General features: G+C 48.2%; 49 protein-coding genes, 4 tRNA genes and 1 pseudogene. 15 read left to right on the plus strand and 39 right to left on the minus strand.

Annotated features, from left to right (window positions below):
• Positions 1–173: 173 nt before the first annotated feature.
• From QZT18_RS11610 to QZT18_RS11645, 8 genes are all read right to left on the minus strand, one after another.
• Positions 174–1,403 carry a lactate racemase domain-containing protein gene (locus tag QZT18_RS11610; protein WP_294148172.1) on the minus strand — a complete coding sequence of 410 codons (1,230 nt, stop codon included), beginning with the start codon at positions 1,401–1,403 and terminating at the stop codon, positions 174–176.
• A 286-nt stretch (positions 1,404–1,689) separates the two neighbouring features.
• Positions 1,690–2,967 carry a TRAP transporter large permease gene (locus tag QZT18_RS11615; RefSeq protein WP_294148173.1) on the minus strand — a complete coding sequence of 426 codons (1,278 nt, stop codon included), beginning with the start codon at positions 2,965–2,967 and terminating at the stop codon, positions 1,690–1,692.
• Complete coding sequence (locus QZT18_RS11620; RefSeq protein WP_294148174.1) at positions 2,964–3,476, minus strand: TRAP transporter small permease; 513 nt, start codon at positions 3,474–3,476, stop codon at positions 2,964–2,966. Before QZT18_RS11620 ends, QZT18_RS11615 begins: the two co-directional genes overlap by 4 nt.
• Positions 3,477–3,512: 36 nt before the next feature.
• Positions 3,513–4,613 (minus strand): TRAP transporter substrate-binding protein, encoded by a 1,101-nt coding sequence (locus tag QZT18_RS11625; protein WP_294148175.1) that lies wholly within the window; start codon positions 4,611–4,613, stop codon positions 3,513–3,515.
• 37 nt (positions 4,614–4,650) lie between these two features.
• Positions 4,651–5,058, minus strand: coding sequence for an aconitase X swivel domain-containing protein (locus tag QZT18_RS11630; protein ID WP_294148176.1), 408 nt, complete (start codon positions 5,056–5,058; stop codon positions 4,651–4,653).
• The gene (locus QZT18_RS11635) at positions 5,059–6,276 is read right to left on the minus strand and encodes an aconitase X catalytic domain-containing protein (protein ID WP_294148177.1); all 1,218 of its coding nucleotides are present in this window, start codon (positions 6,274–6,276) and stop codon (positions 5,059–5,061) included.
• A 388-nt stretch (positions 6,277–6,664) separates the two neighbouring features.
• The gene (locus QZT18_RS11640) at positions 6,665–7,651 is read right to left on the minus strand and encodes a GntR family transcriptional regulator (RefSeq protein WP_294148178.1); all 987 of its coding nucleotides are present in this window, start codon (positions 7,649–7,651) and stop codon (positions 6,665–6,667) included.
• 106 nt (positions 7,652–7,757) lie between these two features.
• Positions 7,758–7,831, minus strand: a tRNA-Pro gene (locus tag QZT18_RS11645).
• A 302-nt stretch (positions 7,832–8,133) separates the two neighbouring features.
• Here QZT18_RS11645 and QZT18_RS11650 point away from each other — a divergent pair.
• Positions 8,134–8,916 (plus strand): HAD family hydrolase, encoded by a 783-nt coding sequence (locus tag QZT18_RS11650; protein ID WP_294148179.1) that lies wholly within the window; start codon positions 8,134–8,136, stop codon positions 8,914–8,916.
• Between the two features lie 20 nt (positions 8,917–8,936).
• On the opposite strand, the gene QZT18_RS11655 is transcribed toward QZT18_RS11650, so the two are convergent.
• From QZT18_RS11655 to QZT18_RS11665, 3 genes are all read right to left on the minus strand, one after another.
• The gene (locus QZT18_RS11655; RefSeq protein ID WP_125140021.1) at positions 8,937–9,218 is read right to left on the minus strand and encodes an H-NS histone family protein; all 282 of its coding nucleotides are present in this window, start codon (positions 9,216–9,218) and stop codon (positions 8,937–8,939) included.
• A gap of 317 nt (positions 9,219–9,535) precedes the next feature.
• On the minus strand, positions 9,536–9,823 hold the full coding sequence (locus QZT18_RS11660) for a hypothetical protein (protein ID WP_294148180.1): 288 nt from the start codon (positions 9,821–9,823) through the stop codon (positions 9,536–9,538).
• Positions 9,824–10,038: 215 nt separating this feature from the next.
• Positions 10,039–10,374 (minus strand): hypothetical protein, encoded by a 336-nt coding sequence (locus QZT18_RS11665; RefSeq protein WP_294148181.1) that lies wholly within the window; start codon positions 10,372–10,374, stop codon positions 10,039–10,041.
• Between the two features lie 72 nt (positions 10,375–10,446).
• Here QZT18_RS11665 and QZT18_RS11670 point away from each other — a divergent pair, with 72 nt between their 5' ends.
• Complete coding sequence (locus QZT18_RS11670; protein ID WP_294148182.1) at positions 10,447–10,683, plus strand: hypothetical protein; 237 nt, start codon at positions 10,447–10,449, stop codon at positions 10,681–10,683.
• Here QZT18_RS11670 and QZT18_RS11675 read toward each other — a convergent pair whose 3' ends face one another.
• The 6 genes from QZT18_RS11675 to QZT18_RS11700 all read right to left on the minus strand — a co-directional run bounded on the left by QZT18_RS11675 (position 10,684) and on the right by QZT18_RS11700 (position 19,302).
• Positions 10,684–12,126 (minus strand): TrkH family potassium uptake protein, encoded by a 1,443-nt coding sequence (locus QZT18_RS11675; protein ID WP_294148183.1) that lies wholly within the window; start codon positions 12,124–12,126, stop codon positions 10,684–10,686.
• Between the two features lie 17 nt (positions 12,127–12,143).
• Positions 12,144–13,502 carry a Trk system potassium transporter TrkA gene (trkA, locus tag QZT18_RS11680; RefSeq protein WP_294148184.1) on the minus strand — a complete coding sequence of 453 codons (1,359 nt, stop codon included), beginning with the start codon at positions 13,500–13,502 and terminating at the stop codon, positions 12,144–12,146.
• A gap of 331 nt (positions 13,503–13,833) precedes the next feature.
• A complete protein-coding gene (locus tag QZT18_RS11685; protein ID WP_294148186.1) occupies positions 13,834–15,042 on the minus strand; it encodes a glycine betaine/L-proline ABC transporter ATP-binding protein in 1,209 nt (402 codons plus the stop codon).
• Complete coding sequence (locus tag QZT18_RS11690) at positions 15,029–16,903, minus strand: glycine betaine ABC transporter substrate-binding protein (RefSeq protein WP_294148187.1); 1,875 nt, start codon at positions 16,901–16,903, stop codon at positions 15,029–15,031. Before QZT18_RS11690 ends, QZT18_RS11685 begins: the two co-directional genes overlap by 14 nt.
• Before the next feature lie 358 nt (positions 16,904–17,261).
• Entirely contained in the window at positions 17,262–18,602 is a 1,341-nt protein-coding gene (locus QZT18_RS11695; protein WP_294148188.1) for a HAMP domain-containing sensor histidine kinase, read from the minus strand.
• Positions 18,595–19,302, minus strand: coding sequence for a response regulator transcription factor (locus tag QZT18_RS11700; RefSeq protein WP_294148189.1), 708 nt, complete (start codon positions 19,300–19,302; stop codon positions 18,595–18,597). The genes QZT18_RS11695 and QZT18_RS11700 overlap by 8 nt, the downstream gene beginning before the upstream one ends.
• Before the next feature lie 288 nt (positions 19,303–19,590).
• Here QZT18_RS11700 and QZT18_RS11705 point away from each other — a divergent pair, with 288 nt between their 5' ends.
• From QZT18_RS11705 to QZT18_RS11715, 3 genes and pseudogenes are all read left to right on the plus strand, one after another.
• Positions 19,591–21,273, plus strand: a complete 1,683-nt coding sequence (locus QZT18_RS11705) for a glucan-binding protein (RefSeq protein WP_294148191.1) — start codon at positions 19,591–19,593, stop codon at positions 21,271–21,273.
• A gap of 372 nt (positions 21,274–21,645) precedes the next feature.
• Positions 21,646–23,469 (plus strand): annotated as a pseudogene (locus QZT18_RS11710) (SdrD B-like domain-containing protein); the annotation flags it as partial.
• Positions 23,470–24,102: 633 nt separating this feature from the next.
• Positions 24,103–24,855: a hypothetical protein gene (locus QZT18_RS11715; RefSeq protein WP_294148192.1), complete on the plus strand. Its 753-nt coding sequence runs from the start codon at positions 24,103–24,105 to the stop codon at positions 24,853–24,855.
• Between the two features lie 113 nt (positions 24,856–24,968).
• Here QZT18_RS11715 and QZT18_RS11720 read toward each other — a convergent pair.
• A tRNA-Gly gene (locus QZT18_RS11720) sits at positions 24,969–25,039 on the minus strand.
• A 133-nt stretch (positions 25,040–25,172) separates the two neighbouring features.
• On the opposite strand from QZT18_RS11720, the gene QZT18_RS11725 reads away from it, so the two are divergent.
• From QZT18_RS11725 to QZT18_RS11735, 3 genes are read left to right on the plus strand one after another with little or no spacing between them, the layout of a single operon-like run.
• A complete protein-coding gene (locus tag QZT18_RS11725; RefSeq protein ID WP_294148194.1) occupies positions 25,173–25,613 on the plus strand; it encodes a MarR family winged helix-turn-helix transcriptional regulator in 441 nt (146 codons plus the stop codon).
• The gene (locus QZT18_RS11730; protein WP_294148195.1) at positions 25,603–26,934 is read left to right on the plus strand and encodes an MATE family efflux transporter; all 1,332 of its coding nucleotides are present in this window, start codon (positions 25,603–25,605) and stop codon (positions 26,932–26,934) included. The genes QZT18_RS11725 and QZT18_RS11730 overlap by 11 nt, the downstream gene beginning before the upstream one ends.
• 53 nt (positions 26,935–26,987) lie before the next feature.
• Entirely contained in the window at positions 26,988–28,046 is a 1,059-nt protein-coding gene (locus QZT18_RS11735) for a ComEC/Rec2 family competence protein (RefSeq protein WP_294148196.1), read from the plus strand.
• Positions 28,047–28,146: 100 nt separating this feature from the next.
• Here the strand turns inward: QZT18_RS11735 and QZT18_RS11740 are convergent, their stop codons facing one another.
• Complete coding sequence (locus tag QZT18_RS11740; RefSeq protein WP_294148197.1) at positions 28,147–28,569, minus strand: hypothetical protein; 423 nt, start codon at positions 28,567–28,569, stop codon at positions 28,147–28,149.
• Between the two features lie 95 nt (positions 28,570–28,664).
• Positions 28,665–28,823, minus strand: a complete 159-nt coding sequence (locus tag QZT18_RS11745) for a hypothetical protein (RefSeq protein ID WP_164516714.1) — start codon at positions 28,821–28,823, stop codon at positions 28,665–28,667.
• A gap of 120 nt (positions 28,824–28,943) precedes the next feature.
• Between QZT18_RS11745 and QZT18_RS11750 the strand changes: the two genes are divergently transcribed.
• Together QZT18_RS11750 and QZT18_RS11755 are read left to right on the plus strand one after the other, a co-directional pair.
• Positions 28,944–29,017 (plus strand) — tRNA-Pro (locus tag QZT18_RS11750).
• Between the two features lie 12 nt (positions 29,018–29,029).
• Positions 29,030–29,101: transfer RNA gene (locus tag QZT18_RS11755), tRNA-Glu, on the plus strand.
• A gap of 201 nt (positions 29,102–29,302) precedes the next feature.
• Here the strand turns inward: QZT18_RS11755 and QZT18_RS11760 are convergent.
• Both QZT18_RS11760 and QZT18_RS11765 read right to left on the minus strand, forming a co-directional pair.
• Positions 29,303–29,884 carry a LysE family transporter gene (locus QZT18_RS11760; protein ID WP_294148198.1) on the minus strand — a complete coding sequence of 194 codons (582 nt, stop codon included), beginning with the start codon at positions 29,882–29,884 and terminating at the stop codon, positions 29,303–29,305.
• Between the two features lie 31 nt (positions 29,885–29,915).
• The gene (locus QZT18_RS11765) at positions 29,916–31,283 is read right to left on the minus strand and encodes a sodium-dependent transporter (protein WP_294148199.1); all 1,368 of its coding nucleotides are present in this window, start codon (positions 31,281–31,283) and stop codon (positions 29,916–29,918) included.
• Positions 31,284–31,540: 257 nt separating this feature from the next.
• On the opposite strand from QZT18_RS11765, the gene QZT18_RS11770 reads away from it, so the two are divergent.
• Entirely contained in the window at positions 31,541–32,083 is a 543-nt protein-coding gene (locus tag QZT18_RS11770; protein ID WP_366925863.1) for an XRE family transcriptional regulator, read from the plus strand.
• Positions 32,084–32,210: 127 nt separating this feature from the next.
• Here QZT18_RS11770 and QZT18_RS11775 read toward each other — a convergent pair whose 3' ends face one another.
• From QZT18_RS11775 to QZT18_RS11800, 6 genes are all read right to left on the minus strand, one after another.
• Positions 32,211–32,381, minus strand: coding sequence for a DUF1540 domain-containing protein (locus tag QZT18_RS11775; protein WP_294148201.1), 171 nt, complete (start codon positions 32,379–32,381; stop codon positions 32,211–32,213).
• An 87-nt stretch (positions 32,382–32,468) separates the two neighbouring features.
• Positions 32,469–33,077 carry a manganese catalase family protein gene (locus QZT18_RS11780; protein ID WP_294148202.1) on the minus strand — a complete coding sequence of 203 codons (609 nt, stop codon included), beginning with the start codon at positions 33,075–33,077 and terminating at the stop codon, positions 32,469–32,471.
• Between the two features lie 3 nt (positions 33,078–33,080).
• Positions 33,081–33,335 (minus strand): spore coat protein CotJB, encoded by a 255-nt coding sequence (locus QZT18_RS11785; RefSeq protein ID WP_125140001.1) that lies wholly within the window; start codon positions 33,333–33,335, stop codon positions 33,081–33,083.
• Between the two features lies 1 nt (position 33,336).
• The gene (locus QZT18_RS11790; RefSeq protein WP_294148203.1) at positions 33,337–34,113 is read right to left on the minus strand and encodes a spore coat associated protein CotJA; all 777 of its coding nucleotides are present in this window, start codon (positions 34,111–34,113) and stop codon (positions 33,337–33,339) included.
• A gap of 333 nt (positions 34,114–34,446) precedes the next feature.
• Entirely contained in the window at positions 34,447–34,878 is a 432-nt protein-coding gene (locus QZT18_RS11795) for a CBS domain-containing protein (protein WP_227029489.1), read from the minus strand.
• A 155-nt stretch (positions 34,879–35,033) separates the two neighbouring features.
• Positions 35,034–35,627, minus strand: coding sequence for a lactate utilization protein (locus QZT18_RS11800; protein ID WP_294148204.1), 594 nt, complete (start codon positions 35,625–35,627; stop codon positions 35,034–35,036).
• A 265-nt stretch (positions 35,628–35,892) separates the two neighbouring features.
• Between QZT18_RS11800 and QZT18_RS11805 the strand changes: the two genes are divergently transcribed.
• On the plus strand, positions 35,893–36,414 hold the full coding sequence (locus tag QZT18_RS11805; RefSeq protein WP_294148205.1) for a GNAT family N-acetyltransferase: 522 nt from the start codon (positions 35,893–35,895) through the stop codon (positions 36,412–36,414).
• A 117-nt stretch (positions 36,415–36,531) separates the two neighbouring features.
• Here QZT18_RS11805 and QZT18_RS11810 read toward each other — a convergent pair whose 3' ends face one another.
• From QZT18_RS11810 to ileS, 5 genes are all read right to left on the minus strand, one after another.
• Positions 36,532–37,305 (minus strand): murein hydrolase activator EnvC, encoded by a 774-nt coding sequence (locus tag QZT18_RS11810; protein ID WP_227029487.1) that lies wholly within the window; start codon positions 37,303–37,305, stop codon positions 36,532–36,534.
• 40 nt (positions 37,306–37,345) lie between these two features.
• Positions 37,346–38,260, minus strand: coding sequence for a SpoIID/LytB domain-containing protein (locus QZT18_RS11815; protein WP_294148206.1), 915 nt, complete (start codon positions 38,258–38,260; stop codon positions 37,346–37,348).
• A 122-nt stretch (positions 38,261–38,382) separates the two neighbouring features.
• Positions 38,383–38,919 carry a hypothetical protein gene (locus tag QZT18_RS11820; protein ID WP_294148207.1) on the minus strand — a complete coding sequence of 179 codons (537 nt, stop codon included), beginning with the start codon at positions 38,917–38,919 and terminating at the stop codon, positions 38,383–38,385.
• Complete coding sequence (locus QZT18_RS11825; RefSeq protein WP_294148208.1) at positions 38,920–41,373, minus strand: glycogen/starch/alpha-glucan phosphorylase; 2,454 nt, start codon at positions 41,371–41,373, stop codon at positions 38,920–38,922.
• A gap of 16 nt (positions 41,374–41,389) precedes the next feature.
• Positions 41,390–44,530, minus strand: coding sequence for an isoleucine--tRNA ligase (gene ileS, locus QZT18_RS11830; RefSeq protein WP_294148209.1), 3,141 nt, complete (start codon positions 44,528–44,530; stop codon positions 41,390–41,392).
• A gap of 545 nt (positions 44,531–45,075) precedes the next feature.
• Between ileS and QZT18_RS11835 the strand changes: the two genes are divergently transcribed.
• Complete coding sequence (locus tag QZT18_RS11835; protein WP_294148210.1) at positions 45,076–47,178, plus strand: PTS sugar transporter subunit IIC/EAL domain-containing protein; 2,103 nt, start codon at positions 45,076–45,078, stop codon at positions 47,176–47,178.
• Positions 47,179–47,504: 326 nt separating this feature from the next.
• On the plus strand, positions 47,505–48,965 hold the full coding sequence (locus QZT18_RS11840) for a nicotinate phosphoribosyltransferase (protein WP_294148211.1): 1,461 nt from the start codon (positions 47,505–47,507) through the stop codon (positions 48,963–48,965).
• A 141-nt stretch (positions 48,966–49,106) separates the two neighbouring features.
• On the opposite strand, the gene QZT18_RS11845 is transcribed toward QZT18_RS11840, so the two are convergent.
• The 3 genes from QZT18_RS11845 to QZT18_RS11855 all read right to left on the minus strand — a co-directional run bounded on the left by QZT18_RS11845 (position 49,107) and on the right by QZT18_RS11855 (position 52,931).
• A complete protein-coding gene (locus tag QZT18_RS11845) occupies positions 49,107–50,003 on the minus strand; it encodes a hypothetical protein (RefSeq protein ID WP_294148212.1) in 897 nt (298 codons plus the stop codon).
• Between the two features lie 458 nt (positions 50,004–50,461).
• Positions 50,462–52,138 carry an acyl-CoA dehydrogenase family protein gene (locus QZT18_RS11850; protein WP_294148213.1) on the minus strand — a complete coding sequence of 559 codons (1,677 nt, stop codon included), beginning with the start codon at positions 52,136–52,138 and terminating at the stop codon, positions 50,462–50,464.
• Between the two features lie 388 nt (positions 52,139–52,526).
• Positions 52,527–52,931 (minus strand): hypothetical protein, encoded by a 405-nt coding sequence (locus tag QZT18_RS11855; protein ID WP_294148214.1) that lies wholly within the window; start codon positions 52,929–52,931, stop codon positions 52,527–52,529.
• A 314-nt stretch (positions 52,932–53,245) separates the two neighbouring features.
• Here QZT18_RS11855 and QZT18_RS11860 point away from each other — a divergent pair, with 314 nt between their 5' ends.
• Complete coding sequence (locus QZT18_RS11860) at positions 53,246–53,794, plus strand: pyruvate kinase alpha/beta domain-containing protein (protein ID WP_294148215.1); 549 nt, start codon at positions 53,246–53,248, stop codon at positions 53,792–53,794.
• Between the two features lie 107 nt (positions 53,795–53,901).
• On the opposite strand, the gene QZT18_RS11865 is transcribed toward QZT18_RS11860, so the two are convergent.
• The 3 genes from QZT18_RS11865 to QZT18_RS11875 all read right to left on the minus strand — a co-directional run bounded on the left by QZT18_RS11865 (position 53,902) and on the right by QZT18_RS11875 (position 57,332).
• The gene (locus QZT18_RS11865; RefSeq protein WP_294148216.1) at positions 53,902–55,329 is read right to left on the minus strand and encodes a sodium:solute symporter; all 1,428 of its coding nucleotides are present in this window, start codon (positions 55,327–55,329) and stop codon (positions 53,902–53,904) included.
• Between the two features lie 474 nt (positions 55,330–55,803).
• The gene (locus QZT18_RS11870; RefSeq protein WP_294148217.1) at positions 55,804–56,253 is read right to left on the minus strand and encodes a hypothetical protein; all 450 of its coding nucleotides are present in this window, start codon (positions 56,251–56,253) and stop codon (positions 55,804–55,806) included.
• Positions 56,254–56,603: 350 nt separating this feature from the next.
• On the minus strand, positions 56,604–57,332 hold the full coding sequence (locus QZT18_RS11875; protein ID WP_294148218.1) for a YebC/PmpR family DNA-binding transcriptional regulator: 729 nt from the start codon (positions 57,330–57,332) through the stop codon (positions 56,604–56,606).
• Positions 57,333–57,632 lie beyond the last annotated feature (300 nt).

Consider the following 57,632-nt stretch of genomic DNA (forward strand, 5'->3'; position numbering starts at 1 on the left):
ACCGGGACTGAAGACTCATCTACACCCTCCCACCCCCCCGTCCGCCGTCTTACAGAGGCGTCCTCGCATCTCAACTAAATCCCCACACAAAGAAGCAGACCTTCCTCAATGCGATTCTCAGAAGGCCTGCCATGCAATATTTTATCAAATTATAAGTAGTAACCCTTTCATCCTCAAACGAGTTCCAGCCTCTCATCCGCCTCCACCAAAGGAAGCAGCGCATCCGAAACCTCTATATACTCCAGCCTCAGCGTACTTTCGATCCTGACAATCTTAAGGCGCTTTTTATCGGCTCCGCGAAGTACCTTTACTGCAATTTTAACCGCTTCATCTTCATCTTTTGCTATCACCGGGATTTTGCAGTCGTCTAAATCCTTTACCGCAATCCCGTTGGCATAGATGGACTCATAATCGAGCTGTTCAAATACTTTTTTCGTTGTGATGTCGAAGATTCCAAGCCCCACGCCGTTGCCATGGGTTTCCTCCGAAAGATCCAGAAGAACCATCTTATCGATTTTCGGTACGGTCAGAATAAATTCTTTTAACAGATAGCTTTTCCCCAGAATATTGGGGTCATAGCCGCAGCCGGAAATATCTTTGCCTATCTTTTCTACGATTAACACATCGATCTCCGGTATCATCAGGGTCGGCATATTTCCAGCCGCCATTTTGACAAGCTGTTTTTCACGCTCGATCATGTTTTCCGACGGAACCGCCTCGATCCATGCCGTTTCATCGTATGCATTTTCCAGAATCGCTACGCCGAAACCGACATTGACGGACTGCATAATCATGGAGGCTGCTTCCTTCAGCACTTCTCCGAAATAGTCGAAGCTCTCCTCATGAATGGAGGTGCAGCCGATATGATTTCCAAGTCCGATTACCAGCATCTTGCAAAGGCCGCTCTGGATATCGGCTACGAAATCCGTATGGATTTTCACCCTGTTGATTGGCACCACCAGGTCGGCCTCATAAGCCGTCTTATCGAAAAATACTTTTGTGCCGCTCTTCAGCGTTCCTATCTCCACCACATCCAGACGCGCGATAACGGGAACTCCCATGGCTTCCTCCGTAATTCCGTATCCGGTCAGGATTTCTTTCTGTCCTTCCTCCGTTCCGCCTCCGTGGCTTCCCATGGCAGACACGATAAAGGGGTCTCCTCCATATTTTTTTATCTCATCCACAACGCCGCGCACAATGGCGGCCAGATTCCTGATTCCGCGGCTTCCCACCGCCACGGCCACCCGCTGGCCCTTTTTTATTTTTCCGGCCACCCGCTCTTTTGCCATCTCCTCGCGGATTCTGCCTTGCAGGTCCTGAACTTGCGGGCGTTCGAACTTTTGCCGTACCCGGTGCATAGCCGGAAGTTGGATATTATAATCTTCCTCCAACAGCAAAGGCATATTGCCACCTCCTTTCTGCTTTTGCCCCGGCGCCTTCAAATACAGGCACCAGGGCAAAATGGTTTGTAATGTTGCTTTATAGGATATTTCTTATGTGGCATTCTTTCGTTTTCAATACCAGAATGGTTCTAGTTCTTCAAGCTGCTCTTACACAGCCCCATTCATCTATCATCGGCTATTCCAGCCGCACTTCATTTACAGTCCCATTCGTCTATCATCGGCTGCTCCGGCCGCATCTCATTTACAGCCCGATTCGTCTATCATCGGCTGCTCCGGCCGCACCTCATCACTTCATCCATCCCAAAAGCCCAAGCGTAACCGGCTCGCAGAATGTCGTAAGGCCAAGTGCAATCAGCAGTCCGCCGATAAAGAACAGCATCGGCTTTATCAGCCGCGTCATCGGCTCCCCGGAGATACCGGCCGCCACGAACAGGTTGATGCCGTAAGGCGGTGTAACGAAACCGATTGCCAGGTTCATTGTGAGCATGACGCCGAATGTAATCGGGGACATGCCAATCTGTGTTACTACCGGCAGCAGAATCGGGGAAAGAATGATTGTGGCCGGGATATTGTCAATCAGACATCCGATAAACAGCAGGAACAGGTTGATTAAAAGAAGCAGAACGATTCTGTTGTCCGTAACGCCCAGCATGGCTGCGGCAATCTTATGCGGAATCCGTTCCATTGTCAGATATGCGGCAAAGGCCATTGATAATCCGACCATAAATGTCGTCATTCCGTTGACGCTGATACTTCTGTAAAATGAGTCGTAGACTCCCTTTAAATCAATTTCCCTGTAGATAAATACGCTGACTACGAAGCAGTATACAACCGCCACAACCGCCGACTCGGTCGGGGTGAAAATGCCGGAGTAAATTCCGCCCAGGATGATGACCGGCGTCAGCAGCGCCCAGAAGGCGCCCTTGAACGATACCCAAACCTTTTTGATGGTTGGCTTCTCTCCTCTGCTTACATTTTCTCCACCTGTACGGAAAACAGATACAAGAATCAGAACCACGCCCATCAGGATACCGGGTACGATGCCTGCCATAAACAGGTCGCTGATGGATTCCCCTACAACTACGGCGTAGATGACAAAGGGGATACTGGGCGGAATGATAACGCCTATCGTTCCGGCCGAGGCTGCCAGCGCGGCGCTGAACGGCCGGCTGTAACCGCGTTTTTCCATCTCTGGAATCATGAATCCGCCGATTGCCGATGTGGTTGCCATCGCGGAACCGGAAATGGCTGCGAAGAACATACAGGCAATCGTTGTAACAATACAAAGTCCGCCCTGAATCCATCCTAAAAGTGTATCGGCAAAATCTACGATTCTCTTTGCAATTCCGCCGCTGCTCATCAGGTTTCCGGCCAGCATGAAGAATGGAATTGCCATAAGTGGAAACGAATCGCAGCCGGTGATGGCGTTCTGTGTAATCAGGGCAATCGGAATATTGGAAAAGCAGGTCAGTGTGATAAAGGTTGCAATGCCTATGGCATATCCGACAGGCACCGACAGAGCCATCATCAGAATAAATGAACCAAACAGTACAGCTATATTCAAGCTCCTTCGCCTCCTTCCCCAATCTCTCCTCCATTATTTTTAAGTCCGCGGATTTTCTGCCATAATTCTCCGATAATCCTGATTGACACTGCCAGCTGGCTGACAGGGAGGCTCATATATACAAGGTACATAGGCATCCTCATCGCGGCCGAAATGAGGCCGCGTTTCTGGATGGAAGCTACCAGTTCAAATCCATATTTTACAAGCAGCAGACAGAATGCCAGCCAAATCACATCGGAAATGATGCGGATGATGTCTTTACGCCTGCCCTCACCCGTGCCGCCCAGAACCTCGATGCGGACATGGGAATTATCCCTCTGGGCCACGCTGGTGCCGAGCCAGATTTGCCAGATAAAAATGTATCTTGCCAGTTCTTCCGACCAGGAAAGTAAGGATCCGAATACATATCTCAGAATTACCTGGAAGAAGACGAGAATCACGGTAAAAATCAGGCTGCACACCAGAAGATGCGCTTCGAGCTGATTATAAAAGTTTATGATTTTCTTCATCACTGTTCTTCCTTTCACAATTGCCATCAGGCTCTGTTATTCGGCTCTGTATTTCTCCACCGCGTCCACAATATCCTGGCCATAGGTATTTTCCCAGTTTTCATACATCGGGGCAACCTTCTCCGCAAAGACCTTGCGCTCTTCCGGTGTGAGTTCCGTAAGCTCCATTCCCTCTTCCTGCAGCTTCTTCAGGTATTCTCCATTGTTGTCTAATTCCATGGAACGCTGTTCATCGATCAGTTTTGTCTGTACTGCGTCGTCCAGAATCTTCCTTGCCTGCTCATCCATTCCCTCATAGAAATCTCTGTTGATAACGATTCCGCAGAAATCATAGATGTGCTCCGTTGTGCTGATATATTTCTGTACTTCCTGGAATTTTGATTCATAAATCAGGGATGCCGGGTTTTCCTCTCCGTCTACGGTTCCCTGCTGCATTGCCGTAAAAAGTTCACTCCAGCTCATCGGGGTTGCATTTGCGCCGAGCGCTTCAAACATCTTTATGTATACCTGGTTGCTCATACAGCGCATTTTGAGTCCCTTTAAATCATCGGGAGTCTTGACGGGCCGTTTGTTATTCGTCATATTTCTGATGCCGTTAAAGTTATAACCGAGGTTTAAGAGGCCGACGTTGTTGTCCTCCAGTTTCTTATTCAGAATGGTTCCTAAATCTCCGTCCATTGCAGCAAAGGCCTGCTGTGGATTTTCGAAAAGGTAAGGCATTCCGAGAACCTGGAAACCGTCCACATAGGCGCTCAGCAGGTTGGCCGACGGAACTACCATAGTAAGTGTTCCAAGCGCTACGGATTCCAGCATCGCCTCATCACCGCCCAGCTCACTGTTTGGATGGATTTCCACGGTAATCTTACCGCCCGACTTGGATTCCACTTCCTCCTTAAATGCCAGGCAGCATTTGTGCAGGGAGTGGCTCTCGGAACAGATATGTCCGATGCTGATCTGATAGGATTCTCCGGTATATCCTGAATCTCCGGCCGGCTGGTTTTGGGATGATGCATCCTTTGTGTCGGCCTGAGCCGCCGGTGTGGCGGAAGAACTGCCCGATGATCCACATGCCGTGAGACCTGTTACTAAGCTGACTGCCGTCAGAATTGCCGCTGCTGCCTTTATTCTTCGTTTCATACTTATCCTCCTTCTGGGTTTTCACTTGTTTTGTGAATCAGCCGTTTACGGTAATAACTCCATTTGTAGCATCCATTGATACGGTCATTCCGTCCTTGATTTCCTTGAAGAACTCCGGGTCTACCTTATGAACCATCGGAATTTCCATGGCCACGGCCGCCGTCACAAGCACCGTATCCGCCGTCTCCACAATCAGTCCGGACGGATGTTTGCCTTTCATCAATAGTTTATAAAGTCCGTCGGCCTGGACTACGGAGCTGCCTTTCCCGGACGGCATAATGAGGATTTTCCCCGCCACATTTTTTCCGTTGATATCGTGGTTGCGTTCAATAAGCTCCCCCGTCTCCGGCACTACAAGATAAAAGCAGACAGCGTCTTTGGATACCAGCGCCTCGGCCTTGGCCGTTCCTTTTGCAATTTTTGCACAGTGATATGTACGTTCCATTTATTTAACCACCTTTCCTGAAATTGCCGCCTCTACCGCTTCTTCAATCGGGCGGATTAAGAATTTGATTCCACGGATTTCGTTGTAATATGCACATTTCGGGGAATCCGTTACTCCCACGGAACCGTAATACGGTTTCCAGCACGGCGGTACATCAATACAGGTATCGGCTACGATGTGGCCTCCGGCTCTCTGGATGATGCTCAAGTATCCCATCCTGTCCGCCAGTTCTCTGGTCAGCGAGCTGGTCAGCAGCCAGGTGTCCACTTTGAATTTTCTTCCTTCACAGATTTTTGCAATGATACCGACCTGGCGGATTGTGATATGCGGGCATCCGAACATGGCAAAATCAATCTTTCCCGGTTCGTTGCAGAGCCTTTCTCTCGTATCCTGCAGGTCCTGATCCGTGATTACGATTTCACGTTTGATTTTCTTGTTTCCGACGGCGGCTTCCACGGTCGGAGCCTCCGGGGTAATTCCTGCTATATGGTACATGGATACGCAGCCCGATGTATTGAGCTGTGCTCCAAAATTCATAAATCCTTCCGGCGTCGGCCTTTCCTTAATTCCCTTGAACACGGGAACCTCGAGTCCTTTATATTTCTCCGGATAACACCAGCCTAAAATCTGGTAATCAAAGTCGGTCTTAACGTCGGCCTGGACATCCACCAGGATCTCGGCTTTTCTGTTCTCATCAAAGAGTAGTCCGTACTCCGGAACTACGCCGGTGATGGCGGCACAGAGGGCGCTGTTGGCTCCTTCCCTGTTGGTCCTGGCACCAATTACCGAATTGACATAAGGCGTTGCACTCGACTCAGAGAATGCAATGACCTCCCCATAGGCCGGGACATTCTGCTGCAGATACGGCGTGCAGTCAAAGGTAAGCTGGGCTCCCAGCTTGCGGTAAGCTTCGTTGGTGGCGAACACGATGTTCTTACCCTCGTCGGGAACCTCGTGCAGATGTTCATTCAGATACTTGATGCAGATGCTCGGATTGATGGTCGGTGGAATCTTGCACTTCGCTCCCTTCGAAAGCAGCTTCTCCGCAAACCAGAGATCTGCGTCCTGTGCACTCAGTGCCACATGAGTTCTTGTTACCGGCACCATCCTCGGTGCGTCAAATGTCTCTCCAATCGCCACCTGAATCTCCATTGCCATGGATGCGCCTTCCCCGTATTTCCCATTAAGTACATCCTGTTCATAATTTGTGAGTTTCATTTACTTCCTCCTCCTTTTGATATTGGACTATTCCAATTCTCAATTTAAAAACCATATTTTAAGGTGGTTTTTAACATCCCCTTAACTTATGGCTCTTATTTTAATCATGTACAATCCTTTTGTCAAGATATTTTCGTGTTTTTGTTTAAAATTTTAGTCTTTTCTTTTTCTTTTGGACTATACCAATATAATTATATTCACAACACGTCTCTAATATCACCGGTTTCCCAAACTTTGTCCGATTATTTTTTCACACAAAAAAGGCGCCTGCTCTCAGTGAACAGACGCCTTTTTTTGTTGAGCGGCAATGAAAAGTTCGCGAAGCGTGCTTTTCGTTGTTACTTTTTATGATTGTATTTGATTCTGTTTTATCCCGCGGAAACACGCTCTAGAGCATATTCTTCTCTTTTTCCGCTATTTTCTCGCAGATGCGGGTCTGCAGATGAAGAATGGAGCCCGGGTCAAAAACATATTCGAAGTCCAGAACCCTTCCTCCTTTGTCTTTATATTTTTTAATCAGATTGATCATAAATGGCTCTCCCAGATTCCGGTACTCCTTTGTCGTCAGCAGAAGATCCGCATCTTTTAAGCTCTCTTCAATCTCATCCCTCTCCTTGTCCGAGACAAAGGTCTTCACGATGTGGATATTCTCCAAATCCCGGATCTGCCACAGGAGATTTTCCATAAACCGGTTACTGATCGTCCATGCGACCACCCTTATCTCGGGAGAAATCTGAGCCAGCTCTATCAGAGTCTCACTGCTCGTAACAACCGTTATTACTTCCAGTTTATTGACAAGATCGGGAAACGCCTGGATCAGTGTCTCATAGTGATGGGTCGTCGTTACAATCAGGTCAAAATTATCTCTCAGGAGCTGGGGCTCCTTCAGGACATTCTCTAAAAGGAACTGCTGAATGCTGTTATTTTCCACATTCTTATACTCGTTCTTGGCAAGCTGGAGCGCCTCCGGGCAGCAATCCACCCAGGCCGTCATCAGTTTGACGTCCCCGGCCATATGGCGGGCCATCTGCCTTCGGAAGATATCCACCACCTGGCGGGTCTGCAGTCCCATCTGCTCCGCACGCTCGAAAATATGATTAATCTCCCTGGTCAGAATCTCCTCCTTCAGGATGCCTCCTACGTCGGAGATATACGTCCCGCTTCCCCGGACGGCATAAGCGGCCCCCTGGCGGATTAGCTCCTGATACGCCATCTGAACCGTTCCCCTAGCTATCTGGTTTTCTTTTCCAAGTTCACGTTCGGGGGGCAGTTTTTCCCCCGCTTTCAGCTCTCCGCTTCGTATCATTGCATAGAGCTGCTCTGTTATCTGCTGGTATTTAGGAAGTGATGATGTCTCATCCAGATAAATTTTCATAATACTTTTGTTCTCCTGATATAAAAAGAAAGGCCGGAAATCCTTCCAAGCGGTAAAAAGAAATTTTTCACCACCGTCAGAAAGATTCCCGGCGTTTTTCAGTCAGTCGGAGTAACAGGATTTGAACCTGCGACCTCTCGGCCCCCAGCCGAGCGCGCTACCAAGCTACGCCATACTCCGTACTCTGCTCTACTATTATACCAAAAAATTCAAAAAAATCAATTGTATTTTTCCTGTTTAATAAATTTTTTAAAATATTCCCTATGAAAAGCAGGTGAAGAACTGGAAATTTGTCTTCCTATCCTGAAATTCCAGGCTATCTATGATATAATAAAAACACCCGGCCCGGTATTTTGTTAATCTGAGCCGGTCACATCGGCATATAGAAACATACTTCATTTGGATTCTCATAAATTTGGTATGTTGACACAATCACATAAGGCATCACCAATACGTAAATTTCCAGAAAGGCGGATACACCAATGATCAGTTTCGACCTCGACATGACACTGCTCGACCACAAGACCGGACAAATCACTCCCAGCGCGCTTGAGTCAATCGGCAGGCTGAGAAAAAAACATAAAATCGTGCTCGCAACCGGACGCGATATGGATAATTACTACAGCAGCATTTACCGCGATATCATCCAGCCGGATGCTATCGTCCATATGAATGGAACGAAGATAACCGTTGGAGATACCCTGATTTTCGAACATCATTTCAATAAGGATCTCCTTAAGGATCTGCTCTGCTACTGCGATCGCGAGGGCTACGGGATCGGTATGACGCTGGGGGATGACGATTTCTATATCCATCCCGAGGTAATCGAAGCCAGCGACATCAGGGCCTGGGGAAGCTGCGGCAGACGCTTTAAAGATCCGTGGCAGATGCTCGACATGAACATCCGCACCCTGGCCTTTATCGGCGAGGAATCACAGGTACGCCGGGTCGAAGCAGAGTTTCCCACTCTGAGCATGCCTCTCTTTGCAGGACGCCGCGGAGCCGATGTTATGGAACACGGAATTTCAAAGGCGGATGGTCTTACCCGGCTGGCTAAGTATTTCGGAGAAAATGAAGATCTCTCCGACACGGTCGCCTTCGGGGACAGCATGAACGATCTGGAAGTAATTATAAAAGCAGGCACCGGCGTTGCCATGGGCAATGCAGTTGATGAATTAAAGGAGGCCGCCGACTATGTGACTTCCTCCATTGCAGAGGACGGCATCTACCGCGCCTGCCTGCATCTTGGTCTTCTGGCCGACTGAGCGGCCGGACAGGGCAGTTCTTAAACGGCCTGCCACTCCGCCTGTTCATCGGGATCCACATGGGAGACCAGCCTCACACGCTCGGCCGGGGACATCTGATCCAGTATCCCGGCCAGTTCGTCCGGCGTCAGGTTTCTCTCCTCCAGAATATCGGCAATATGTTTTAAGTCTTCCTCTCTTCTCTCTTTCAGAAGCTCTTTTTCTTTTGCTTTCAAATCCTTAAGCTGTGTTTCAAGAGCCTCTATCATCTCTCTGACCTCACACAGTTTTTCCGTACACGTTTTTCTTTTTCCTCTTGGCATAGTTATTTCGTCTCCTTTCCTCTTACCAGTTTTTCCCGGATCATTAATATATATGCCCGGATCCGTAAAATTAGAACAAAAATCCGTCAGAACAAAGGAGGAGCCGGGTGGTCCAGTGACCATCCGGCTTATTATGAAAAAAATATTACTATTCTGAATGTCTGATTAATTCATTTTCTTTCTTCTATTGCTTTTTTCAATTTATTTGCTTTATCTTTATGTTCTTAGTATATCTTCTAATTGTGACCTCTGTTTGTAGAAAATGTGAATATATTTTGAACTCGCGGTAAATATTTTGTGAAAGGACAAAACGTCATTTAGTTGTCGCAGCCGCATCCCTCGGACTCATTAAGGGGTGATACGCCGCCTCTCCAGTTGTTATTGCAGCCACAACCGGAAGCAGCATTAAAACCGTCTCTGAAACCTACTGCGTAACCATCGTTAAAGCCGGCTCTGTAAGCCCTGCTTCTGCGCCAGTCATTATTGTTGTTGCAGCCACAGCCGCTGTTGTTACCACATCCGTTGTTGCAGCCGCAACCCCAGTTATTATTTCTGCAGCCACAGCCGCATCCACATCCGAATCTATTATTAAAAAAGCAACACATAATCAAAATCTCCTTTTTTTGTATCTCTTTATAGTATATAGTATGTACATAGGGACAATGTGTTACCGGAGTCCGGGACAGGGAAGGGTGCATTCTGCGGAGCGTTTTTTGATTCATAGGACGTGATTTCCCGTGAATCAAAAAAAGCACCGGATCCCTCCGGTGCCATACAGGCGCTATGCCAAACTGCATCTGCATAAGCCCTTATTCCTCTTTTATTTTCTGCTCTTCCTGCCGGTTTTTCTTCCCGCCGGTTTTCCCGGGGCACGGAACTTGGGGCTTTTAAAGACCCACCAATGTCCGATGATGGTCAGGAAAATGAGTCCCAGCATCAGGAAGTCTCCCGCCGTCCCTCCGAGGTGGAAGGCGATAGAAAAGCTGGTCAGTGTGTCAATGGCGAACAGCCATTTTTCAACCGAGTACACCTTTTTTATATCATAGTCGGCCGGGTTAATCGTATCAGATATGAAAATCAGGAAATCTTTGCTGCAGAACAGGTCAATGGTCTCAGCCAGGAACAGACATCCTATCAAAAAAAACAATATATCCATCAGGCATATCCTTTCTCTAATCCAGTGTCTTTGATGGTATAAAAAATAAGATAAACAGCGAGGTGCAAATTTATGTTCGACATCGAAAAAATCATCCAGGAACCAAACGGCCTTTTTTCCTCCGCCGCAATCTGCAAAAATGCTTCCAGAGCGGAAGAACTCCGCTCCGGATTTATCGGTCCCGTCCGTCAGATCAGTATGTTTGCCGATCTGTACAGGGAGGGGAACCGGCTTATTCTGGAAGCGCCCGACCGCAATACGCTGCTCAGGCTCATCGATATCTTAAACAACGCCGTAGAACAATTCTGATTAAAATTTCTTCCAGGTCTCCCGGGAGAATAAAAGCAGGACAGGGAAAATCTCAAGTCTTCCCGCGAGCATATCAAAAATCAGAACCAGCTTGGCGGGATCCGAAAAAATGCTAAAGTTTTTCGAAGGTCCGACCAGTTCAAGCCCCGGTCCGATATTGTTGAACGTGGCGGCAACCGCCGTAAAGTTCGTAATCAAATCCTCCCCGTCAAATGCCAGCAGGAGAACCGAGAGCGAAAACAGCAGCGTATAGGCTACCATAAAGACATTGATGGAACGGACTACCTCGTGCTCCACGACTTTCCCGTCCATCTTGATCTTACGTACCGCCTGCGGATGGAGGAACTGGATCAGTTCCTTTCTCACCGTCTTAACCAGCACCACAAGACGCGATACCTTGATACCGCCGCCCGTACTGCCGGCACAGGCTCCCACAAACATCAGCATAACCAATATGGTCTTTGATGCCTGGGGCCACAGGTCGAAGTCCTGGGTGGCGAATCCCGTCGTGGTGATAATCGAGGCAACCTGGAAGGATGCATGATGGAACGCATCACCTAACCCCGGATAAAGACCGGCCGTATTAAACGTGATAATTCCAATTGCCGCGGCGATAATAATCAGGTACCAGCGCAGCTCCTCCATCTTCAGGGCCTGTCCTATCTTTTTCATGAAAATAAGGAAATAGACGCTGAAGTTGACGCCGAACAGGATCATGAAAATAGTCACCACATTCTGAAGATAGGGCGAATAGTCCGCAATACTGCTGTTTTTAATGGCAAATCCACCGGTTCCGGCCGTTCCGAAGGTGATGGTAATCGCGTCGAAAAACGGCATTTTCCCCGCGAGAAGAAACAGTATCTCCAGCACCGTCATGAACAGATAAATGGAATAAAGCAATTTGGCCGTAAGGCGTACCTTGGGTACCAGCCTGCTGACGGATGGGCCGGGGCTCTCCGCCTTCATCAGGTTCATGTGGGAGCCTCCGCCCGTCAGGGGAAGCAGGCTCAGGATAAAGACAAGCACCCCCATTCCGCCGATCCAGTGGGTAAAACTCCTCCAAAAGAGGATGGACCGCGGCAGCGATTCCACATCGCTCAGGATACTCGCACCAGTTGTCGTAAAACCGGACACGGTCTCAAAAAGGGCGTCTACCGGTGAGGCGATGGAGCCGCTGAATAAGAACGGCAGCGCTCCCATAATACTCAGTACAATCCAGCAGAGGGAAACCGTCACAAAGCCCTCCGAGGTATAAAAAATCTGTTTTTTGGGTTTCTTGATAACAAGAGGAATGCCGATGACCAGACAGAGAGCCATGGTAATGACAAAGCTCCAGCCGGCCTGTTCCCCGTAGATAAGGGCTACGATACAGGGAAGCACCATAAAAGCCGCCTCAAAGTTCAAAATCCACCCCATAATATAAAATATGATGGAATAATTCATCTCTTCTTCAGCTCCTTTTATTTTTTCAAAATATCCCGTATATCCTGCAATCCCTTTTGTGTTGTCACGACAATGACGGTGTCACCCTTGCGGATGCTGTCCTGCCCTCGCGGAATATGGATCTTACCGTCGCGGTTGATGCCGCCGATCAGCAGGTTCTTTTTCAGTTTCAGCTCCATGAGCGGCACATCCGTCACATCGGAATCCTCCTGGATGGAAAATTCCAGCGCCTCCGCGTTGCCGTCCAGAATATGATAAAGCGTCTCGACATTGCTGCCGATTGAGTTCTGCATGGCTCTTACATACTGGAGAATATAGTCCGCGGTAATGTATTTCGGATAAATGACGCTGCCGATGTCCAGCGCACCGATAAGCTCATCAAAGGCAATCCGGTTCACCTTGGTAACCAGCTTCGCCTTGGAATTCTCCTTTGCAAACAGGGCAAGGAAGACATTCTCCTCGTCCATGTTGGTCAGCGTGACAAAGGATTCGGCGTTTGTCAGCCCCTCTTCCATCAGAAGCCGCCGGTCCGTGCCGTCGCCGTTAATGACCAGGGTATCCTGCAGCAGTTCATTGAGCAGTTCGCACCGTTTCTTATCTTTCTCCACAATCTTCACTTTAATGCGCATTGCGGAGAGCTGCTGGGCCAGGTAATAGGCAATCGTGCCTCCGCCCACTATCAGCGTATTTTTAACCTGATTGGTCTGTATCCCTATCTTTCTGAAAAATTCCATGGAATTTCTCGGGGATGCGATAATCGACACCATATCCCCGTCATGGAGTACAAAATTACCGGCCGGGATCGTCACATCATTCCCGCGCTCCACCGCTCCGATCAGAACATCGCAGCGGAGCTGGCTGTCCACATCCATGACCGTCATGCCGTCCATGCGGAATTCCGGTTTAATCTTAAACTTTAAAAGCTCCACTTTTCCCCTTGCAAAAGGATCGATCTTGATCGCGGAAGGGAAACGCAGAATCCTGGAAATCTCGGTAGCTGCCGCCAGCTCCGGATTGATAATCATGGAAATTCCCAGCTGCTCCTTAATGAAGCCAATCTCATTGCTGTAAACAGGGTTTCTGACCCTGGCAATCGTATGGCACTTGCCCGCCTTCTTGGCAATCAGGCAGCAAAACAGATTCAGCTCATCCGAGCCGGTCACTGCGATAAGAATGTCGGCCGTCTGAACTCCGGCCTCCAACTGGGTGCTGATACTGGCTCCGTTCCCGACCAGCTTAATGGCATCAATATCTTCCGAAAAGCTGTTCAGCCTCTCTCCCGATGTATCGACCATTACAACGTTATGATCTTCCCTGACCAGCTGCTCGGCCAGTGTAACTCCGACTTTCCCGCACCCGATAATGATAACTTCCATAATTTCCTCCGTGTGTACATCCAATTCAAGTCTGTACGTTTTTGTCTGGTATGTCTATTTTCCTATTATACCACCATATCCTGTTTTTTCAATAAGGAAAGAACACAATATCATACCGCGGAAACCTTTTCAAGTGTTCGTGCAAAAAAAGGCATAAATCCACCTGTTTCAAGGCCTCCGGGGAGCAGAAATCGGCCGTTTCCGCACGGAAACGGCGGAAACGGCCGACTTTTTATCACTTTGTTAACCGGTCTTAATTGTTAACTTTTCTACAAATTCTGTTATCTATGCTGCCGGCTGTCATGCCGCCGGCCTTCCTTACCGCAGTCCTTTACATCAGTGAGGAAAGTACCGACGCTTTCGATACGATTCCCACCAGGCTGCCGTCCGCTTCCAGCACGGCGATCGGATATTTCGCCTCCGCCGCGATCGGCAGGATGTCGCTGATTACCGTATCCTTCGTCGTGGTCGCCACATCCGTAACATAAACCTCTTTCAGGGATTTCTCTTCCCTTCTCGCCCGGATGGCCGCCTCGACGTTGACAATCCCGAGGAATTTCATATGGCGGTCAACCACATAGGCCGTGGACACGCCGTTGCTCTTCATCTCCCTGAGCGCATACTCCGGGGAATCGGTCGCACGTACCACGCAGGGGACGATCATGACATGTTTGGCGCACAGCACCTTTGTCATATCCGCGCTGTTGATAAATTCCCGTACATAGTCGTCCGCGGGGTTGGCGCTCATCTCTTCCGGGGTGCCCACCTGAATCAGGCGGCCGTCCCTCATAATCGCAACGGTGTCGCCTAATTTAAACGCCTCGTTGATATCGTGGGTGATGAAAACCACGGTTTTCTCCAGTTTTCTCTGGATTGACAGAAGCTCGAACTGCATATCCTTCCTTACCAGGGGATCCAGGGCCGAGAACGGCTCATCCATCAGAAGCACTTCCGGATCGTTGGCAAGCGCCCTGGCGATGCCGACCCTCTGCCTCATGCCGCCCGACAGGCTCCCGATCGAGGTATGTTCATGCCCCTTAAGGCCGACCATCTCAATAATCTCCGTCGCCCTTCGTTCCCGCTCCACACGGGGGATTCCCTTGACTTCCAGGCCGTAGGCCACGTTGCCCAGGACATCCCTGTGGCTCATCAGGCCAAAGCTCTGGAACACCATGGAAATCTTATCGCGGCGGTATTCATTCAAATCCTTCTTGCTGAAGGTGTCAATCTCGCTGTCCTCATAGATGACCTGGCCGCTCGACGGTTTGTTCAGCATGTTCAGCATCCTGACAACCGTGGATTTGCCCGAGCCGGAGAGACCGATGATAACAAAGACCTCTCCCCGCTTTACCTTGAAGCTCACGTCCCAGAGGGCCACGGTAACTCCGGTCTCCCGGAACACCTCATCCTTGTTTTTCCCCTCCTTCATCATCTTGGCAGCTTCGGCCTTATTGGAGGCTCCATAGAGTTTCGTCAGATTCTTCACCTGTAAGATATAATCATTTTCTTTTTCCGTACCGGTAACTTTATTTTCTGCCATCCGCATTTTCCTCCTTTCTCTTGAACCATCCCTGAGTCAGGCGATCCATGAGGATTGCCACAATTACAACCGCCGTACCGGAAAGAAGTCCTCTTCCGATCTCCGTACGGTTTACACTGATCAGTACTTCCATTCCCAGACCGGAGGCGCCGATCATCGAGCAGGTAACTACCATGGCCATGGCCATCATCAGCGTCTGGTTGACGCCGGTCAGGATCGTCGGGAGGGCCTGCGGTATCTGTACCTTGAACAGGCACTGCATCTTTGTCGAACCGAACGAACGCGCGGCCTCGACCACCTCCGGATCCACCTGCCGGATACCGTGGCTGGTGAGCCTGATAACGGGCACGATTGCGTAGATTGTCGTCGCAATAACGGCCGGAGCCTTGCCCAGTCCGAAGAACAGGGTCGCCGGTATCAGATATACGAATACGGGCATCGTCTGCATCGTATCGAGAATCGGCCGGATAATCACATTCGCTTTTTCACTTCCCGATATCAGGATTCCCACAGGAAGACCAATCAGAAGCGAAATCACCACCGACGCCAGTACGATGGACAATGTCTCATACATCAAATCCCAAAGTCCTATCACTCCCACGAGGAAAAGCAGGGCGGAATAGATAAAACCGTTTCTCAGTTTGCCGCTCAGCTTGTATCCGCCGAAGAAAACGATCACAAGCAGAAGCCACCACGGAATCAGGTTAAGAATTGCATTTAACACGTTAATAAGTACGTTGAGTCCGTTCCTGATTGCCTTAAATACGCTGGCCTGGCCCGCAAATGCTTTAACGGAGGCGTCAAAGGCGCTTACGTCGATCGGGATGACGAACGGGAACTCAAAGAAGTAATTCGGCTTCTCTTCCACCAGACCGAGAGCGCCTTTTACTTCGGCCGCCTTATCTTCCGGCAGCCACTGGTCAATAAATTCGCTGTGTTCGGTTAAAAACCACTTCGCCGCTTCGCCGTAGTCGGCGCCCGTGTCCTGCATATACGCAAGCGCTTCCGATGTCAGGGCGCTGCTTGTCTTATATTTCTCAAGGAATTCGCAGAACTCCGGTTCCGCTTCATAGAACTGATTGCTTACGCCAACGGTGACGTCGACGGAAGGACAAGCCGTCTCTCCGGCTTTAAACTTCTCAAGATCCACATACGGCGTATCTTCCAGAAGCACCAGGTCGTATTTACCCGTCAGCCAGGTCGGCTCCCAGTAATATCCGACGATCGGATCGCCCTTTTCATAAGCTGAGGTGAATGCCGCCGAGAGCGCCGAGTCGGAGCCGGGCTGGAAATAATTGTACTGGCTGTCGAGGCCGTTATACTGCACCTTCTTCTGCATAACCTCATTGATTTCCCATCCCGGAATCGCTCCGTAGATGCGGCCTTTTCCCGGCTTCTCATCGTCAGGAAAGACATCGGCGTATTTCTTTAAGTCCTGCACTGTCTTCAAATCCGGCGCCATCGGTGCAATACCGCGCTCCGGATCACCTTCTATCACATATCTTGGTACATAGAACCCCTGGGTGTTATCCCCGAAGTTTGTTCCCAAATCTTTAAAAAGCCCTGCATCCCTGTCCTCGTGATAGGTTGCCAGGTTGTCGGTCCACTCTTCCATATTCACGTCAATCTCGCCGCTCTTAAGCGCCTCATGCATGATTGGAGTGGAACCCGGCATCTCAGTCCAGGAATAATCAAAAGCAGACTCCGCTACCAGACCCGCCACCGCATTGTGAAACCGGACACTGTCCCAGCCTACGTCGGCAAATACAATCTCTTTCGATTTTGTACTGCACCCGGCCAGCCCTGCCCCTAAGGTCAACACCATTGCCAGAACAGCAGCTACCGTTCTTTTCTTCTTCATGTAACCCCTCCTGTCTGTCAACTTTTTGTAATACTCTTCTGTTTCTGATTCTTTTATAGTATAACAGCTATTCACTGAATCCGCAATGTTTAGCTAGCTAACAAATTTTTATTAACATTTTCTTAAGAGATTTTTTTAAAAATTGTTAGAATAATAAATTTTTTGGAAAATATACCCACATCTCTGTATTTAATACTTTTTTAGCCGGAAGTAAGAGTCCGGACGCGGGTTTCTCTGCCTGCAGACAGCCGCTTAAGCGCGTAGTTCTTAAAAATTTTCCATCGAACAAAAAAGTAAGAACCCTGCCATGCAAGGTTCTTTAAAACTTAATATATAAAAATCATTTTGCACCGTATGCTTAAGTATTCCCATTTTCCGCGCTGTTTTGCAGAACAAAGGTCAATCGGATCCGATATATTTTTTCCGTTTCCTCCACCTCACAGCATCCGCCCATGGCCTCCATCATTTCGCAGATATTCCGGACTCCGATGCCGACACTCTCCACCTGGGAGATATCGCTTTGTTTCGCGTTTTCAAACAGGAAGCCGCAGCCGTCGGGACTGTAAAATACAGCCAGCTTCACCGGCTCCCCGGCAAAAGCGTACTTAATAATATTAGAACTGATATTATCGAGGATTCTGGTCACGTATTTTGGATCGACGGATACCTCCCTGTTCTCCCAGAAAAGGGAGGCGCGAACGTGAAATCCACTCTGTTCCAGACAGATACATGTATCGGACAGGATATCGTAAAAAGCGGAACGGAAACTTTTCTGTTCCAGGGCCACGAGCCCGGCCTTCTTTTTCTGAAGGGAGTATTCCAGGATACAGTCGGCCATATCCTTGATTTGATGTGCCTTTATGTCGATTTTCCCGACCCATTTCTGCATCTGTTTCCGGTCGGCGTCAATCTCATTTTTAAGGATTTCCGTATAGATGAGAAGCGCCGTCAAAGGGGTCCTCAGATCGTGGGACAGACTGGTGATCATGGACTGGTTGAGACGGATCAGCTCCGTCTCCTGGCGGATCTGATTTCGGATGGACTGGCGCATATTATCAAGGCCCCTGGCCAGCACCGTCATCTCATCATTTCCCATGATCGTAATGCGGTAATCCAGATTGCCGCCCTCCAGGATTCCGATCTCGGCGCTGAGGGTCCTGATATACTTCATGGAGCTTCGGATCCCCGCCATGATAATTCCGGTAAACAGAAGGAACGATAGAAAGAATTCGACAATCAGCGCGTAATTGAAGAACTGGTAGGTATACATGCCCGTCAGGAACACCTGCGCCGGCCCGTCCTGGAAATCGACGACCTTGTAGGATTCCCATTCATAGAATTCTCCTTTTACATGGAACTCCGGATTGGCCTTCATATAGGGGAACTGTGAATCATAAAGCAGGATATGGTCACGGTAAATCTGCATCCAGACCACGGACTGGCGGTTCACCCATTCGGACAGCCGGTCCGAATCCATGGAGGCGAGCTTGTTTTTTTCCACATAGTTTCTGAAATCATCGACCCTCCTCTGGTTCTCCCGTTCCATGTAATTCGTTTTTTCAAAGTAGGAACGCAGCATGATACTTCCGCTCCAATTAAGCAGAAGGAAAAAAAGCAGGGCGGCGACCAGCGCGGCCGCCAGTAATTTCAGGAAACGGTAATAAATCGTATCTGTTTTTGCCAGTTTTATTTTATTCATCGAACCGGTACCCCTTTCCCCAGACCGTTGTGATGGATACGGGATTCTGCGGGTCCTTCTCGACCTTTTTCCTGAGATTCCGGATATGTACCATCACGGTGGCATTGCAGGAATAGAAATACGGCTCGCTCCAGATGCTCTCATAAAGATTCTGTGCGGAAAAAATCCGTTTCGGATTCTGCATCATAAGAAGCAGGATGTGGTATTCAATATCGGAGAGATTGATTTCCAGCCCGTCCACAAACAATTCATTATAATTTTCATTAATACGGAAACGGCCCGATTCAATGTACTGTTCCTCCATCTTTACCGTCTCCTCTTCCTTGCCGCGGTAAATCTGGTAACGCCGGAGCTGCGCCTTCACCCTTCCAAGCAGCTCCGCATAGGAAAATGGTTTTGTCAGATAGTCGTCCCCTCCCGCCATCAGGCCGATGAGCTTATCGGATTCCTGGGCCTTTGCCGTCAGGAAAAGAACCGGGACAAATGATACCTTTCGTATTTCTTCACATGTTTTCAGCCCCGATATACCGGGCATCATAATATCCAGTATGACAAGATCCATATCGTCGGCCAGCAGCCTTAACCCCTCCCAGCCGTCGGCGGCTTCCGTGATACGGTAGTCTTCACTCTCCAGTAAAATACGGATTCCCTCGCGAATGTCCTCGTCATCTTCTATTACTAAAATGTTTGCATTACTCATGCTTTTCTCCCTCCGTCCGGCAGGACCGGAAAAAACTGGTTCCAAGCCCGCCACAGGGATTGTACCATAACAAATATTTACGTTTTTCAATTTTTTCTTAACATTTCTGTACATACTTCCTACGAATTTTTTACTTTAGAATCATTAAAAAAGGATTTAGAAACGGTTAAGATTTGCACGGTATGATGAAAACATCTTGAAACCGGCGCCGGTCAATATGCAGAGGCACAGCGGCCGAAAGACGGTTTTAAGAAATTCAGAAACACAAAAAGGAGTGTGCATTTATTAATGAAAAGACAAACAAGATTAGTCCCCGTACTCGGGGTGGCAGCAATACTTGCCATGGGAGCTTCCATGACTTCTTATGCCGCCGGGTGGGAAAAAGATGATTCCGGAGTCTGGCATTATTATGATTCGGATGACGACATGGTGACCAGTGAGTGGAGAAAAGACGGTTCCAGCTGGTTTTACCTCGATGACGAGGGCGATATGCTGACCATGTCCTGGGTTGATGATGAAAGTTACGTCAACGAAAGAGGTATGAGACTCATTAATTCCTGGATTAAGGTATCATCCGGCGAGGGGGATGACCCCGGCGAGGACGGCGATTACTGGTACTACTTTGACAGTAAAGGCCATAAGCTGACTTCCACTTCTAAAAAGATCAACGGAAAAACGTATTATTTTGACGAAGACGGAAAGATGGCGACCGGATGGTATGAGAAGGACGGCAACGTCTACTATCTGGGCGGTGAGGATGACGGTACAAGAAAAGACAATCAGTGGCTGTGGCTGGAACGCCCAAGCAGCGAAGATGATGACAACAACAGCGCCGCCAATGCCCTTGACTGTACGGACGACAGCTCCGATCCATGTGATGACGAAGGCTGGTACTGGTTCGGCGCCGGCGGTAAGCTGACAAAGGACGCCGACAAAAAGAAGGTCAACGGCCGTTACTACTATTTCAATGAGCACGGCCAGATGCTTTACGAATGGGTCAACGACAGAAAGATTGCCGGAGCCGCCCCGGCCAGCCAGCCGAATGCGAGCCTGGACGGTAACGCGGCTACGCCTGGTTCCTCCCAGATTGACCACATGCTTTATGCAAATGCGGTCGAGGAAGGATGGAGAGCCAACGGCTGGTACGAGATCAGCGGTTCCATCGATACCGAGACCGACGATGATTCTTACTGGTACTACTTTAAAGACGGTAAGGCGAAACGGGCGGATTCTTACAAAGATACACGCGTCAAGGACGACGACGGCCTTGTCTATGTAAAACGGATCAAGGTAGACAGCGACAAGATGGGCAAACAGTACTATGCGTTTGACGAATACGGCCGCAACCTGACCGGACTTCAGTACTCACCAGATGACAAGGGCTTCTATTACTTCAACGAAAACGGATACCCTGTATTCGGTAAAGTTGCAAACGTAGACTGTGACGACGACAGCTATGAATTCCTTTTCAATACAAGCAACGGCAAGAAAGGCCAGGGCTTCAACGGAGAAAAGAGCGGTTACCTGTACTTCAACGGTAAGAAACTCAGTGCCGACGATGAGAACCGTCTGGTCTTCTACAACGGCAAGATTTATCTTGTAAACAGCAAGGGCAAGATTCAGAAGGGCAAGAAGGGCTTCAATATTGAAAACTCTTCTATCTCTGAAGATAAAGTGGCGGTAGCGTTTAATTCCGATGATTCCGTTAAGTCCATCACTCTGGACGAGGGCAAAGGAACCACCTACACGGCTGCGGAACTGCTTGAGAAAACCTTAAGCATCGATTCAACAACAGGCGACTATGTCGATGAGGACGGCAGATACGAGGATTCCTATGTGACGATTCCGTCCATCCAGCTTTACGACAACGACGTTTACACCTATCGTTTTACTGCAAAGAAAGACGGCGGTTTCGAGGCTGCCGAGATGTGGTACGACGTACATGAAAAGCTCAATAACAGATGGAAATAAACCAGGTTTCCTGAATGTTTGTACTCTTTTTGAAATCTTTTTGAACGCGGGGCGGGACTCATATGGGTCCCGCCTTTGTATTGCCTGAAAAGGAACCAGGTAATCGGTCTATAGTCATTCCTCACCCCCGGCGCATATGATATATTGTCAGTACTATACGCAAAATTTTACGTTATTGCTGCATTAATATTTATTTCAACTTAACATGACACCGACAGCAGCCCGTACACGGAGCGTGAAATAAAGTTTTCTTACAAATTTTCTTGTGCAGATGAACGCACTTGACGCCCCTAAACCGTGTGAATGCTGTTTTTATCCATTATATTATATGAACCTATATATTATATGAACCTATCAGGAGGTACAAATCATATGGCAACTATATCAGGCAGAGTGATTTTCGACAGGGACCGAAGCGCCGCATTTTCTGCGGGCGATTCCGGCCTTGCGAATATCCCTGTTGTTCTTCAAGATATCATAACCACCGCCCGGCTGACCGTTTTAACGGATGCCAATGGAAACTATTCTTTTATAAATGTGCCGGACGGCGACTACCGAATCGTGGAATCCTACGGCACACTGGGCGGAGTTCCCACGCCGGGAAACTTTACCGCTGCGGCAGCGGGGAGTATCCCCCAGGGCATTAATCCCCCCATCAGTTCCGCCGTCAACCCGCCCCCTGGCTCAACCAATCTGGATTCCGTCACCCCAGACACGCTTCTCGTCACGGTATCCGGAGCCGATCTGATAAACCAGGATTTCTTCAACGGCCCTGTTATTTATACACCGATTCAGACTCTTCTGGATCCCTGTGCCGCCATTACCGGCGGAAATCTGATCGTGGCCGCCGATAACGGAACCTTCGGCACCTTTCCTCAAGGTACGCCGGCCAACACAGGCGCGCCCGTGGAACCTTATCCCGGCGTCACTCCGGATTTCACCTATGTGCTGCCCAATCCGGACACTTATACCCCCGCCGGCGGGGAATACACCGTGCAGAACATCATGAATGACGCACTGAGCGAGGTGATTGGCGCATGGTGGCGGATCGCAGACCACACCGCAGGCAATGAAACCGGACGGATGATGGTGGTCAACGGCTTTAATCCGGGCGCCGTCTTCTTTCGGGACGTGGTTACGGTAACGCCGAATACAAATTACCTGTTCACCGCGTGGATACTGAACCTGTTCAAGGTTACGGGCTACCCCGATCCCGAGCTTGGAGTCCGTATCCTGGACCAGAATAACAATATACTTTATGACGCAACGCTGGGTGTGCTCATTCCCCCCAACACGAACGCCCCGGAATGGAAACAGATTGGCAGCGTTATCAACTCCCAGGGCAACACCAATCTGACGGTCGAATTTCTCAGCGAAGGCCCCGAGGTGATTGGCAATGATTACGCAATCGATGATATTGCCCTGAATGAAATTGTTGTTCCGGAGTTTATCCCGGTCAAAACCGTCAGCGCGCCGGTTGTGAGTGTCGGAGAAACCGTAGAATACACGATAACTCTGACCAACACCTGCGAAAACCCTCTGACCGATGTCTTTTTCCGGGATGCCGTGCCGGACGGTCTGTCGTTTGTTCCCGGCAGTGTGACGATTAACAGTATACCCGATTTGACGGTTAACCCGAATATCGGTTTTTTACTGCCCAATGTGCCCGGTGGAGGGACCGTCACAGTCAGGTTTGAGGCCAGGGCAGACTTTATACCAAGCCCTAACCCCACCCTGAACAGCGCGGACGTAACCTATTCCTACACGCCTGTGGAGGGCGGCATTCCGATCATTTTCAGGCCGGGCACCAACGAGGTACCCGTGGAGGTGGCCATCGGTGAAGCAGCCGATCTGGCGGTGGTAAAAACGGCCAGTCCAAGCCAGGTTGCTCCCGGGGGAGAACTGACCTATACCATTGCCGTGTCAAACCTGGGGCCTGACGACGCAGAGAACGCAGTTCTGACCGACACGGTTCCTTCAGCGCTCACCGGCGTGGAATTTTCGGACGACGGCGGCATTACCTTCCTGCCATGGCCCGGTTTCCTGGCTTTAGGCACACTTGCCCCTGGAGAAGCCCGGACGTTCCTGATCCGTGGAACCGTTAACCCAGGAGTCTCAGGCGCTTTGACGAATACGGCAGAAGTGGCCTCAACCACCCCGGACCCAAACCCGGACAACAACACTTCCACCGTCGTCACCTTAATCCGCGGTCCCAGAGAGCAGGCCGTCAGCGACCTGATCGAATCCGTGGCTCTGGAGGAAGCCGGCCTGGCGCACATTCTGAATGCGGAGGGTGAAAAACTCCAGCGGATTATCGCCACCCCCGGCGTTACCGCCGATCTTTTGCTGCAGACCAATAAGTCGGTGCGTTCCATGACCGACGCGATCACTATGCTGGAGATGATTCTGTCAAGTAAAATCGGCCTGTTCGAAGACTGTCTGTGTCCCGATGATGTAAATGCGGATTAGCCGCTCGCTGTACGGAAGAAAAAGGACGGACGGCCTGTTCCTGGAACTGTGCCGGTCGGCCTTATATAAACAAATGAATCGCATCGCCGCTTCCCATAAAACGGGTGCGGAGATGTGATTCATTTTTCAAGGCGCAAAAGACTCTTCTAGAACGCAGACAATATTATATTATTCATGAATGAATACATTGACAATTTTTGCTGATGAAACTAACATTAAAGTATCAGACAAACGTTGTTAAATTAATGATGGTACGTTTACCTCAGAAAAGAGCCTGGAGATTATATTGAACACAGATTTCGATACGTCTAATTTTAAATGGAAACACAACTCTATAAATTGCCGGTAGGGGGTGCATTCATGAAAAAAAGATTCATTTACATAAGCATGTTCGTTATTTGTTTTGTTATCTTATCTTCCACCATATTCTTTTCACAAGGAGACATTGAGACCGGTAAAACCATTGTAACAAATTCTACCGGCAAAAGTGTAGAATTTGTAGAAAAGATCGCCAATGATGCTGTTTTATATCCCGGAACATATCAATACACAGATGGCGACTATAATTACTATGTAGACATGGATAAACAGATTCTTGCAGTTGTAACACCATTGTCAAAGTCCACGCCGGAGGCAGCCTCCATAATCAGTGCTGAAGTTGCCCAAAGCAATGCATGGGATTATTTCCAATCATGTATGGCCGGTAAATTAGCGAATGATGGGAATTTTACATTTGAAGTTTATCTGATGAAAGGTGTTGGCTATAAAGTCCGTATTTTTGAGGAAATTGACTCACTCCAAACAGGAACAAGCGGTTCGATTGTCCTTAGTCTTAGCGGTGAGATATGCGGTGCGTCATTTAAAGAAGGAGATGCTGAATATATACGAACCCTGGACCGTTCTCGCTTAATGACTGAATCTGATGCTATTTTATTAGCCCGTTCCACGGCTCCCTCTAATAAGTTTGGAGCAAATGCAACGGCAATCTCCTCTCTCAAAACTATTGATGGTAATATTTATTGGTATATCACTCTGGAGGAGGGGGCCAACAAGGTTCAGATACAAATTAACGCATTAACAAACGATGTTTCAAAGATATATAATTATTTTTAATTTAAGAGGAAAGAGGGAATTGCAGATAAGCGCAATTCCCTCTTTCCTCTTAAATTAAAAAAGTATTATTCCCAAATACCGTTCACACAGTATCTCGAAATAATACTCTTTAAAGCAGATAACGGGAATCGAACCCGCCTTTCCAGCTTGGGAAGCTAGCGTTCTACCAATGAACCATATCTGCATTACAAAACTCATGAGGCTATTATATCACGATTTCTGAAAAAGTCAACGAAAGTGATTGACATATATTTTTTTTAGCAGTAATATAGTTAAGCAAATTTAACTAAATTTATTAAACTAAAGGAGCGTGAAAAATGGGAATCACGGAAAAAATGAACAGCTTTTATTATCATATGGCCCTGTATGAGCTGCAGCTGATGAACGGAAGCGATTATTTTAACGGCCTTTCCTACAACAGCCTTCTCTATATCAATGTGATTGAACAGACGGAGAACTGCACGGTCAGCAGGCTGGCCGAGATGCTGCATATAACAAAGTCGGCCGTCACCATTAAGATTAATGAGCTGGTGAGGCAGAAAATCGTTCAAAAGGAACAGAGTCTATTCGATAAACGTATATACTACTTGAAGCTCAGCCCTGAAACGGGAGACCTTATGAAGAATTATGACCGGATTTTCCAGAAAGCGGAAGCCGAACTAAGAAACAAATATACGGAAGAACAACTGGATCTGTTTGGAGATATCCTTGAGACCATTTCCGGATATAACTGGAGGAAATTAACCGATGAACAATGAACTGAACAGGGACATCACCCTGAAATCAATCCTTAAATTTACCCTGCCGTCTATCTTTATGATGGTTGTAATGTCACTCTACACGATTGTTGACGGAATTTTCGTATCGCGTCTTGTAAACACCAACGCATTTTCCGCCGTCAATATTATTTACCCGCTGATCAGCGTGGTGATAGGCCTGGGAACGATGTTCGGAACCGGAACCACGGCCATTGTTTCAAGAAAGCTGGGGGAAGGACGGCAGCAGGAGGCAAACCAGATTGTGACCTTTATTATCCTGTTTACAATCGGGCTGGGCATTGCTTTTTCCGTGCTCTCCTATCTCTTCCTCGGGCAGATTATCCATCTGCTGGGCGCCAATGACGCCGTTTTTGATTATTGCCGCGACTACGCGCTTCCCATTGTCCTGTTTCTGCCCTTCAGCCTGCTGCAGGTGCAGTTCCAGAGCCTTTTCGTTGCAAACGGAAAGCCGGGTATCGGCCTGCTTGTAACTCTGGCCAGCGGACTGGCTAATGTGTTTCTCGATTACTTTTTTATTGCAGTCTGCCATATGGGAGTATCCGGCGCCGCCATCGCAACGGGAATTGGTTATTTTATCGCCGCCGTATTCGGGCTGTATTATTTTGCCCGCCATAAAGAGACTCCCCTGCATTTTGTAAGGCCGAAGGTTTCTATTCCAAACCTGATCCGGGCTATGACAAACGGCTCCTCCGAGATGGTAAGCAATCTGTCCTCCAGCGTAACGACCCTGTTATTCAACATCATTATGATGCGCCTGGTGGGACCGGACGGCGTTGCGGCCATATCCATCCTTTTATACCTCGACTTTGTGCTCATTGCCATAAACCTCGGCTATTCCATCGGCGTGGCCCCGCTCTTCAGCTATAATTACGGCAAGGGGGATCACGGGAGGCTTAAAAAGCTGTTCCGGCTGAGTTTTTATTTCTGTACCGGCGTCGGCGTTATTATGACGGCTGGAACGGTTCTCTTTGCGGATCAGCTCGCCGCTGTTTTCTCACCGGCCGGAAGCATGGTATATGAACTGGCGCGGACGGGACTGCGCATTTTTGCCATGAGCTACCTGTTTAAAGGGTTCAGTATTTTTACATCGGCGCTCTTTACCGCCTTCGGCAACGGCACCCTATCGGCCGTCCTCTCTTTTATGCGGACGCTTGTGCTGCTGGTATCGGCTATCCTGCTGTTTTCCTCTCTCTTTGGGATCGCGGGCGTCTGGTACGCCACCCCGGCCGCCGAGGCTCTCGCCTGTCTGCTGGCTGCGGCGCTGACCTGGAAATACAGAAAGGTTTACAGCTATTTATAAATCGTTTATACTGATACGGCTTACTATTTTGATGACATCAAAGGAGGACACAAATGACGAAAAAGAAACGTAATGACCAGAAAAACATCAAAAAAGCTGCGTTTGTCCTAATTGCGCTGCTCTGTATCTTAGGCCTGCTGCCGGATTCCATTTCCGGCAGGATCACCGGAGTTCTCAGCCAGGATTCTGATTTCCGGAGCGCCTATACCGCCGTCTCAGAGGCTGTTTCCGACGCGGCTCCCGGTTCTCTTCCGGGTGATAATACCGGTTCGGGATTCAGCCCGAATCGGACAGACGGTTCATCGGCCGGCGGTAACTCTTCCGGCGGCAATAATCTTGAGTTTCCGGATGGAAGCAGTCTGGAAATGAATTTTCTGGACGTCGGACAGGGATTGTCCGTTCTGATCAATGCGGACGGGCATTTTATGCTGTATGACGGCGGAGACAGGACCGCCTCCTCCTTTGTGGTCGCCTACCTGAAGGACAAGGGCGTCACAGACCTCGATTATCTGGTTGCATCCCATTATGACGCCGATCACTTAAACGGACTTGTGGGCGCTCTCCATGTTTTTAATACCGCCCTGATCCTGGGACCTGATTACGAAACCGAGACAAAAATATACGGTTCCTTTCTAAACACGGTAAAGGAGCTTGGAAAGGAAATTCAACATCCGGCGCCGGGTGAACGTTACCCCCTGGGAAGCGGATATTTTGAAATCCTGGCCCCGCTCTCGGACCGGTATGACGATGTAAATAATTATTCCATTGCAATTCGTCTCGTATATGGAGATACCTCATTCCTCATCACAGGAGACGCGGAGAAAGAAAGCGAAAAAGAAATGACGGAATACTGGCCCGATCTTTCGGCAGATGTACTCTGCGTCGGCCACCACGGCTCTCCCACTTCCACCGGTGATGAACTCTTAGACAGGGTGAACCCATCCATTGCGGTCATCAGCTGCGGCCGCGATAATTCCTACGGCCATCCGGGCAAAGCCGTACTGGAACGCCTTGAAGAACGTGATATTACAGTTCTGCGCACGGATGAATCCGGCACCATCACAATCACAAGCGACGGAACCGGACTCACGGTCTCCTCTCCCGCTTCCTGATGGAAAAAGGTGTTGTGCAGTACAGTGACATTAGGGGCTTTTGCCTCATCTATTTTGACAAACCGGCCGTCCTGTTCCCGCCTGTCGAAGATTTCATTCACTACCACAGCCTGTAATGGGAAAATGTCTCTCCGAACCACCTGTATCTGAGCCAGTCATCGAGTACAATCCCTCCCAGGCTCACGAAAATCCACACGACAAAAAACTGCGGGCAAATCTGCCCCAGTATATTGCCGGGCAGATTGCTGTAATCCCACACGTCCCACCCAAGCCACAGATTTACAATACATCCTGTCATAAATTCGAGAGCCGTCACAAGGCACGCCCCTGTCAGCATTTGCTTCCACAGAGGCATATCCCAGGGAAAAACTTCGTTTATCAGCCCCAGTGCAATAAAGCAGATTCCGCCCAGAATAAACATGCTCCAGTGCGACCAGCCTCTCCACAGCAGCTCCAGAATCACATACAAAAGGCCTCCCGTGTCGAACAGGATAAGATATTTGTTAAAAAGTTTATGGCTCATGCAACCATATCCTTTTCTCTTTGTTATTTACAGAATATGGCCGCGTCAGCGGCATCATTCCCGTATGCCGCTGCGCGTTCCTGCCCGGAGTTTTTTTATACCTGTCTCATTTTCGTATCCACAGCTTCTTTTCGCACGTTGTGGGTCTGATTCTGGTTCTCCGGTTTTACCTTCTGGGTAATGCTGTTGAACTTCTCCAGGTTCTTTTTTTCCTGTAATTCTTCACTTTGTTTCCAGCTCATTTTCTCATCCATCTTATTCACCTCATTGTTAGTATGGACGGCCCGAAAAAAAATATTTATTTTTTTTGCTTTTTTTCTTGCTTTTTCTGCAAAATGGTGGTATGATATAACTCGCTCGCCATTAAACGACATCGAGGCGTGGCTCAGTTTGGTAGAGCGCTGCGTTCGGGACGCAGAGGTCGCGTGTTCGAATCACGTCGCCTCGATTTCAAAGATTAGGCCTGTTGGTCAAGCGGTTAAGACGACGCCCTCTCACGGCGTAAACCCGGGTTCGATTCCCGGACAGGTCACTAAAGCTGTTGCAGTAACTGCAGCAGCTTTTTTTATATCACAAGAAAGTACTCCTATGATATAAAAATCCCTCCGGGCAGGATGTGCACTCGCGCGAAGAGGTACACGCCGCACAGAGGTAAATAGTTGCTGAAGCAAGCGTGCGGCATCACAAGGAATCCCGCAAGCGGGATTCCTTGTTCTGTTGAAAACGGCAGTTGTTAAAGAAATAATGCAACGGCACAATAGACAAGCAGCAATGCCATAACAAGATTTACCGCCTTCGTATGTTTAGCAAAGAATTTGCAAAAAGCCGAGCCAAACATTGCCCATATGAAAGAGCCCGACGCGCCAATCACCGCCAAAAGGACGGTAAATCCCATCATAGCCGCGACGGAATGATAGACCGGCAGAATATAGAGCGTCATTGCGGTGATGGCATAAATATATATTTTCGGATTGACGAATTGCAGAACCATGCCGGATAAAAATCCAACCTCTTTCCCATCCTTCTCATCTGCCTCGACAGCGCTTTTCCAAACCTTCCAGGCCAGAAACAGCATATAGACAGCGCCCAGAATCTTCATCACCATTTCTATTTTGGGAAGAAACGAGTACAGAGTGGCGCTGAACAGAGTGCAAACCGACATCACAATTCCAAATCCGGCTAAAATTCCTATATTAAAACGTACACTGCGGCGAAAGCCGACCCGGATCGCATTACTCATCGACATCAGATTATTGGCTCCCGGCGTATATGCGGTTATAAAACAGTATATTAAAAAATCTGTTAAGTGAAACATTTTAAAAACCTCCTAACTTCCATAAAAAATCTTAATTAAAAAAAGAAGAATAGCCGCTAATGAAAATAAGAAGAACGATCAGCGGCAGAAAATAACTTATGTATTTCCTGGCAAAACCGGGGTATGACAGGCCTTTTCCAATCGATGTTTCTTTATAGAAACCGTCCCATCCCCACCCGCTGCGGCGAGTGCAAAACAAAAGGAATACCAAACTCCCAAGAGGAAGCAGGTTATTGCTCAGAATGAAGTCCTCTAAATCAAGAATTGAAGTTTCGCCTCCAAGAGGGTGAAAGCCGTTCCATACGTTATAACCGAGAATACATGGCAGTGAAAGCAGTAAAAGCAGCAAAAAGTTAAATACCGACGACTTTTTCCGGCTCCATCCTGTTGCATCCATTACATAAGTAATAATGTTTTCTATCACCGCAATCACCGTAGAAACCGCAGCGAAAACCATAAACAGAAAGAACAGGGCTCCCCAAAACCGTCCTCCGCCCATTATGTTAAAAATATTCGGCATCGTGATAAAAAGTAAATTCGGTCCGCTGTCCGGCTGTACGCCAAAGCTGAAGCAGGCCGGGAAAATAATAAGGCCGGCAAGCAGGGCCACTACGGTGTCCAAAATTCCCATATAAAGCGCATCGCTGGTCAGGGAATGGCTTTTGTCAATCCGGCTGCCGAAAACAGACAGAGTGCCAATACCGATGCTCAATGTAAAGAACGCCTGCCCCATTGCGGCAAAGATGCACTGGGGCAGCCCAATCTCCTGCATAGCTCCAAAGTCGGGAATCAAATAGTACCGCAGCCCCTCTTCCGCTCCCGGCAGCGTTACCGAACGCACTGCCAGCACAAGCAGGAGGCTGAACAACAGAAACATCATGACTTTTGTTATTCGCTCCACACCTGCCTGCAGGCCCGCAGCGCAGACGGCGAAAGAAAAGCTGAGCATCAGAGCCGTGCATAAAAACATGGTACCGGGCTGCGCCAGCAAACCGGAAAAAACCTGATTTACTCCGGCAGCGGTAAGTCCCTGGAACCGGCCTTTTACCATTTCAAAAAAATAGTAGAACAGCCAGCCGCTGATGACAGTGTAAAACATCATTAATAAATAATTTCCGATAATGGTGGCATATTTAAAATAATGCCACTTCGTCCCCTTCGGCTCCAGCAGATTGAAGGACAGGGCCGTGCTTCTCTGGCTGGCCCGCCCAACGGCAAATTCCATCACTACGATGGGAAGCCCCAGGATTACCAGAAAAACCATGTAAAGCAGAACAAAGGACGCACCGCCATATTTCCCGGTAATATAAGGAAAACGCCAAATATTACCTAAACCGATCGAACAGGCCGCGGTAATCATTATAAATCCCAACCGGGAAGAAAAATGCTCTCTATTCATATCAATTCCGTTCTACCCCGCTCTTCCCCAGGTTCAACCATCTCTCCGAAATCAATACCTTACCCGGATGAATCGAAAGCCACCATTTAAAAAAGTTTTCAACCATTTTTTTCATTGTAATTCTCCTTTCCTCTTTACAAATCGAGCACAAAACTTTATAATAATATGAAACGAGCAATATATTGCATCTGTACAATATAATAATACATCTTGTGCATTATATTGTCAATAGGGAGGAGTGATCTTTTTTGGACTCTATGAATCAAATTGTTGCGAAGAACATAAAGGGGCTTCGTGAAAAGAACAAATTAAGCATGGACGAGCTTTCCAGACTGAGCGGCGTCAGCAAGAGTATGCTTGCACAGATTGAACGCGGGGAGGGGAACCCGACTATCTCAACGCTTTGGAAAATTTCCAATGGCATGGGTGTTCCTTTTGACGCTTTGACCGTCCGGCCCGAAAGTCCGTATGAAATTGTAAAAACGTCGGAACTGCAGCCGCTTCTGGAGGATCAGGGAAATGTCAAAAACTATTCTATATTCCCGGATGATGACAACCGCAAATTTGCGGTCTACTATCTGGAATTGAAAGAAGGCAGCTATTGGAAGTCGGAACCGCATCTTAAAGGAGCCATCGAATTTATCACGGTCTTTACCGGGCAAATAGAGATTGAAACCGACGGCCGGCAATTTGTCATTGGAAAGGGCGAAAGCATCCGTTTTAAAGCCGACAACATGCATTCCTATAAAAATATCGGGAATGAGACCGCAATTTTGCATATGATCATATTTAACCCTTAGATTCTATTTCCATAACAGCGAAAAGCACGCTTTGTGAACTTTTCATCGCCGCTCAACACAAAAAAACTGCCCGCAATCGCCAGGATTCCGGACAGTTTTTTGTAAAGGAAGAACAATGTGACGCTGTTTATGCTCTGTTAACAAAAGACTCGCAGTCTGTACATTCTTTCTTAGTTGGGTTAGCCTCGTGTGTGCCAACTTTGATTTTCTCTAATGTGCAGTAGTTCTCGTCTTTTGCGTGATATGCACAGTTGTTAATAGAACATTCGATACATGTGTTTTTTCCGTTTGTTACCATAATGAGTATGCCTCCTTTGATTTTTTATTATTATCTGCAAATATTAAAAAATTATGTGCAAAGGAGAAACGGAAATTTTTTACTTTTTTATTCGCTGCGTACTTTGTCGAATGACGGATTGAAAGCATAGAAATTCTTACTGTCCAGATGCTCCTGAAGATCTCTGAGTCCCTCGCCGAAACGCTGGAAATGAACAATCTCACGTTCTCTCAGATAACGGATTGGATCACATACATCCGGATCTTTTACGACGCGGAGAATGTTGTCATAGGTGGATCTTGCCTTCTGCTCTGCTGCCATGTCTTCAAAGAGGTCGGTAATCGGATCTCCCTTGGACTGGAACTCACATGCATTGAACGGGATCCCGCCTGCGGCCTGCGGCCAGATACCGGTTGTATGGTCAATATAATAAGGTCCGAATCCCGATTCCTTAATCTGTTCCGGAGTCAGGTTCCGTGTCAGCTGATGAATAATCGCCGCCACTATTTCCATATGTGCCAGCTCTTCTGTTCCGATGTCTGTCAAAAGTCCCTTGCCCACTTTATACGGCATGGAATATCGCTGGGAAAGATAGCGCATGGAAGCTCCAATTTCTCCGTCGGGGCCGCCGTACTGGCTCATAATAAACTGCGCCATCTGGGGATTTGACTGTGTAATTTTTACCGGATACTGTAAACGTTTTTCATATCTCCACATACCTTACATCTCTCCTTCCCATGGCCATCTGTCTGTCAGCCACGTCCATGATGAATCACTCTCTACCCCATCCGTCTGAAGCGGTCCGAACTGCGCCTGATAGGCGTCCATTGCTTCTTTTCTCATCTGGGCTACATAATGGTAATAATTAAGGGCGTTCAAATCATCGGGATGCGTATCCAGGTACAGGACGATATCGTCCACGGCAAAACTGGCTTCGTCGATTCTCTGAAGTAACATTCTGGCAGTTTCATTCATTTTACATGCACCTCCCCATTACAAACGGCAGATCCAGCTCGGCAAAAATGGTTCCTCTGGAAAAACCTTCGTCGATCGGGGACGGCTGTGACCATCTCTGCATTGGGACATAGCCCATACCGATCGGAAAACGGTCCAAATCTTCACAGAACATCGTATTCTGCTGAGTTTCCGATGTCATTTCGCTTCCTGCAGGCATATTTCCCGTTGCAGGCACCGTAGTTGTGGTCTCCGGAGCGGATCCCATGTTTGTCGGCATCGTCCCCATGTTTGCGGGCATTGACGGCATTGTTCCCATGTTGGACGGCATTGTTCCCATATTAGCGGGCATTGTTCCCATGTTCGCGGGCATCGTTCCCATATTCGCGGGCATCGTTCCCATGTTCGTGGGCATTGTTCCCATGTTCGCGGGCATTGTTCCCATGTTCGCGGGCATTGACGGCATTGTTTCCATGTTTTCCGGCATTGTTTCCATGTTCTCAGGCATTGTCACCATGTTCTCCGGAGCGGTTCCCATGTTGGACGGCATTGTTCCCATGTTGGACGGCGCTGTTCCCATATTACACGGCATCGCTCCCATATTGGACGGCATTGGCGCTGTCCTCATATTCGATGGCATTGTTCCCATGTTGGACGGGGCCGTTCCCATATTCGCCGGTGCGGTTCCCATATTCGACGGCATCGGTGCGGTTCCCATATCAGCCGGGGCCGTTCCCATATTGGACGGCATTGGAGTGGATCTCATACCCGATCTCACTCCGCCCGTTCTGTCGGACATACTCCTGTTTCCGGAGGACATGGAGCCTGATTCTGCGGGCATCCACGGAGCGCGCCCCGATGGACGGGAGCCTGATTCTCTTGGGGGCTGTATCATTCTAGGCGGCATTCCGCAGGGTGGATAGCCCTGATCAGCATACCAGTTTGACATATCAGACCTGGAATCCTGTCTTCTGAAATCCATTCCGTCTGAATACTGAGGATTAAAACAATTCATATTCATTAAACCTTTCCTGAGCACTTATACTTTATTCTATGTCGTTAATGACAATGTGACATAAAAAAAGATGCGAAAGCGCCGGCCGGCATTCCTTTCGCATCTATAAAGCTCTCTCTATTTCACTTCTTTTCCTGTCCTCAGTTCCCTTTCCTTCTCCTTGCAGAGATACTTGATGATGTCTTTTCTCGTAATAATTCCAATAAAGTTCTTCTGATCATCCAGTACCGGAACAAAGTTCTGGTTCAGGGCCTTGTCAATTAAATCCTCCATATCCGAGTCCGCCAATACCGGCTTATTATCCGATCTTCTTGGGATCTCCGTAATGCGGATGCGTTCCGCATCTCGAAGCGATAGATCATACTTATTTTTTATGCCCCAAAGCAAGTCTCCTTCAGTCAGCGTACCTATGTACCTCCCCTGGCGGTTAACGATGGGGACAGCCGCATATTTGTGGTATTCCATCTTTTCCAGTGCCTGTCTTAATGTATCGTCGTCATTTATATACGCAACTTCGCTTTTAGGTGTTAAAAAAAATAAAATATTCATCTGCCTTCTCCTTGTGTGTTTCTATGCTGTCTTAGCATGCTGATATTATAACGCTCCCCTTTGAAAACTTTGTGAACAAATCATGATATTTCCATTAGAATTATTAAATTTTAAGAAATACGCATATTTATGCGTTCTGAACGCATACTCCGCCGTTAATATCCTAACGGCTCGTCCACAAATACTATCTCAACTTCCATCCCATTGGACGGCCGTTCCATAATCACCGTTGAACGGCAGATTCGTCCCGGACTGCTGCAGTTATAACAGCGGTCACCTTTCACCGCACACGGTGTGGCGGAGTTCAGGCGTTTGGCGTTCTTTGGGGCCGCCACATTCTTTGCCCGATCCATTGCTCCTGCCAGATCTTCCCTGATTTTGTTGTTCCCAACAATAAAATATGTCTTTTCCGGTCCATACAGCGTCTGGGAAACGCGGTTTCCCGTACCGTCTATATTAACCAGTTCTCCCGTCTCCGAAACTCCGTTGGCGCTGGTAATATAAACATCCGCCGTCCTGGCGTTCATCAGAGTATCCCTTCCCGGAACATCCCAATGCCATACCGTCTCATTCTTCTCCCTGAGAAGTTCAAAAAGTCCCATCTCCTTAACCGTCATACTGCCTCCGACAGAGACCTTGTGCCCCTGTATCCGGCCCGTAAGATAGTCGGCCGCCTCTTTGCCCGTCGCAAAAAAAGCTGTTTTAAAACCGTGGTTTTCAAAATTCTTTTTCAGCAATTCCTGATTCATAGCAGTTCTCCTTTTTACTAAATCACAAATATCTGCTGCCTGTTCGTCCACTTTTCATGGATATTACCTGCTTTTTATATTATACATCCAGTCATAGCAGGAAGTAAACCTGAAAAGGAAATAGTTTCTGTTCACTTCTGTAATCCGTAACACCAGTTTCCGGCACAGAATCTACAAGAACTGTAAAACTGTAAATTGATGGAGCCCATGCCGTATGATAAAATAAAATCAGCCACTATAAAACAAAATCGGGAGGATAAGTATTATGATAAGACAGGCGTCTGAAAGTGATTTGGATTTCATAGAAGAGGGATATCAGGAACATTTTCTATATGAAAAAGAGCATGGAGCCTATACCGTTTTTAAAGAGGGCATCTATCCAACCAGAAAGGATGCCGAAGAAGCCCTGAAGCAAGGTTCTCTTTTTGTCTGTGAGGAAAATGGAGCCATTTGCGGAAGTATCATAATAGACCGGAGGCAGCCTGATGAATATCGGAAGATCGACTGGCCGGGCCGGGCGGCAGATGATAAAGTGATTGTCATTCATCTGCTCATGGTGCGGCCCTGCATGGCAGGGAAAGGAATCGGCTCCTCCCTTGTATCTTATGCCCTGGAAACGGCAGGACTGCGCTCCTGTGAGGCCGTCAGGCTGGACACGGGCGCTCAGAATACACCCGCCGCCTCTCTCTACCGGAAAATGGGATTCAGGCTAGCAGGAAACGCTTCGATGAAGGTTGGCGGGGAGATTTCCCACAACGGCCACCTCTTTTTTGAAAAAATACTTTAAGCCGCACATAAAAGTGCCGCCGCGCTTTACGCAAGGTACTTTTCCTTCCGTAAACCGCCGCGGTACTTTTATGTTTTTTTTCACTATTCAGTTTTCTCAGTTCTTTCTGTTTTCCGGTTATTCCAGATAGTCAAGGGCATCGACAGATTGTCCGTCGTGCATCAGCGCAAAATATACGTTGTTTCCTTCAATTGAATAATACTTTGTGGGTTCGGACACGTATCCGAGCAGAGTCCCTTTTGTTACATACTCATTCTCCGCCACCTGTACGTCCTTAAGCTGACCGCATACGGCTGTGTACTCATTACCCAGGTCAAGGACCACATAATTGCCAATCTCCTCATTGGAGCCGGCTTCTAAGACTCTTGCATCCGCCGGTGCGCTGACCGGATCACTTACATCGCCCTGAATAATCAGAGCCGGGTTGCATTTGTACTGGTCAAGGGTCGGGAAATAGATGGTTGTATCCATGCTGTAATCCAGCACTACATTTCCTCTGACCGGCCACTGAAGGTCGCGTTTTCCGCTGTAATTAAGCGTAACCGCTCCTACTGCGCCATCTGCTGCTCCTGCCGCTTTGGCAGTGTTTTCTCCTTTGTCTGCGGAGTCTGATTTATCATCGGAAGAATAGGAAGCGTCTGAACTTCCCGCCGCCTGGGCTCTCGTTTCTGCATTTTCCGTCTTACCACCGTTTCCGGTTTTGTTCTGCGGTATGTTCTCCGCAAGGATACCCTGGGTCTGTGGCGCTTCCAGGTACGGATTCTGCTCGTTAATGTTATCTCCCTTTCTAATCTTTACCGCTCCTGCCGCAGCTACTATAGTCAGCAGGCCTAACACCATCATGACAAGGAACAATTTGTCCTTGAACAACTGATTCATCTTATTTTTCACGTTTATCACCTCGGTTATATTCTTACCTGACCGAAGCTTTTTATTCAAAAACTACAACAATATTTTTATAATAAAATTCCAGAATTTTTTCCGCCGTCCACCCCTGCGCCGCTTTCAGCGAGGCGCCGTACTGATCGAAGCCGTATCCGTGGCCCAGCCCCTTGACGGTGCACCTTACATTTCCCTCCGCGGCCTCGAATGTATAGGCCGGTGACGGAAGTCCCAGAGCATACTGGATCTCCTCGCCGCTGTAGCTTTTTGACCCGGCCTGAATCGATTCCACGTACCCGGCCTCATCCTTTTTAATGACCTGGATGCTCTCCAGCACATCCTCCGGCCTGACCTCCGGCGAATCGGACATGGAATTCAGTTTATCGGCCATCTCCTGCCTGGTAAACGTATATACTCCCAGATAGTTTTCTCCCTCCACATCCTCGCCTGCGTCCACCGAAACGAGATAAGGGTGAAGTTCATCCCCGGTTCTCGTCTTCCCGGCGCTCAAACGGTGAAATAAAGGTTCTATGTAATCTCCGTTATATTCGATGACCTGACCGGCCGTTGCCTGGACGGCATCCCTGATTTTTTTATAATTCGTCAGGTAATCGGCCTTGCCCCACATCTCCTCCATCTGGCTCTGCTCCAGGTAATCGAGATCCAGGGCCGACTCCTCGATCCTGTCTTTTCCCTGCATCTGCCGGCAGAGATAGGTCCTGGCGATAATGGCCTGGGCTTTGATTGCCTCCTCGCCGTATTCCGCCGGAATCTGAATCGCCGTAATCCCAATCAGATATTCCTCCATATCCACCGGTGACATGGAACCGTCGCGGTCCAGCAGGACCACCCGTCCCGATAAGCTCCCCCTCTCCGTATTTCCCTCCACACGGCCTGTCCAGGCGAGTGTCGCTATGTATGGTATCAAAATTGCCATCAGGCAGATTGCTGCTGCTTTTCTCATATAAAAAACCGGCTCCGTTCCATAAAATAATAGATATCGCATTATCATTTTATGTAACGGGCCGGATTCTTATTCCAACCACTTCTATTCAATTACCCGGACACTCTGGATATCCCCGCATCTTACCCGGCGGTAACGTCATCCATTTTCCATTTTAAAAATCCCGTTTTCCGGAGCGTAATCGTGCCGATAAACTTTTTCCTGACCACCGGCGCGACCGGTTCAAGCCTTCTCTCCAGATAAAACTCCATCTCGACCGTATACCGGTAACTGACGGTTTTTCCGTTATCCTCTTCCTTCACAAGTTCCGGCGGCTGTGCATAGACGCGCTCCACCGGAGCCCCAAGCTGCTGTAAATACAGCGTGTAGGGGATTCCGATGGGAAGAAGTGAGTCTTTTCCATTGTCGGTTAAATCTCCGGCAAAATGCTCCTCATACATCCGGGGCAGGCCGACGCTGGTCGCCTCCTCAAGCTCCTCCACCTTTTCCGATGTGTACAGTTTTTTAAGAATCCTCTCCGCCTGGGCGCTGCTGCTGGCGGAAAAGGTGATAAAACTAACCACCGAAATGATAAACAGGGCCAGGGCCAGAGCGACCGGCAGGGAAACTGATAATCTCCTACTCCTGGAATGGTTTTTTGAAAGAAAACTGGTTCTCATTTAGTCCATCTCTACCTTTACTTTTTTCAGGTGCCAGATATCCCTTACGTACTCCTCGATCGTCCGGTCGGAGGAGAACTTGCCGGAACATGCCACATTCATCATAGCGGCCTTTGCCCATCTCTTCTCATCGCGGTATGCCTCTTCCACTTTTCTCTGTGCCTCGGCATATGCGTGGAAATCCTTGAGAATGAAATAAGTGTCGGCTTTTGCACTGTTTTTCGTATTTAAAAGAGAATTGTAAATATCGCGGAACAGCTCCGGGTCCTGCGGTGCATAGTAGCCGTTGATGAGCTGCATCAGCACGCGGCGAATCTCCTGGTCGGTGTTGAAAATCTCAACCGGATTGTAGCCGCCGTTGTTCTCGAAATTAATGACTTCATCGGAGGTGAGGCCGAAAATAAATGCATTTTCCTCTCCTACTTCCTCCACGATCTCAACGTTGGCTCCGTCCATGGTTCCCAGGGTAAGGGCTCCGTTCAGCATAAACTTCATATTGCCGGTGCCGGACGCCTCTTTGCTGGCCGTAGATATCTGCTCGCTGACGTCGGATGCGGCAAAAATCATCTCTGCATTGGACACTTTATAGTCCTCGATAAATACAACTTTAATCTTACCGCCGATTGATTTGTCGTTGTTGATCACATCGGCAACGGAGTTGATCAGTTTGATTGTCTTCTTCGCAATCTGATAGCCTGCCGCCGCTTTTGCCCCGAAAATAAAGGTTCTGGGAACCATATCGATATTGGGGTTATCCTTCAGCTGGTTATAGAGATACATAACGTGGAGGATGTTTAACAGCTGGCGTTTGTACTCATGGAGACGTTTTACCTGCACGTCGAAAATGGAGCGCGGATCCACGTCGATTCCGTTGTGTTCTTTAATATATTTTGCCAGGCGCAGCTTATTCTGGTACTTGATATTCATGAATTCCTGGCGGCACTTCTCGTCATCCGCATAAATAGCCAGTTTGCTGATGTGGGGAAGGTCCGTAATCCACTCGTCGCCAATCTTGTCTGTCACCCACTGGGCCAGCAGCGGATTGCCGTGGAGCAGGAAACGCCTCTGGGTGATGCCGTTCGTCTTGTTGCTGAACTTCTCAGGCATCATCTCATAGAAATCTTTCAGCTCCTGTTTCTTTAAAATCTCCGTGTGGAGTCTGGCAACACCGTTGACGGAGAAACCGGCCACGATAGCCAGATGGGCCATCTTGACCTGGCCGTCGAAAATAATGGCCATTTTCTTCACTTTTTCGTAATTGTTCGGGTATTTCTCCCCCACCTCGATCAGGAAACGGCGGTTGATTTCCTCGACAATCTGGTAAATACGCGGAAACAGTCTGGAGAACAGCTCAATCGGCCATTTTTCCAGGGCCTCTGCCATGATGGTGTGGTTAGTGTAGGCACAGCATTTTGTCGTAATTGCCCAGGCATCCTCCCACTCCAGATGTTCTTCATCCAGAAGCAGCCTCATCAGCTCCGCAACCGATACGGTCGGATGCGTATCATTCATCTGGAATACAACTTTTTCCGGAAGTTTATGGATGTCGTCGTTATGCTCTTTAAATTTCTTAATCGCAACCTGAAGGCTGGCGGAAATGAAGAAATACTGCTGTTTCAGACGCAGTTCCTTGCCCGCATAGTGGTTGTCGTTGGGGTAAAGCACTTCCACCAGGTTCTTAGCCAGGTTCTCCTGCTCTACCGCCTTCTGGTAATCTCCCTTGTCGAATGCGGCAAGGCTGAAGGTGTTGATTGGCTGGGCATCCCAGATACGCAGCGTATTGACCACGTTATTGCCGTAGCCTACGATCGGCATGTCGTAGGGAATTGCCTGTACGGACTGGTATCCTTCCTGGACAAACACGTTGCGCTGTCCGTTCCAGACCGTCTTCACATAGCCGCCGAATTTAACCTCGGTCGCATACTCTGCGCGGCGGATTTCGAACGGATAACCGTTCTTCAGCCACTCGTCCGGCACCTCGATCTGATAGCCGTTCTCAATTTTCTGTTTGAACATGCCGTAATGGTAACGGATGCCGCAGCCGTATGCCGGATATCCCAGTGTGGCAAGGGAATCCAGGAAGCAGGCGGCGAGACGGCCGAGGCCGCCGTTGCCAAGAGCCGGATCCGGCTCCTGGTCTTCGATGGCGTTTAAATCAAAGCCCAGTTCTTCCAGGGCTTCTCTGATTTCCTTCTGTGCTCCCAGGTTGATGATATTATTGCCCAGGGCGCGGCCCATCAGAAACTCCATGGAAAGATAGTACACTTTTTTCGCTTTTGTCTCGTCAAATGTTTTCTGGGTCGCGATCCATTCATCGATAATCACATCTTTTACCGCATACGCCACAGCCTGGTATACCTGCTGCGGAGTCGCCTCGTCGATGGTCTTTCTGAACTGGTTTTTCACATTGTCAATAATACTTCTCTTTATAGCTTCCTTATTAAAAGTCTGCATTTGTTATCCTCCTGAATCAGTCGGTGGTCTTCTCTACACCCAACATGACCTTCTCACCGTTGATATTCCATTCTTTCGCATATCCTCCGGTCTGTCCCAGCATAATGTTGTCCGCCAGAACTTCACTCTTGATTTCTTCCGTATATTTTTTGAGGATGGCCGCAATCGTATCGTTCTCATCCTGGAACACGTTGATGTGGTTCATGACCTCAAAACCGGCTTCCTTACGCATGGTCTGGACTTTGCTGATGATTTCGCGGACAAATCCCTCTTCAACCAGTTCCGGCGTCAGATTCGTATCAAGCACAACCGTCACGGAATTGTCTCCCTCGGAGATATAGCCCTCTACCTGAGCCGTATCGATTAAGAGGTCGTCTGCCGTCAGGATAACCTCTGTGCCGTCGAAGTCAAATTTCAGGCTTCCCGTCTCATTCAGCGTATCCATTGCCGTATTTCCGTCGATTTCAGCCAGCGCTTTCCTGATGTTTCCAAGCTGTTTGCCGTATTTTGGCCCAACCGTCTTAAGCTGCGGTTTGAAGCTGTAAGATGTGAAATCACGCACATCGGACGTAAATTTCACTTCTTTTACGTTCAGCTCATCTTCGATGATCTCCTGATAAAATTCAGGGAGAGCCGTCTCCGCTTTCACGAACATCCTGCCGATCGGCTGGCGGTTCTTGATGTTGGCCGTATTTCTGGCAGCGCGGCCGAATACTACAATCTTCAGTACCTCGTCCATTCTGGACTCCAGCTCCCTGTCGATGCATCTTTCGTCAACCTCAGGGAAATCACTAAGATGGATGCTCTCGGGCGCTTCTTTATCAATCTTTCTTACAAGGTTCTGGTAAATATCCTCCGCCATGAAAGGCACCATCGGAGCGGCGGCCTTGCACACGGTGACAAGCGCTGTGTAAAGGGTCATATAGGCATTGACTTTATCCTGCTCCATTCCCTTTGCCCAGAAACGCTCACGGCTTCTTCTGACATACCAGTTACTCATATCGTCCACGAAATCCTGGAGAGCTCTGGCAGCCTCAGGGATTCTGTAGTTAGCCAGGTCGTCGTCCACCTTGCCCACAAGCGTGTTCAGTTTGGACAGCAGCCATTTATCCATTACCGGAAGTTTATCATATTCCAGCTGATGCTGTGTCGCATCAAAATTATCTATATTTGCGTAAAGAACGAAAAATGCATAGGTATTCCACAGAGTTCCCATGAATTTTCTCTGTCCTTCCATAACGGCTTTACCGTGGAAACGGTTCGGCAGCCATGGAGCGCTGTTGACATAGAAATACCAGCGGATGGCATCCGCTCCGTATGTTTCCAGTGCGTCGAACGGATCGACCGCGTTGCCCTTGGATTTACTCATCTTCTGTCCGTTCTCATCCTGGACATGGCCCATAACGATGACGTTCTTGTAAGGAGCCTGGTTGAAGATCAGCGTGGAAATTGCAAGCAGGGAGTAGAACCAGCCTCTCGTCTGATCCACGGCCTCGGAGATGAAGTCGGCCGGGAACTGCTGCTCAAATTTCTCTTTGTTCTCAAACGGATAGTGATGCTGTGCAAACGGCATGGCGCCAGAGTCGAACCAGCAGTCGATTACTTCCGGCACACGGTGCATCTGCTTTCCGCACTTCGGACAGGTGATTGTCACCTCGTCGATATATGGACGGTGAAGTTCGATATCCTCGGGGCAGTTCTCCGACATGCTCTTTAATTCTTCAATGCTGCCGATGGAGTGCTGGCAGCCGCATTCACATTCCCAGATATTTAAAGGAGTTCCCCAGTAACGGTTACGGCTGATGCCCCAGTCCTGGACATTCTCCAGCCAGTCGCCGAAACGGCCCTTGCCGATGCTCTCCGGAATCCAGTTGATTGTATTGTTGTTACGGATCAGATCCTCTTTCACCTCTGTCATCTTGATGAACCAGGACTCTCTTGCATAATAGATGAGCGGGGTGTCGCATCTCCAGCAGTGCGGATAGCTGTGCTCAAATACAGGAGCCGAGAACAGGAGGCCTCTCTCTTTCAGATTCGTAAGAATCATCGGGTCCGCTTTCTTGCAGAACGTTCCCGGCCAGAGTGTCTCTTCCGTCATCTCACCCTTGGCATTGACGAGCTGAACGAACGGCAGGTCATAATTTCTGCCGACCTTGGAGTCGTCCTCACCGAAGGCAGGCGCGATGTGTACGACGCCGGTACCGTCCGTCAGAGTAACGTAGGTATCGCATGTCACATAGTATGCCTTTTTGTTCTGTTTTTTAGCAAGCTCTACGGCAAAGTCGAATAACGGCTCGTACTCCTTGTATTCCAGATCTTTTCCCGTATATTTTTCTTTCACCTCATAGGTGCCTTCTCCCAGAACCGTATCGCAGAGAGCCTCGGCCAGGTAATATACCGTGCCGTCCTCTTTCATCTCTACTTTTACATAGGATTCCACCGGGTTCACGCAGAGAGCCACATTGGAGGGCAGCGTCCACGGTGTCGTGGTCCATGCCAGAATATAGGCGTCTTCGCCTTTTACTTTGAATCTCGCGATGGCGGAACGCTCTTTTACATCTTTATATCCCTGTGCCACCTCATGGCTGGAAAGCGGAGTTCCGCAGCGCGGACAGTAGGGCACAATCTTGAATCCTTTGTATAAAAGGCCCTTGTCCCAGATCTTCTTTAAGGCCCACCACTCGGATTCGATATATTCGTTGTGATAGGTTACATAAGGGTCATCCATATCGGCCCAGAAGCCGACCGTGGAGGAAAAATCTTCCCACATTCCCTTATATTTCCAGACACTCTCTTTACAGTGCTCGATGAACGGCTCAAGACCGTACTGTTCGATCTGCTCCTTGCCATCCAGGCCGAGGCTCTTCTCAACCTCCAGCTCCACCGGAAGACCGTGGGTATCCCAGCCTGCTTTTCTCGGAACCATGTATCCCTTCATGGTGCGGTATCTCGGGATCATATCCTTGATAACGCGTGTAAGCACATGGCCGATGTGCGGTTTTCCATTGGCCGTTGGCGGTCCGTCGTAAAACGTATAGGTTTCTCCGTCCTTTCGGCTGTCGATGCTCTTCTCAAAGATCTTATTGTCAGCCCAGAACTTTTCGATATTTTTCTCTCTTTCTACAAAGTTTAGGTTTGTAGAGACTTTGTCGTACATGTTCATTCCTCCTAATCTGAAATCTGATAAAAATCCCGCTCCGCCGCAATGCAATCCTGCCCGGAGGGTCTTTTATTATACAGAAAGTTTTTGAACTCTTCTGATAATAAAAAACAGGCCTCTATCCTGTAACAGGACAAGGGCCTACTTGTTATACCACCTATTACTGCATACATTCATATGCGCTCCCTGTAACGGGGGATCCCGTCAAAACCTACTCATGACGCCGTCGGCGTCAGGTTCAGCCTGAAACTCCAGAGTGATCTTCATTACCGTCCTACTCACAGCCGGCTTCCACCGCCCCGGCCTCGCTTTGGTTTTCATGACGGAACTACTGTCTCTATCAAAGTCTTTGTACATTTTAGTTTTCTTTATTTCCTATTTGTACTTATCCGTTTAATTGTAAACACTTTCCATGCACTTGTCAAGACCGGCGCAGGATTTCATATCATGAAATTCCTTTGGAATACCGGGTGTATCGTTTGTTTTTTCCATGGCAATATGATATACTTTACAACAAATACAGCCGTTGAAAGGAAGTCTTTATGAATCGCCGTGAATCCATCGCAAAATTTCAAAATTCTATCTGGGCCCAGGCTGTGAGACAGGGCCTTACTATCGCGATCCCGGTTCTTATTCTGGGGTCTTTTGCCCTGCTGTTCAGGAACTTCCCCAGTGACGTCTATCAGACTTTCCTTGTTTCCTGGATGGACGGCATGCTCTCCACGCTTCTGGATACCATATATACCATCAGTTTGGATTCCCTTGCCCTGGTTCTTTCCATCACGATCAGCCTTTCTTATGGAATGCTGGCGGAACCCGACCGTTTTCTAATCTATCCCCTTGTTTCCGTCTGCTCTTTTCTCGCCTTTTGCGGTGGAATCGGCGGCCAGAACGAATACATATTCAACGCCGAATGGGTCTTTACAGCCATGAGCATCACCCTGCTGTCCTGCTCCCTCTTCCGGCGCATTTTATTATTCTGCAGCCGTTTTGAAAGGCTCCATACCATCGGAGCGGAATATCTGTTCAATCTCTCGATCCAGAGCCTTTTTCCCGTGTCGGTCATTATCTCTCTCTTTACCTTAACCGGATATCTTCTGCGTATGGCCTGGGGCGGAAATAACATCACCAATTTCGGTTCCTTCCTGTTCCTGAGAATGTTTGGAGGCCTGAGCGGCAATATAATCGGTATCCTGCTTTATGTTGTAATCACGCACCTGCTCTGGTTCATGGGAATTCACGGCACAAACACGCTGGACGCCGTCTCCAAAAGGCTGTTTGAACAGAATGTCGAAATCAACAGCGCGCTGATTTTAGCCGGTAACGTCCCCACTGAAATCTATTCAAAGACATTTTTAGATACCTTCGTTTTTTTAGGCGGATGCGGAACTGCCCTGAGTTTTGTACTGGCTCTGTGCCTCGCTTCGAAGAAAAGCCACAACCGGAAGATGTCCCTCGTGGCGTTTCCCTCCGCGCTATTTAATATCAGCGAGATTGCCGTATTCGGTTTTCCGATTATATTTAACTTTACAATGCTCATCCCCTTCGTCCTGACCCCGGTTGTCCTGACGCTTATAAGCGCCCTGGCCACCGGCATCGGCCTGGTACCCATCGTGACCCATTCCGTGGAATGGACCGTCCCGGTGCTTTTAAGCGGCTATAAGGCCACCGGCTCCGTGGCCGGCAGTATTTTGCAACTTGTAAACATTATGATCGGCACACTGATTTATATCCCGTTTATCAAACGGAGTGAACAAAAAGAAACGGAAAAATTCAAACAGGCAATACACCAAATGGAACAGGATATGGCTGCGGGCGAGAAGACGGGTATCATTCCCCGCTATCTCCATCACAGCTACTCCTGCTACCACTATGCCAAAACCCTGTCCATGGATTTACAGAATGCAATCAAGCGCGGGCAGATACAGTTATTTTATCAGGCTCAGATTTCCGACCGTGAAAAGCTCCACGGCATGGAGGCCCTTCTCCGCTGGAACCACCCTGTGGCGGGATACATCTCTCCTCCGCTGATTATCAGTCTGGCCTATGAGAGCGGAACTTTGAATGAACTGACCTGGTATCTCCTGAACAGGGCGTGTACGGATGCCAGGGTTTTGGAAAAGGAAATAAAAGATGATGTCTTTCTTTCCTTCAATATCTCGCCAAAGCAGATCCAGGGCAATGACTTTTTTCATGATGTGCTTCTCACGATACAGAGTTATAACCTGACGAACATCCATTTTGTATTAGAGATCACCGAACGCGCGGCGCTGGAAATATCTGACTATCTCAGAAAGCAGATAGAACCTCTTCAAAACAACGGAATCGGCTTCAGCCTGGATGACTTCGGAATGGGACACAATTCCATCCTCCAGCTTCAATCGGATATCTTCAACGAGGTCAAACTGGACGGACAGCTTGTATCGCAGCTCCTGTCCAATGAACGCTCCCAGGAGATCATATCCGGTCTGATTCAGATGTCCAAAAAACTGAACTGCCGCGTCGTTGCAGAATATGTGGAAACAAGAGAACACCGGGATGTGCTGCTGAAGCTGGGCTGCGCCATCTTCCAGGGCTATTACTACAGCCGTCCCCTGGCGCTTCCTGAATTCATAGAGGCCTTCTGTGCGGCAGAGGGAGAATGACATCCGTGTGAATAGTGACCCCAATTTAATTTGTATGATATTTTTTTATCATTCTTTTGTTTTTTCCCAAATTTGTGGTATACTATGAGCACTTAGTGAGGTTACTCACGAGCTTAGTGCAAGTCATACCTGAATACTTGGCGAAGTATTTTTGAGCCTAGTATGAACGGTATACTATGAGCACTTAGTGAGGTTACTCACAAGCTTAGTGCGAGTCATACCTGAATACTTGGCGAAGTATTTTTGAGCCTAGTATGAACGGTATACTATGAGCACTTAGTGAGGTTACTCACTACCATCAAACAAGATAAACTAAGGAGAAGACTATGTACCAAAGGAACCTGACATTACTGACAGACCTGTACGAGTTAACGATGATGCAGGGATATTTCAAGGAAAAGGATGCCAATGAAACCGTCATCTTTGACGCTTTTTACAGAAGCAATCCGGACGGCAACGCATTTTCCATCTGTGCCGGACTGGAACAGGTAATTGAATACGTAAAAAATCTTCATTTTGAGCCGGAAGATGTGGACTATTTGAGGAGCGTGGGACTTTTTGATGAAGATTTCCTCGACTACCTGCTCCACTTCAAATTCTCCGGCGATATCTATGCAATCCCGGAAGGTACGGTCATATTTCCGCGTGAACCCATCGTAAAGGTAATCGCTCCCATCATGGAGGCCCAGCTGGTGGAGACTGCGATTTTAAATATCATCAATCATCAGAGCCTTATTGCCACCAAGACATCGCGTATCGTCTACGCCGCCCGCGGTGACGGAATTATGGAATTCGGCCTTCGCCGCGCCCAGGGGCCGGACGCCGGAACCTACGGAGCAAGGGCAGCGATGATTGCGGGATGCATCGGTACCTCCAACGTACTGGCCGGCCAGCTTTTTGACGTGCCGATTAAAGGCACTCATGCACATAGCTGGATTATGAGTTTCCCGGATGAGCTGACCGCATTCCGCACCTATGCGAAACTTTATCCGTCCGCCTGTATTCTCCTTGTTGATACTTATGATACATTGAACTCCGGTGTTCCCAACGCGATAAAGGTATTTAAGGAAATGCGCGAGGCCGGAATTCCGCTGACCTTCTACGGAATCCGTTTAGACAGCGGTGATCTTGCCTACCTGTCGAAGAAGGCAAAAAAGATGCTGGACGAGGCCGGTTTCCCGGATGCCACCATCTCCGCCTCAAACGATCTGGACGAATACCTGATCGACAGCTTAAAGATTCAGGGAGCAACCATCAACTCCTGGGGTGTCGGAACCAATCTGATCACTTCCAAGGACTGTCCTTCGTTCGGCGGCGTATATAAACTGGCCGCCATCAAGGATAAGAGAACCGGAAAATTCATCCCGAAGATTAAACTTTCCGAAAATACGGAGAAGGTTACAAACCCCGGAAATAAGACAATCCGAAGAGTTTATGATAAGGAAAGCGGAAAAATCATTGCCGACCTGATCTGTCTGGTCGATGAGGCCTACGACGAAAATAATTCGCTGCTGCTCTTCGATCCGGTGGAAACCTGGAAAAAGACTCATCTGGCCCCCGGTTCCTATACGCTCCGTGAACTGCTTGTCCCTGTATTTAAGAACGGCGAGTGCATTTACCAGTCTCCTAAGGTTATGGATATCCGCACCTACTGCAAACAGGAACAGGAAACACTCTGGGACGAGTCCCGCCGTCTTGTAAATCCTCATGAAATTCATGTAGATTTATCCAATGAACTGTGGCATATGAAGAACCAGCTCCTGGACAGTTATCACTATAACAATTAGAATATTTCATAGCAATGAAAAGCACTCTTCGCGAACTTTTCATTGCCATTCAATATAGCAGACAGAAATCCGCTTCTGAACTATGATAGTCAGAAGCGGATTTCTGTCTGCCTGTTTATGCCGTTTCTGCTCCTCTGCCCTTTAGTCGGACTTCTGATTTATGCCGAATCGGTATGACGAATAACGGTTCCCTTTCACGGGAATCTCAAAAACCATTTCATCATTTTCCAGTCTGATTTGATATTTTTCGCCCTCCGCGCTCTCTTCGCTTTCCGCATCCTCGGAACCGAATTTTATCTGAAACCTGCTTTCCGAGCGCCGGACGTAAAACCAGATATAGCCCGAATCGCTGAATTTTACAGTGAATCCTTCCTCGAAAGGCAGGGATAACGCCTCTCCCGCCCGAAGACGGCTGCTCAGTATATCCCCATAATCATCCGACAGATGAAGCCGGTCAAATGAGCCGGAACCAGTTTCATAATTTTCTGATTTGACGGTAAATGTGCCGCCCGTGATACCGGAACGCAGTGTGTACAACGCACTGTACGGGTCGTTCACCTGCTTTTCTATGAGCTCCAGCTCATCACCGTACAGTTTTTCATAATGTGGAATGATATACCCCTCATTATAGACCTTCGAACCAAAATCATGATGGAAATAATAGCCTGCTCCATTCGTAAACAGGTTCACAAACTGAACGGCCAGAAAACAGGCCGCTAGCAGAAGCATGGACGGGAGCAGGCCTTTAAAGCTCACTTTCCGCAATCGCCATACGGAAATTACCGCCAGAACTGCCGCTATCAGGGGGAACAGGAATATGGCCGCAAAAATTCCGATTATGGCTGCCATGACCATAAATACAAGCAGAAAATTCACTCCCATGGAAACAATTCCGGCGCCTGAAGGGAGATGAAATGTATTCGGGCCGTTTGCCGCAGGATTCATTCCGTTCCCTGTTACGGAAAACAGGAATACACACAAAAGAACGGCAATTGCAGCCGCTGCCGCCGCCAAAATCAGCCAACTTTTCTTTTTCATTCTCAACACCTGCCGTTCATTGGATTTGCTGAATAACGTTTTTGAGTTGAAGGATGAGAACGCCGCCGGACGGGTGGGGTTCGGGATGGGGAGAGGGGGGTATGAGTCTTCAGTCCCGGTTTACAGGTTGTCGCGGGTGGAGAATCCGGGCAGAAAAAGTTTCTGCGGGAAACGCTTGCGCTCTTTGGAGTACATAGCGGACACTAACCTCGAAAATACCTCGGTAAGTGCCGATGAACTCCAGGTTCCCTCCGGAATCTTTTTCTCCCTTCTTCCCCACGGGAAGGTTATGGACCAGGACTGAAGACGCGAAGGTTTTCGCCATCCTGAACCGCGGCCTGCGGAGGCTGATTTGTTCTATTCTTTCAAGTGGAGGAGATATTGTCGCGTCCACTATGTTTCTTTGGATGCCTGGGAAGCTCCGCCTGCCGTCTTTCAGAGGCGTCCTTGCATCTCACTTATTTTTCCAACTCTTTGAGAATCATCGGAATCACTTCCTCCAGATTTCCCACAATACCGTAATCGGCGCTCTGGAAGATCGGTGCATCCGGGTCGTTGTTGATTGCCACGATGATTCCGGCATCCGTAATTCCCTTCAGATGCTGTTCCGCTCCGGATATGCCGCAGGCGATGTAGAGCTTGCCCTTAAATTTCTGTCCGGACATTCCGACGAAGCGGTCCATGCCGACAAATTTATGCATCTCTGCCACGGGCCTTGAGGAACCGATTGCGGCGCCGGTTTTCTCGGCCAGGGCTTTTATTAACTCCATGTTCTCAATTGAACCTATCCCCTGTCCCGCGCTTACGACGCGCTCTGCAGCGGCAATCGGAGTCGCCGGATCCACGCGGAGTGAAAAGTCGATGCCTTCCTTCTTCAAATCGGAAACCAGGGATTCCACTCTGTCCTTCATGGAGCCGAAACGCAGCACCATTCCTTTTCTGGATGCCGGTTTTGCCCCCTCATTCTTTCCCGGTGCAGCCTCTTTTTTCTTCATCCTTCCGAGGATGGAGGCGGCGATGACAACTCTCTGGATCTCGTTTGTTCCCTCATAAATGGTGCAGATTTTCGCATCGCGGTAAGCGCGCTCTACTGCCATGCCCTTCATGTAGCCGCTTCCGCCAAATACCTGAAGCGCCTCGTTAACTATCTCCACACAGGAGTCGGATGCATACTGCTTTGCCATAGCCGCTTCCATACCGAACGGCTCATGCTTTTCTTTCAACTCCGCCGCACTGTAAATCAGGAGACGGGAAGCACGCAGCTTTGTAGCCATATCGGCAATTTTAAAGGATACCCCCTGCTGTTTGCCAATCGGCTCGCCAAACTGGATTCTCTCTTTTGCATACTCAAGGGCATTTTCATAAGCTCCCTGGGCAATTCCAAGAGCCTGGGCGGCGATTCCGATTCGCCCTCCGTCCAGAGTGCTCATGGCAATCTTAAAGCCCTCTCCTTCTTTGCCGAGAAGATTTTCCCTGGGTACCTTCACATTTTTGAAAACCAGCTCTGCCGTAGCGGATGAACGAATTCCCATCTTGTCATAGTGGGTTCCGAATGAAAAACCTTCCCAGCCCTTTTCTACAATAAAAGCGCTGATTCCCCTTGTTCCAATGCCCGGTGTGGTAACGGCAAAAACAACATAGGTGTCGGCTTTGTCCGCATTTGTAATAAAGATTTTGCCTCCGTTTAAAATATAATATTCACCTTCCAGAACCGCCGTTGTCTCAGTTCCTCCTGCATCGCTTCCCGCGTTCGGCTCCGTCAGTCCGAATGCTCCCAGCTTCTCACCCTTTGCCAGGGGAACAAGATATTTCTGCTTCTGGGCCTCGGTGCCGTATGCATAAATCGGATAGCTTCCCAGGGAAACATGAGCCGAAAGAATAACTCCGGTTCCTCCGTCCACTCTGGATAATTCCTCCACTGCAATGGCATAGCTGAGTGCGTCCAGACCCGCACCACCGTACTCCTTCGGATAAGGGATTCCCATCAGTCCCATCTCTCCAAACTTGCGGATCGCCTCCGTCGGAAATTCATTATTCTGATCCAGTAAAAAGGTATATGGCTTTACCTCGGCCTCTGCAAACGCCCTGACTCTCATTCTCAATTCTTCGTGCTGCTCACTTGTTTTAAATGACATATTTCAGCTCCTCCTTTATCTCTTCTCATTGTAAAATCTGACCGTACGATAAATAACAGTAATTATTATCATTATTATGTTCTAATAATATACCTGTTTCCAATTTTTGTCAAACTATATTTTAAATAAGAAAAATTCCGGCTTGCAGACTCTCGTGATGGGCGAAACCGCATAGAGGCATATTGGAGCTTCGCTCGGGTATGCATCCTGCCCGGAGGTCTTTTCTATTATAGGATTTTCCTATAATAGAAAAAGAGCGGTCTGATTCAACCGCTCATTCTAATCTTTTATATTATTAAACTTTAATACACTCTTTCGCTGTAAATGTGCCAATGCATAATTGCTATATCCTTTCGGTTAACCTTAATTCACTGTCTGGATATTTTATTCAAATCATATCGAGAAATTTCGTATTGCTGCTAAGCGGGAGAAGAATCATACTTCCTCTTTGATCCGATATGAATACTCTGCAATCGAAATTTTTCATATGGTAGTATTTTACTTTTGAAAAATCCTTGAATACAAACATGTAGCCGTCCTGATATTTTTTAACACAAACAATATTATCTAATCCCCCCATTGATTCAATAATATATTTTTTAATTTTCCGTACGTCATTAACCGGTATAATTTTTACGGACTGCATTTCTCTATTTTCCCGATAATTATCAATTGTTTTTTCTAAATTATCAAAAGCCCAATCTACGGTTTTTTTCAATCCTGCTTTTGCTCTTTCATATACAATCTCTTGTATGTGATCTAATATTAAAAAGAATAACCCTTCTATGTTCATACTCTGTATCCTTATAAAAATTATTTTATAACGGTATATACGTATTATATCTCAATAATCTTTTATTGCAAAGCACAAGTTTAACATGAACGGCCATCCCATGCCTCATTGCAGCAATATTCTTCGAAGTCAAATATACCCGGCCAGATATACTCACCGCACGTTTGATTCGTTCTTAAAATTTCTTTTTTCACGTTTGCATTACGTTTTAAAACCACCTATAATAATTAAAGAATCACTGTTCTGCCAGAATAAAATATCATGCTGCAGTCTGGCTTCCGCGTCGGACTTCGGCTATCTGAAAGGAGATCCCTATGTATTTTGTAAACAAAGGAACCGAAAATACCGGTGCATGTGTAAAAGCTGCCGTCGAAACAGCCAAAGCCAGAAATATCGGGCATATTGTAGTGGCAAGCAGCCACGGAGACACGGCCAAACTTTTGAAAGGCGAAAAAGATTTGAATGTAGTCTGTGTCGCTTACGCCTATGGTTTCAGCGAGCCGGGTAAAAATGTAATGACCGAGGACACCGTAAGAGAACTTAAGGCGGAGGGAATCCGGGTTCTTTCGACCACCCATGTACTGAGCGGCGCCGAGAGGGGCATCAGCAGGAAATACGGAGGAATCCATCCCGTGGAAATCATCGCCGATACCCTGAGAATGTTTGGCCAGGGGACAAAGGTATGCGTGGAGGCGGCCATCATGGCGCTCGATGCGGGACTGATCCCTTACGGTGAAGATATTATCGCCATCGGCGGTTCAACGCGCGGCGCCGATACTGCCGTGATCATGAGACCTGCGCACGCAAACAATGTTCTCGACACTAAGATCAACGAAATTATCTGCAAGCCGTACAATATTTAATTTCAGCGGATATAAAAACCACATCACCCGCATCTTCCATGCCCGTGATGTGGTTTTATTGAGTGGCAATGAAAAGTTCGCGAAGCGTGCTTTTCGTTGTTAATATGCTATATCATTTCCGACGGCTGTGTCCTGTACGTGGCCAGGCTCACCGTGACCAGGACAAGGCCGCACACCAGTGAACCGGGAACCGCAGAACCGAGTCCCCACGGTTTTCCCATCAAATCCCAGCCGATACTTACCACAAAACCGGATACAATACTGGAGATAATTCCGGCATTCGTAGCCTTTCTCCAATAGAGGGCGGCCAGTGCCGGCAGTCCCACCGATGCCGCATAGAAGGTCCACGCAAACATCAGGGCATTGTAGGCGTTCTTGATATAGAGGGCAATAATCAGCGCCCCTATCGCCAGAACTGCCGATAAGATACGTGAAATAAATACTTCCCTTTTATCCGACATCTTTGGATTCAGCGTCTTCCCCAAATCCTGAACAAATGTCTGTGTGGAAATCAATAAATAGCTGTCGGCCGAACTCATCATAACCGAAAGAAGTCCCGCCAGGCAGAGCCCCGTAATACCTGCGGGCAGAATATGGATTACCAGCGCAGGAACAACGGCCTCGGCCGTACCGTACATCTCTTTGATATTCGGCAGAATCTGTCTTCCCATCAGACCCAATGAAAGAATGATAAAGATGGTACATCCGTAAATTGCGGTTCCCCAGAACATACCGGCCTTTGCCGTCTTCCTGTCCTTGGCCGCAAACGCTCTCTGCCACATCTCGGCGCCGGCCATTGTAAAGACAAGATAGGTCACGATATCGCCGATTACCTTGCCGTCCACGGAAGGAATCAGCATCTCCTTCGGGACATTGCTCCAGAAAGTGCCAAATCCCCCGATATAGCGGATCCCCGAGAGCGGGAGCAGGATATAGACAAAGATGATCAGCATAAAAAACTGCACCACATCCGTATACACGACGCCAAAAAGCCCGGAAGCCGCCGTGTAAAATATAAAGATAAAGGTCGCCAGGCAGGCCCCCATCTCATATGTAATTCCCACTTTTCCTCCGACCATCCTGAAAATCACTGCCGTCGCCGTTATCTGGGAAGCCACGGTCCCCATCATCGTATAGCCGATTAAAAGCGCAATCAGGCATTTGGCCGTTTTGCTGAACCGTTTTTCAAACAGTTCGGGGATGGATGAGATATTGTGTTTTACACCCACCTCCTGAATCCTGCCGCTGATTCCTGAAAACACCAGCATGCCTATCAGGTAGGGCAGCGCCGTCACAATGGCGATGGAGCCGTAATCGTATCCGAGCCCCGCCCGGCCCATCATGGCACTCCCGCCGATAATTGTTGCACAAACCGTTCCCGCCAGAACCAAAGGACCAAGGCTCCGGCCTGCCACATAGTAATCACCCGCATTCTGAATCCGCTTGACAAAATAAACTCCAATCCCAAGCATCCCCAAAAGATACAGCGCCACTATCACCAGATCCAGTGTCGTAATGTTGCTCAAATCCTGCATAAGCAACCCTCCTTTATGTTATTTTTAAAGAGACAGCACCAGCCTGTCCGAAGAACTGAGGCCAGTCCTCCTCCGGCAGATACTTTCTTCTCTTTTTCCCACTTGTTTTATCTCCTTTTTACTTCTCGTGTTTTACTCTGCATGGCTCGTTTGAGCGTTTCTTTAATTCTCTTTTCCTTACGGAATTCTCATGGAAAGGACTTCCATGGGTAACAGATTCAATAACTGTAATAGATATGATAAGATTCGTATTCAAGCCTAATTATCAGGCAATTAAAACCATCCTTGTAAGATTATAACATTTTTCAGATATTACCGTCAAGATTCTAATTAATTTTATTTATTCCGGTAATCAGTCAACGGGAATAAGTGCCGCAGTTCACACCGTGCACGGTGACAAATCGTTCATTCTCCGCCGTTTCATCACTTATTTAAATCATTTCTGCTGCACTCATCTGCAGTTATAACTCCTCGTTACGGCACATAGGTCAGTGTCACGGTACCGTCTGAATTTGATACATGAAACAGGGCATGTTCAGCAAACGATACTTTTGAAGGAAAATCAATGCGGTACCCTAAATGAGCGCCATATCCCAGTACACTGGCCGCCACCTTTTTATCTTTCACGAAAAGCAAATGAACCATGCCTTCGTTGATATTGTTTTCTTTCACGCTTTTACTGTGAAACCCGATTGTCTTTTCTATCTCCGCCTTGTCCTCATACGGGGAAAATGTATACACGGCATCCCAATCAAAAGGGATAATCTCATTTATTTCTACGGTTTCCTGGTTGGCAACAGAAATAACGGCTTTTTTCAACCGGTGATTGTTATATGCCACGATCGGATTGCCGATGAAAATCCATCCAAGTGAAACCGCGGCAAACGCCGCTATTATCAATGTTATTATTTTTTTCTTATTCATCAAAGCACCTCACAGATTTTCCTTTATTGTAACGGACTATCATCATTATTTCAACAGAAAGGTATCCGGTTTGCAGAACTCCCGTGCCGCGCGGTTGCTTCAGCAACGATTTACCTCTGAGCGGCATGTGCATCCTCGTGGAGCGTTTTTTGATTCATAAGACGTATTTCCTATGAATTTAAAAAAGACTCCCCTCCTCCCACCATCACAGTGTTCAGAAAAGAGTCTTTTACACATCCGTAACAGAATATATCAATCCGCCGCATACCATCACCGGCAGGATTTTTGCTCACTTTGCGTCATATAATTCTTGGACTGCTTTAATTTTAAGCCATTCTTTGGGATATTCTTTATTCGTCCCAGTTGTGGTATGTTGCCTGGACGTCGTCGTCCTCATCCAGAAGATCCAGAATCCGGTTCATCTTCTTGACGGCATCGTCATCCGTCAGTTCCACCCATGTCTGAGGAATCATGGTCACGTCGGCCTCCAGCATCGGGATTCCCTCTTTTTCAAGAGCCTCGCGGACTTTGGAGAAATCCTCCGGAGCCGTGATAATCTCAAAGCTGTCTTCCTCTTCTGCGAAATCTTCTGCACCCGCATCGAGGGAAAGCATCATCAGTTCGTCAGCATCCATCTCGCACTCTTCTTTATCGATCACGATCTGGCCCTTTTTATCGAACATAAAGGAAACGCTGCCAGGTGTTCCAACGTTGCCGCCGCCTTTTGTAAAAGCGCTTCTCACATTGGCCGCCGTACGGTTCTTATTGTCGGTCAGTGTATCTACGATGATAGCGACACCGTTCGGGCCGTATCCTTCGTATGTAAGGTTTTCATAGTTAACGGAGTTGGCATCTCCGGCTGCTTTTTTAATACCCCTGTCAATCGTATCGTTCGGCATGTTGTTCGCCTTTGCTTTGGCGATTACGTCGCGGAGACGGCTGTTGTTAGCCGGATCGGCCCCGCCCTCTTTTACCGCTACAGCGATTTCACGTCCGATTACAGTGAAAACTTTTCCTTTAGCTGAGTCGTTTCTTTCCTTTTTGTGCTTGATATTGGCGAACTTTGAATGTCCTGACATAAATAACACTCCTCTTTCTATTTTAAAATAATTTCCAGGGGCGCCTCTTCCGTGTCCCTGAATTAAATGTTACATGGTATTTGTGCTCACAATCTTTATTATTCTAACACTAATGAATTCGGATAGCAAGTATTTTTCCTCTCTCTTTTCCTGATGCTGTAACAGTTCAGGCGCAAATAGGGATTTAATTGAGGAATGAGAACGCCGCCGTTAGGTCGGGGTTCGGGATGGTGAGAGGGAGGTTATGAGTCTTCAGTCCCGGTTTGTAGGTTGTCGCGGGTGGGGAATCCGGGCAGAAAA

It is taken from the genome of uncultured Clostridium sp., from assembly GCF_900547735.1.
Classification (GTDB): domain Bacteria; phylum Bacillota; class Clostridia; order Lachnospirales; family Lachnospiraceae; genus Otoolea.

What these genes read in the sequence shown, in the direction of transcription:
- QZT18_RS11610 (WP_294148172.1), bottom strand. Translation starts at nt 1,403, where the DNA reads ATGCCTTTGCTGTTGGAGGAAGATTATAATATCCAACTTCCGGCTATG.
- QZT18_RS11620 (WP_294148174.1), bottom strand. Translation starts at nt 3,476, where the DNA reads ATGAAGAAAATCATAAACTTTTATAATCAGCTCGAAGCGCATCTTCTG.
- QZT18_RS11625 (WP_294148175.1), bottom strand. Translation starts at nt 4,613, where the DNA reads ATGAAACGAAGAATAAAGGCAGCAGCGGCAATTCTGACGGCAGTCAGC.
- QZT18_RS11630 (WP_294148176.1), bottom strand. Translation starts at nt 5,058, where the DNA reads ATGGAACGTACATATCACTGTGCAAAAATTGCAAAAGGAACGGCCAAG.
- QZT18_RS11635 (WP_294148177.1), bottom strand. Translation starts at nt 6,276, where the DNA reads ATGAAACTCACAAATTATGAACAGGATGTACTTAATGGGAAATACGGG.
- QZT18_RS11640 (WP_294148178.1), bottom strand. Translation starts at nt 7,651, where the DNA reads ATGAAAATTTATCTGGATGAGACATCATCACTTCCTAAATACCAGCAG.
- QZT18_RS11650 (WP_294148179.1), top strand. Translation starts at nt 8,134, where the DNA reads ATGATCAGTTTCGACCTCGACATGACACTGCTCGACCACAAGACCGGA.
- QZT18_RS11655 (WP_125140021.1), bottom strand. Translation starts at nt 9,218, where the DNA reads ATGCCAAGAGGAAAAAGAAAAACGTGTACGGAAAAACTGTGTGAGGTC.
- QZT18_RS11660 (WP_294148180.1), bottom strand. Translation starts at nt 9,823, where the DNA reads ATGTGTTGCTTTTTTAATAATAGATTCGGATGTGGATGCGGCTGTGGC.
- QZT18_RS11665 (WP_294148181.1), bottom strand. Translation starts at nt 10,374, where the DNA reads ATGGATATATTGTTTTTTTTGATAGGATGTCTGTTCCTGGCTGAGACC.
- QZT18_RS11670 (WP_294148182.1), top strand. Translation starts at nt 10,447, where the DNA reads ATGTTCGACATCGAAAAAATCATCCAGGAACCAAACGGCCTTTTTTCC.
- QZT18_RS11675 (WP_294148183.1), bottom strand. Translation starts at nt 12,126, where the DNA reads ATGAATTATTCCATCATATTTTATATTATGGGGTGGATTTTGAACTTT.
- trkA (WP_294148184.1), bottom strand. Translation starts at nt 13,502, where the DNA reads ATGGAAGTTATCATTATCGGGTGCGGGAAAGTCGGAGTTACACTGGCC.
- QZT18_RS11685 (WP_294148186.1), bottom strand. Translation starts at nt 15,042, where the DNA reads ATGGCAGAAAATAAAGTTACCGGTACGGAAAAAGAAAATGATTATATC.
- QZT18_RS11690 (WP_294148187.1), bottom strand. Translation starts at nt 16,903, where the DNA reads ATGAAGAAGAAAAGAACGGTAGCTGCTGTTCTGGCAATGGTGTTGACC.
- QZT18_RS11695 (WP_294148188.1), bottom strand. Translation starts at nt 18,602, where the DNA reads ATGAATAAAATAAAACTGGCAAAAACAGATACGATTTATTACCGTTTC.
- QZT18_RS11700 (WP_294148189.1), bottom strand. Translation starts at nt 19,302, where the DNA reads ATGAGTAATGCAAACATTTTAGTAATAGAAGATGACGAGGACATTCGC.
- QZT18_RS11705 (WP_294148191.1), top strand. Translation starts at nt 19,591, where the DNA reads ATGAAAAGACAAACAAGATTAGTCCCCGTACTCGGGGTGGCAGCAATA.
- QZT18_RS11715 (WP_294148192.1), top strand. Translation starts at nt 24,103, where the DNA reads ATGAAAAAAAGATTCATTTACATAAGCATGTTCGTTATTTGTTTTGTT.
- QZT18_RS11725 (WP_294148194.1), top strand. Translation starts at nt 25,173, where the DNA reads ATGGGAATCACGGAAAAAATGAACAGCTTTTATTATCATATGGCCCTG.
- QZT18_RS11730 (WP_294148195.1), top strand. Translation starts at nt 25,603, where the DNA reads ATGAACAATGAACTGAACAGGGACATCACCCTGAAATCAATCCTTAAA.
- QZT18_RS11735 (WP_294148196.1), top strand. Translation starts at nt 26,988, where the DNA reads ATGACGAAAAAGAAACGTAATGACCAGAAAAACATCAAAAAAGCTGCG.
- QZT18_RS11740 (WP_294148197.1), bottom strand. Translation starts at nt 28,569, where the DNA reads ATGAGCCATAAACTTTTTAACAAATATCTTATCCTGTTCGACACGGGA.
- QZT18_RS11745 (WP_164516714.1), bottom strand. Translation starts at nt 28,823, where the DNA reads ATGGATGAGAAAATGAGCTGGAAACAAAGTGAAGAATTACAGGAAAAA.
- QZT18_RS11760 (WP_294148198.1), bottom strand. Translation starts at nt 29,884, where the DNA reads ATGTTTCACTTAACAGATTTTTTAATATACTGTTTTATAACCGCATAT.
- QZT18_RS11765 (WP_294148199.1), bottom strand. Translation starts at nt 31,283, where the DNA reads ATGAATAGAGAGCATTTTTCTTCCCGGTTGGGATTTATAATGATTACC.
- QZT18_RS11770 (WP_366925863.1), top strand. Translation starts at nt 31,541, where the DNA reads ATGAATCAAATTGTTGCGAAGAACATAAAGGGGCTTCGTGAAAAGAAC.
- QZT18_RS11775 (WP_294148201.1), bottom strand. Translation starts at nt 32,381, where the DNA reads ATGGTAACAAACGGAAAAAACACATGTATCGAATGTTCTATTAACAAC.
- QZT18_RS11780 (WP_294148202.1), bottom strand. Translation starts at nt 33,077, where the DNA reads ATGTGGAGATATGAAAAACGTTTACAGTATCCGGTAAAAATTACACAG.
- QZT18_RS11785 (WP_125140001.1), bottom strand. Translation starts at nt 33,335, where the DNA reads ATGAATGAAACTGCCAGAATGTTACTTCAGAGAATCGACGAAGCCAGT.
- QZT18_RS11790 (WP_294148203.1), bottom strand. Translation starts at nt 34,113, where the DNA reads ATGTCCGACAGAACGGGCGGAGTGAGATCGGGTATGAGATCCACTCCA.
- QZT18_RS11795 (WP_227029489.1), bottom strand. Translation starts at nt 34,878, where the DNA reads ATGAATATTTTATTTTTTTTAACACCTAAAAGCGAAGTTGCGTATATA.
- QZT18_RS11800 (WP_294148204.1), bottom strand. Translation starts at nt 35,627, where the DNA reads ATGAATCAGGAATTGCTGAAAAAGAATTTTGAAAACCACGGTTTTAAA.
- QZT18_RS11805 (WP_294148205.1), top strand. Translation starts at nt 35,893, where the DNA reads ATGATAAGACAGGCGTCTGAAAGTGATTTGGATTTCATAGAAGAGGGA.
- QZT18_RS11815 (WP_294148206.1), bottom strand. Translation starts at nt 38,260, where the DNA reads ATGAGAAAAGCAGCAGCAATCTGCCTGATGGCAATTTTGATACCATAC.
- QZT18_RS11820 (WP_294148207.1), bottom strand. Translation starts at nt 38,919, where the DNA reads ATGAGAACCAGTTTTCTTTCAAAAAACCATTCCAGGAGTAGGAGATTA.
- QZT18_RS11825 (WP_294148208.1), bottom strand. Translation starts at nt 41,373, where the DNA reads ATGCAGACTTTTAATAAGGAAGCTATAAAGAGAAGTATTATTGACAAT.
- ileS (WP_294148209.1), bottom strand. Translation starts at nt 44,530, where the DNA reads ATGTACGACAAAGTCTCTACAAACCTAAACTTTGTAGAAAGAGAGAAA.
- QZT18_RS11835 (WP_294148210.1), top strand. Translation starts at nt 45,076, where the DNA reads ATGAATCGCCGTGAATCCATCGCAAAATTTCAAAATTCTATCTGGGCC.
- QZT18_RS11840 (WP_294148211.1), top strand. Translation starts at nt 47,505, where the DNA reads ATGTACCAAAGGAACCTGACATTACTGACAGACCTGTACGAGTTAACG.
- QZT18_RS11845 (WP_294148212.1), bottom strand. Translation starts at nt 50,003, where the DNA reads ATGAAAAAGAAAAGTTGGCTGATTTTGGCGGCGGCAGCGGCTGCAATT.
- QZT18_RS11850 (WP_294148213.1), bottom strand. Translation starts at nt 52,138, where the DNA reads ATGTCATTTAAAACAAGTGAGCAGCACGAAGAATTGAGAATGAGAGTC.
- QZT18_RS11855 (WP_294148214.1), bottom strand. Translation starts at nt 52,931, where the DNA reads ATGAACATAGAAGGGTTATTCTTTTTAATATTAGATCACATACAAGAG.
- QZT18_RS11860 (WP_294148215.1), top strand. Translation starts at nt 53,246, where the DNA reads ATGTATTTTGTAAACAAAGGAACCGAAAATACCGGTGCATGTGTAAAA.
- QZT18_RS11865 (WP_294148216.1), bottom strand. Translation starts at nt 55,329, where the DNA reads ATGCAGGATTTGAGCAACATTACGACACTGGATCTGGTGATAGTGGCG.
- QZT18_RS11870 (WP_294148217.1), bottom strand. Translation starts at nt 56,253, where the DNA reads ATGAATAAGAAAAAAATAATAACATTGATAATAGCGGCGTTTGCCGCG.
- QZT18_RS11875 (WP_294148218.1), bottom strand. Translation starts at nt 57,332, where the DNA reads ATGTCAGGACATTCAAAGTTCGCCAATATCAAGCACAAAAAGGAAAGA.